The sequence below is a fragment of the Streptomyces sp. NPDC048424 genome (assembly GCF_040651555.1).
GTDB lineage: Bacteria > Actinomycetota > Actinomycetes > Streptomycetales > Streptomycetaceae > Streptomyces.
The window spans coordinates 1-55345 of sequence record NZ_JBEZKE010000017.1; the positions used below are offsets into that span (position 1 = coordinate 1).

The 55345-nt window shown below is 72.3% G+C and carries 56 protein-coding genes, 1 rRNA gene, 1 pseudogene and 1 riboswitch (1 of these 59 cut by a window edge); of the genes and pseudogenes, 39 read left to right on the forward strand and 19 right to left on the reverse strand.

The window, feature by feature from the left end; translation table 11 throughout:
- The 11 genes from rrf to AB0D29_RS23565 form a co-directional block, all read left to right on the forward strand.
- Nucleotides 1-93: ribosomal RNA gene (rrf, locus tag AB0D29_RS23515) — 5S ribosomal RNA — on the forward strand; the annotation flags it as partial.
- A 137-nt stretch (nucleotides 94-230) separates the two neighbouring features.
- Nucleotides 231-821, forward strand: coding sequence for a CDP-alcohol phosphatidyltransferase family protein (locus AB0D29_RS23520; RefSeq protein ID WP_351596499.1), 591 nt, complete (start codon nucleotides 231-233; stop codon nucleotides 819-821).
- A gap of 100 nt (nucleotides 822-921) precedes the next feature.
- Entirely contained in the window at nucleotides 922-3417 is a 2496-nt protein-coding gene (locus AB0D29_RS23525; RefSeq protein WP_362813943.1) for a mannose-1-phosphate guanyltransferase, read from the forward strand.
- Nucleotides 3418-3530: 113 nt separating this feature from the next.
- Complete coding sequence (locus AB0D29_RS23530; RefSeq protein WP_362856809.1) at nucleotides 3531-4439, forward strand: DUF881 domain-containing protein; 909 nt, start codon at nucleotides 3531-3533, stop codon at nucleotides 4437-4439.
- Entirely contained in the window at nucleotides 4436-4768 is a 333-nt protein-coding gene (locus AB0D29_RS23535; protein WP_030722407.1) for a small basic family protein, read from the forward strand. The genes AB0D29_RS23530 and AB0D29_RS23535 overlap by 4 nt, the downstream gene beginning before the upstream one ends.
- Before the next feature lie 5 nt (nucleotides 4769-4773).
- Nucleotides 4774-5646, forward strand: a complete 873-nt coding sequence (locus AB0D29_RS23540) for a DUF881 domain-containing protein (RefSeq protein ID WP_362856811.1) — start codon at nucleotides 4774-4776, stop codon at nucleotides 5644-5646.
- 85 nt (nucleotides 5647-5731) lie between these two features.
- On the forward strand, nucleotides 5732-6676 hold the full coding sequence (locus AB0D29_RS23545; RefSeq protein ID WP_234323816.1) for an FHA domain-containing protein: 945 nt from the start codon (nucleotides 5732-5734) through the stop codon (nucleotides 6674-6676).
- A gap of 71 nt (nucleotides 6677-6747) precedes the next feature.
- Nucleotides 6748-7509 carry a MerR family transcriptional regulator gene (locus AB0D29_RS23550; protein ID WP_362856813.1) on the forward strand — a complete coding sequence of 254 codons (762 nt, stop codon included), beginning with the start codon at nucleotides 6748-6750 and terminating at the stop codon, nucleotides 7507-7509.
- Between the two features lie 63 nt (nucleotides 7510-7572).
- Nucleotides 7573-8046, forward strand: a complete 474-nt coding sequence (locus tag AB0D29_RS23555) for a bifunctional nuclease family protein (RefSeq protein ID WP_030009777.1) — start codon at nucleotides 7573-7575, stop codon at nucleotides 8044-8046.
- Between the two features lie 189 nt (nucleotides 8047-8235).
- Nucleotides 8236-8874, forward strand: a complete 639-nt coding sequence (locus tag AB0D29_RS23560; protein ID WP_362856815.1) for a MerR family transcriptional regulator — start codon at nucleotides 8236-8238, stop codon at nucleotides 8872-8874.
- A 44-nt stretch (nucleotides 8875-8918) separates the two neighbouring features.
- Entirely contained in the window at nucleotides 8919-10379 is a 1461-nt protein-coding gene (locus AB0D29_RS23565) for a DNA polymerase IV (RefSeq protein WP_362856817.1), read from the forward strand.
- Between the two features lie 60 nt (nucleotides 10380-10439).
- Here AB0D29_RS23565 and AB0D29_RS23570 read toward each other — a convergent pair whose 3' ends face one another.
- Entirely contained in the window at nucleotides 10440-10805 is a 366-nt protein-coding gene (locus AB0D29_RS23570; RefSeq protein ID WP_351299903.1) for a PRC-barrel domain-containing protein, read from the reverse strand.
- Nucleotides 10806-10917: 112 nt separating this feature from the next.
- Nucleotides 10918-11016: riboswitch (glycine riboswitch) on the forward strand.
- A 196-nt stretch (nucleotides 11017-11212) separates the two neighbouring features.
- Here AB0D29_RS23570 and gcvP point away from each other — a divergent pair.
- Nucleotides 11213-14098, forward strand: a complete 2886-nt coding sequence (gene gcvP, locus AB0D29_RS23575) for an aminomethyl-transferring glycine dehydrogenase (RefSeq protein WP_362856819.1) — start codon at nucleotides 11213-11215, stop codon at nucleotides 14096-14098.
- Between the two features lie 114 nt (nucleotides 14099-14212).
- Here gcvP and AB0D29_RS23580 read toward each other — a convergent pair whose 3' ends face one another.
- Both AB0D29_RS23580 and AB0D29_RS23585 read right to left on the reverse strand, forming a co-directional pair.
- Nucleotides 14213-14401 (reverse strand): DUF5999 family protein, encoded by a 189-nt coding sequence (locus tag AB0D29_RS23580; RefSeq protein ID WP_030009772.1) that lies wholly within the window; start codon nucleotides 14399-14401, stop codon nucleotides 14213-14215.
- 261 nt (nucleotides 14402-14662) lie between these two features.
- Entirely contained in the window at nucleotides 14663-15283 is a 621-nt protein-coding gene (locus tag AB0D29_RS23585) for a hypothetical protein (protein WP_362856821.1), read from the reverse strand.
- A gap of 494 nt (nucleotides 15284-15777) precedes the next feature.
- On the opposite strand from AB0D29_RS23585, the gene AB0D29_RS23590 reads away from it, so the two are divergent.
- From AB0D29_RS23590 to AB0D29_RS23600, 3 genes are all read left to right on the forward strand, one after another.
- Complete coding sequence (locus AB0D29_RS23590; protein ID WP_362856822.1) at nucleotides 15778-17310, forward strand: glutamate--cysteine ligase; 1533 nt, start codon at nucleotides 15778-15780, stop codon at nucleotides 17308-17310.
- A 135-nt stretch (nucleotides 17311-17445) separates the two neighbouring features.
- Complete coding sequence (locus tag AB0D29_RS23595) at nucleotides 17446-18246, forward strand: type II CAAX endopeptidase family protein (protein WP_362856824.1); 801 nt, start codon at nucleotides 17446-17448, stop codon at nucleotides 18244-18246.
- 87 nt (nucleotides 18247-18333) lie between these two features.
- Nucleotides 18334-19041, forward strand: coding sequence for a hypothetical protein (locus tag AB0D29_RS23600; protein WP_362856826.1), 708 nt, complete (start codon nucleotides 18334-18336; stop codon nucleotides 19039-19041).
- A gap of 86 nt (nucleotides 19042-19127) precedes the next feature.
- On the opposite strand, the pseudogene AB0D29_RS23605 reads toward AB0D29_RS23600, so the two are convergent.
- Both AB0D29_RS23605 and AB0D29_RS23610 read right to left on the reverse strand, forming a co-directional pair.
- A pseudogene (locus AB0D29_RS23605) lies at nucleotides 19128-19940 on the reverse strand (PhzF family phenazine biosynthesis isomerase); the annotation flags it as partial.
- 153 nt (nucleotides 19941-20093) lie between these two features.
- Nucleotides 20094-20666, reverse strand: coding sequence for a hypothetical protein (locus tag AB0D29_RS23610; protein ID WP_362856828.1), 573 nt, complete (start codon nucleotides 20664-20666; stop codon nucleotides 20094-20096).
- A gap of 407 nt (nucleotides 20667-21073) precedes the next feature.
- Between AB0D29_RS23610 and AB0D29_RS23615 the strand changes: the two genes are divergently transcribed.
- Nucleotides 21074-21697, forward strand: a complete 624-nt coding sequence (locus AB0D29_RS23615) for a PadR family transcriptional regulator (RefSeq protein WP_362856830.1) — start codon at nucleotides 21074-21076, stop codon at nucleotides 21695-21697.
- Between the two features lie 88 nt (nucleotides 21698-21785).
- Here AB0D29_RS23615 and AB0D29_RS23620 read toward each other — a convergent pair whose 3' ends face one another.
- Nucleotides 21786-22214, reverse strand: coding sequence for an SRPBCC family protein (locus tag AB0D29_RS23620; RefSeq protein ID WP_351590568.1), 429 nt, complete (start codon nucleotides 22212-22214; stop codon nucleotides 21786-21788).
- Nucleotides 22215-22386: 172 nt separating this feature from the next.
- Here AB0D29_RS23620 and AB0D29_RS23625 point away from each other — a divergent pair, with 172 nt between their 5' ends.
- Both AB0D29_RS23625 and AB0D29_RS23630 read left to right on the forward strand, forming a co-directional pair.
- Nucleotides 22387-23361 carry an EamA family transporter gene (locus AB0D29_RS23625; protein WP_362856832.1) on the forward strand — a complete coding sequence of 325 codons (975 nt, stop codon included), beginning with the start codon at nucleotides 22387-22389 and terminating at the stop codon, nucleotides 23359-23361.
- A 161-nt stretch (nucleotides 23362-23522) separates the two neighbouring features.
- Nucleotides 23523-24488: an EamA family transporter gene (locus AB0D29_RS23630; RefSeq protein WP_362856834.1), complete on the forward strand. Its 966-nt coding sequence runs from the start codon at nucleotides 23523-23525 to the stop codon at nucleotides 24486-24488.
- Here AB0D29_RS23630 and AB0D29_RS23635 read toward each other — a convergent pair.
- Nucleotides 24470-25171, reverse strand: a complete 702-nt coding sequence (locus AB0D29_RS23635; protein ID WP_362856836.1) for a pyridoxamine 5'-phosphate oxidase family protein — start codon at nucleotides 25169-25171, stop codon at nucleotides 24470-24472. The genes AB0D29_RS23630 and AB0D29_RS23635 overlap by 19 nt on opposite strands.
- 37 nt (nucleotides 25172-25208) lie before the next feature.
- On the opposite strand from AB0D29_RS23635, the gene AB0D29_RS23640 reads away from it, so the two are divergent.
- Entirely contained in the window at nucleotides 25209-26543 is a 1335-nt protein-coding gene (locus AB0D29_RS23640) for an aminotransferase class I/II-fold pyridoxal phosphate-dependent enzyme (protein ID WP_362856838.1), read from the forward strand.
- A gap of 140 nt (nucleotides 26544-26683) precedes the next feature.
- Here AB0D29_RS23640 and AB0D29_RS23645 read toward each other — a convergent pair whose 3' ends face one another.
- Nucleotides 26684-27706, reverse strand: coding sequence for a DMT family transporter (locus AB0D29_RS23645; RefSeq protein ID WP_362856839.1), 1023 nt, complete (start codon nucleotides 27704-27706; stop codon nucleotides 26684-26686).
- Between the two features lie 38 nt (nucleotides 27707-27744).
- Here AB0D29_RS23645 and AB0D29_RS23650 point away from each other — a divergent pair, with 38 nt between their 5' ends.
- Nucleotides 27745-28644 carry a LysR family transcriptional regulator gene (locus AB0D29_RS23650; protein ID WP_362856841.1) on the forward strand — a complete coding sequence of 300 codons (900 nt, stop codon included), beginning with the start codon at nucleotides 27745-27747 and terminating at the stop codon, nucleotides 28642-28644.
- 36 nt (nucleotides 28645-28680) lie between these two features.
- Here AB0D29_RS23650 and AB0D29_RS23655 read toward each other — a convergent pair whose 3' ends face one another.
- Nucleotides 28681-29154: a pyridoxamine 5'-phosphate oxidase family protein gene (locus tag AB0D29_RS23655; RefSeq protein ID WP_362856843.1), complete on the reverse strand. Its 474-nt coding sequence runs from the start codon at nucleotides 29152-29154 to the stop codon at nucleotides 28681-28683.
- Between the two features lie 76 nt (nucleotides 29155-29230).
- Between AB0D29_RS23655 and AB0D29_RS23660 the strand changes: the two genes are divergently transcribed.
- The 8 genes from AB0D29_RS23660 (at nucleotide 29231) to AB0D29_RS23695 (ending at nucleotide 36201) form a co-directional block, all read left to right on the forward strand.
- Complete coding sequence (locus AB0D29_RS23660) at nucleotides 29231-29845, forward strand: cysteine hydrolase (RefSeq protein ID WP_351304481.1); 615 nt, start codon at nucleotides 29231-29233, stop codon at nucleotides 29843-29845.
- 18 nt (nucleotides 29846-29863) lie between these two features.
- Nucleotides 29864-30703 (forward strand): HipA family kinase, encoded by an 840-nt coding sequence (locus AB0D29_RS23665; protein WP_362856844.1) that lies wholly within the window; start codon nucleotides 29864-29866, stop codon nucleotides 30701-30703.
- Nucleotides 30700-31083, forward strand: a complete 384-nt coding sequence (locus AB0D29_RS23670) for a DUF3037 domain-containing protein (RefSeq protein ID WP_362856846.1) — start codon at nucleotides 30700-30702, stop codon at nucleotides 31081-31083. Before AB0D29_RS23665 ends, AB0D29_RS23670 begins: the two co-directional genes overlap by 4 nt.
- A 412-nt stretch (nucleotides 31084-31495) precedes the next feature.
- Nucleotides 31496-32257, forward strand: a complete 762-nt coding sequence (fabG, locus tag AB0D29_RS23675; protein ID WP_362807120.1) for a 3-oxoacyl-ACP reductase FabG — start codon at nucleotides 31496-31498, stop codon at nucleotides 32255-32257.
- Nucleotides 32258-32291: 34 nt separating this feature from the next.
- Nucleotides 32292-33053: an SDR family oxidoreductase gene (locus tag AB0D29_RS23680; RefSeq protein WP_030722335.1), complete on the forward strand. Its 762-nt coding sequence runs from the start codon at nucleotides 32292-32294 to the stop codon at nucleotides 33051-33053.
- Nucleotides 33054-33205: 152 nt separating this feature from the next.
- Nucleotides 33206-34789: an ABC transporter substrate-binding protein gene (locus AB0D29_RS23685; RefSeq protein WP_362856848.1), complete on the forward strand. Its 1584-nt coding sequence runs from the start codon at nucleotides 33206-33208 to the stop codon at nucleotides 34787-34789.
- A 110-nt stretch (nucleotides 34790-34899) separates the two neighbouring features.
- On the forward strand, nucleotides 34900-35568 hold the full coding sequence (locus AB0D29_RS23690) for a uracil-DNA glycosylase (RefSeq protein WP_030722329.1): 669 nt from the start codon (nucleotides 34900-34902) through the stop codon (nucleotides 35566-35568).
- 96 nt (nucleotides 35569-35664) lie between these two features.
- Nucleotides 35665-36201, forward strand: coding sequence for a hypothetical protein (locus AB0D29_RS23695; protein WP_362856850.1), 537 nt, complete (start codon nucleotides 35665-35667; stop codon nucleotides 36199-36201).
- 24 nt (nucleotides 36202-36225) lie between these two features.
- On the opposite strand, the gene AB0D29_RS23700 is transcribed toward AB0D29_RS23695, so the two are convergent.
- Nucleotides 36226-36744 (reverse strand): hypothetical protein, encoded by a 519-nt coding sequence (locus AB0D29_RS23700; RefSeq protein ID WP_362856852.1) that lies wholly within the window; start codon nucleotides 36742-36744, stop codon nucleotides 36226-36228.
- A 118-nt stretch (nucleotides 36745-36862) separates the two neighbouring features.
- Complete coding sequence (locus AB0D29_RS23705) at nucleotides 36863-37387, reverse strand: DinB family protein (RefSeq protein WP_362856854.1); 525 nt, start codon at nucleotides 37385-37387, stop codon at nucleotides 36863-36865.
- 84 nt (nucleotides 37388-37471) lie between these two features.
- Here AB0D29_RS23705 and AB0D29_RS23710 point away from each other — a divergent pair, with 84 nt between their 5' ends.
- Nucleotides 37472-38377: a Gfo/Idh/MocA family oxidoreductase gene (locus AB0D29_RS23710; RefSeq protein ID WP_362856855.1), complete on the forward strand. Its 906-nt coding sequence runs from the start codon at nucleotides 37472-37474 to the stop codon at nucleotides 38375-38377.
- Here AB0D29_RS23710 and lnt read toward each other — a convergent pair.
- From lnt to AB0D29_RS23735, 5 genes are all read right to left on the reverse strand, one after another.
- The gene (gene lnt / locus AB0D29_RS23715; RefSeq protein WP_362856856.1) at nucleotides 38322-39899 is read right to left on the reverse strand and encodes an apolipoprotein N-acyltransferase; all 1578 of its coding nucleotides are present in this window, start codon (nucleotides 39897-39899) and stop codon (nucleotides 38322-38324) included. The genes AB0D29_RS23710 and lnt overlap by 56 nt on opposite strands.
- Nucleotides 39900-39943: 44 nt before the next feature.
- On the reverse strand, nucleotides 39944-40411 hold the full coding sequence (locus AB0D29_RS23720; protein ID WP_362856858.1) for a nuclear transport factor 2 family protein: 468 nt from the start codon (nucleotides 40409-40411) through the stop codon (nucleotides 39944-39946).
- Between the two features lie 69 nt (nucleotides 40412-40480).
- Nucleotides 40481-40657 (reverse strand): hypothetical protein, encoded by a 177-nt coding sequence (locus AB0D29_RS23725; RefSeq protein WP_319729209.1) that lies wholly within the window; start codon nucleotides 40655-40657, stop codon nucleotides 40481-40483.
- Nucleotides 40658-40782: 125 nt separating this feature from the next.
- Nucleotides 40783-41661 (reverse strand): undecaprenyl-diphosphate phosphatase, encoded by an 879-nt coding sequence (locus AB0D29_RS23730; protein WP_362856860.1) that lies wholly within the window; start codon nucleotides 41659-41661, stop codon nucleotides 40783-40785.
- A 48-nt stretch (nucleotides 41662-41709) separates the two neighbouring features.
- The gene (locus AB0D29_RS23735; protein ID WP_362856862.1) at nucleotides 41710-42438 is read right to left on the reverse strand and encodes a VTT domain-containing protein; all 729 of its coding nucleotides are present in this window, start codon (nucleotides 42436-42438) and stop codon (nucleotides 41710-41712) included.
- Between the two features lie 49 nt (nucleotides 42439-42487).
- Here AB0D29_RS23735 and AB0D29_RS23740 point away from each other — a divergent pair, with 49 nt between their 5' ends.
- The 4 genes from AB0D29_RS23740 to AB0D29_RS23755 all read left to right on the forward strand — a co-directional run bounded on the left by AB0D29_RS23740 (nucleotide 42488) and on the right by AB0D29_RS23755 (nucleotide 46528).
- Nucleotides 42488-43204, forward strand: coding sequence for a DNA alkylation repair protein (locus tag AB0D29_RS23740; RefSeq protein ID WP_362856864.1), 717 nt, complete (start codon nucleotides 42488-42490; stop codon nucleotides 43202-43204).
- Nucleotides 43205-43478: 274 nt separating this feature from the next.
- Nucleotides 43479-44660 (forward strand): elongation factor Tu, encoded by a 1182-nt coding sequence (tuf, locus tag AB0D29_RS23745; RefSeq protein ID WP_362856866.1) that lies wholly within the window; start codon nucleotides 43479-43481, stop codon nucleotides 44658-44660.
- Between the two features lie 76 nt (nucleotides 44661-44736).
- Nucleotides 44737-45609 carry a patatin-like phospholipase family protein gene (locus AB0D29_RS23750; RefSeq protein ID WP_362856867.1) on the forward strand — a complete coding sequence of 291 codons (873 nt, stop codon included), beginning with the start codon at nucleotides 44737-44739 and terminating at the stop codon, nucleotides 45607-45609.
- 127 nt (nucleotides 45610-45736) lie between these two features.
- Complete coding sequence (locus AB0D29_RS23755) at nucleotides 45737-46528, forward strand: fused MFS/spermidine synthase (protein WP_362857016.1); 792 nt, start codon at nucleotides 45737-45739, stop codon at nucleotides 46526-46528.
- Nucleotides 46529-46569: 41 nt separating this feature from the next.
- On the opposite strand, the gene AB0D29_RS23760 is transcribed toward AB0D29_RS23755, so the two are convergent.
- Both AB0D29_RS23760 and AB0D29_RS23765 read right to left on the reverse strand, forming a co-directional pair.
- Nucleotides 46570-47895 carry an MFS transporter gene (locus tag AB0D29_RS23760; RefSeq protein ID WP_362856869.1) on the reverse strand — a complete coding sequence of 442 codons (1326 nt, stop codon included), beginning with the start codon at nucleotides 47893-47895 and terminating at the stop codon, nucleotides 46570-46572.
- 70 nt (nucleotides 47896-47965) lie between these two features.
- On the reverse strand, nucleotides 47966-48973 hold the full coding sequence (locus AB0D29_RS23765; protein ID WP_362856871.1) for a hypothetical protein: 1008 nt from the start codon (nucleotides 48971-48973) through the stop codon (nucleotides 47966-47968).
- A gap of 96 nt (nucleotides 48974-49069) precedes the next feature.
- On the opposite strand from AB0D29_RS23765, the gene AB0D29_RS23770 reads away from it, so the two are divergent.
- The 5 genes from AB0D29_RS23770 (at nucleotide 49070) to AB0D29_RS23790 (ending at nucleotide 53961) form a co-directional block, all read left to right on the forward strand.
- Nucleotides 49070-49522 (forward strand): DUF4442 domain-containing protein, encoded by a 453-nt coding sequence (locus tag AB0D29_RS23770; protein ID WP_199920759.1) that lies wholly within the window; start codon nucleotides 49070-49072, stop codon nucleotides 49520-49522.
- 164 nt (nucleotides 49523-49686) lie between these two features.
- Entirely contained in the window at nucleotides 49687-49887 is a 201-nt protein-coding gene (locus AB0D29_RS23775) for a type II toxin-antitoxin system VapB family antitoxin (RefSeq protein ID WP_351590690.1), read from the forward strand.
- A gap of 114 nt (nucleotides 49888-50001) precedes the next feature.
- Entirely contained in the window at nucleotides 50002-52530 is a 2529-nt protein-coding gene (locus AB0D29_RS23780; protein WP_362856873.1) for a glycoside hydrolase family 3 C-terminal domain-containing protein, read from the forward strand.
- A gap of 58 nt (nucleotides 52531-52588) precedes the next feature.
- Nucleotides 52589-53260: a DedA family protein gene (locus AB0D29_RS23785; RefSeq protein WP_362856875.1), complete on the forward strand. Its 672-nt coding sequence runs from the start codon at nucleotides 52589-52591 to the stop codon at nucleotides 53258-53260.
- Nucleotides 53257-53961, forward strand: coding sequence for an ankyrin repeat domain-containing protein (locus tag AB0D29_RS23790; RefSeq protein ID WP_362856876.1), 705 nt, complete (start codon nucleotides 53257-53259; stop codon nucleotides 53959-53961). The genes AB0D29_RS23785 and AB0D29_RS23790 overlap by 4 nt, the downstream gene beginning before the upstream one ends.
- On the opposite strand, the gene AB0D29_RS23795 is transcribed toward AB0D29_RS23790, so the two are convergent.
- Nucleotides 53958-54503: a gamma carbonic anhydrase family protein gene (locus AB0D29_RS23795; RefSeq protein ID WP_351590640.1), complete on the reverse strand. Its 546-nt coding sequence runs from the start codon at nucleotides 54501-54503 to the stop codon at nucleotides 53958-53960. The genes AB0D29_RS23790 and AB0D29_RS23795 overlap by 4 nt on opposite strands.
- Before the next feature lie 150 nt (nucleotides 54504-54653).
- Between AB0D29_RS23795 and AB0D29_RS23800 the strand changes: the two genes are divergently transcribed.
- Nucleotides 54654-55345, forward strand: partial view of an acyltransferase gene (locus tag AB0D29_RS23800; protein ID WP_362856878.1) — the 5' portion only. Its footprint extends 70 nt past the window's final position; 692 of the gene's 762 nt are visible here — the first part of the coding sequence; the start codon lies at nucleotides 54654-54656; the stop codon falls past the right edge of the window.

Below are 55345 nucleotides of genomic sequence, written 5' to 3' on the forward strand. Positions count from 1 at the left end.
ACGCCCGGTTACATTCCGAACCCGGAAGCTAAGCCTTTCAGCGCCGATGGTACTGCAGGGGGGACCCTGTGGGAGAGTAGGACGCCGCCGAACAATCATTGTGGGAAGCCCCGCACCAAGCCTTCGGGCTCGGTGCGGGGCTTTTCTGCGTTCAGGACACGTGTGCGGTCTCCTGTAGGGTCAGGGGGCATCGAACGACCGTTTTCTACAGTCACAGTGGAGGCCCCCGGGTGGAGGTCCAGGAGACTCGGGTTCAGACTGACCGAATTTTCACCATTCCCAACATCCTGAGCATGGCTCGTCTTGCCGGCGTGCCCTTGTTCCTGTGGCTGATCCTCACCGAGCACGACGGGTGGGCCTTGGCCGTCCTCATGCTCAGCGGGGTCAGTGACTACCTCGACGGGAAGCTCGCGCGGCGCTGGAATCAGATCAGCAAGCTCGGGCGGCTGCTGGATCCGGCCGCGGACCGCCTCTACATCCTGTCGACGCTCTTCGGTCTGACCTATCGCGAGCTGCTGCCGCTGTGGCTCACCGGAGCACTGCTCTTGCGTGAGCTGATGTTGCTGGTCATGGTGTGGATCCTGCGCCGTCACGGCTATCCGCCGCCGCAGGTCAACTTCCTCGGCAAGGCGGCGACCTTCAACCTGATGTACGCGTTTCCCTTGCTACTCCTCAGTGATGGCACGGGTTGGTTGGCCTGGTTGGGGTCAGTTTTCGGATGGGCGTTCGCGGGATGGGGTACAACCCTCTATTGGTGGGCAGGAATCCTTTACGTGGTTCAAGTCCGCCGTCTCGTGAAGGCAGACGCCACGGCCGATTGAGCCCGACCGGCGCCGGATGACGCGGAGGAGTTGCGGAGTCACCGACCGAGACGGGTGAGAGTCGGCACGACTGTCATCTCTCAAGGAGGATTCTTCCGACATGAAGGCCGTCGTGATGGCCGGTGGCGAAGGTACGCGTCTTCGCCCCATGACCTCGAGCATGCCCAAGCCGCTCCTGCCGGTGGCCAACCGGCCGATCATGGAGCACGTGCTCAGGCTGCTCAAGCGCCATGGGCTCAGCGAGACCGTGGTCACCGTGCAGTTCCTGGCGTCACTCGTCAAGAACTACTTCGGGGATGGCGAAGAGCTCGGAATGGAGCTCACCTATGCCAACGAGGAGAAGCCACTCGGCACCGCCGGCAGCGTGAAGAATGCCGAGGAGGCCTTGAAGGACGATGCCTTCGTCGTCATTTCCGGCGATGCGCTCACCGACTTCGACCTCACCGATCTGATCCGCTTCCACAAGGAGAAGGGCGCACTCGTCACGGTGTGCCTCACCCGGGTGCCGAACCCGCTGGAATTCGGCATCACGATCGTGGACGAGGAGGGCAAGGTCGAGCGCTTCCTGGAGAAGCCGACCTGGGGCCAGGTGTTCTCCGACACCGTGAACACCGGTATCTACGTCATGGAGCCCGAGGTCTTCAATTACGTGGACCCGGACGTCTCCGTCGACTGGTCCGGCGATGTCTTCCCGCAGCTGATGAAGGAAGGCAAGCCGATCTACGGCTATGTCGCCGAGGGCTACTGGGAGGACGTGGGCACGCACGAGAGCTACGTCAAGGCGCAGGCCGACGTGCTCGAGGGCAAGGTCGACATCGAGATGGACGGGTTCGAGATCTCGCCCGGGGTGTGGATCGCCGAAGGGGCCGAGGTGAGCCCGGACGCGGTCCTGCGCGGGCCGCTGTACATCGGTGACTACGCCAAGATCGAAGCCGGCGTGGAGATCCGCGAGCACACCGTCATCGGGTCGAACGTCGTCGTCAAGAGCGGGGCCTTCCTGCACAGGGCCGTCATCCACGACAACGTGTACATCGGGCCCCACAGCAATCTCCGCGGCTGTGTCATCGGCAAGAACACCGACATCATGCGTTCCGCGCGGATCGAGGACGGAGCCGTCATCGGCGACGAGTGCCTCGTCGGTGAGGAATCGATCGTCCAGGGGAACGTGCGCGTCTACCCCTTCAAGACGATCGAGGCCGGTGCCTTCGTCAACACGTCGGTCATCTGGGAGTCCCGCGGGCAGGCACATCTGTTCGGCGCGCGGGGAGTCTCCGGGATCCTGAACGTGGAGATCACCCCGGAGCTGGTGGTCCGGCTCGCAGGCGCCTATGCGACGACCCTGAAGAAGGGGGCGACGGTCACCACCGCCCGAGACCACTCCCGAGGCGCGAGAGCGCTCAAGCGGGCCGTGATCTCGGCGCTGCAGGCCAGCGCGATCAACGTACGGGACCTGGAGAACGTACCGCTGCCGGTGGCGCGGCAGCAGACCGCGCGCGGCACCGCCGGCGGGATCGTGCTGCGGACCTCGCCGGGCGTCCCGGACTCGGTGGACATCATGTTCCTGGACGAGCGCGGAGCGGACCTCTCGCTCCAGCAGCAGCGCAAGCTGGACCGGGTGTACGCGCGCCAGGAGTACCGGCGGGCGTTCCCCGGCGAGATCGGCGACCTGCAGTTCCCGGGCAGTGTCTTCGACGCGTACACGGGCTCGCTGCTGCGCCGGGTGGACACCACCGGGATCGGCGACGCCGGGCTCAAGGTGGTCGTGGACGCCTCCAACGGCAGCGCCGGGCTCGTCCTGCCGAGCCTGCTGGGACGGCTCGGGGTGGACGCCCTGACGATCAATCCCGGGCTCGACGAGTCCAGGCCGACGGAGACCACCGAGTCCCGGCGGGCCGGGCTGGTGCGGCTCGGGGAGATCGTGGCCTCGGCGCGGGCGGCCTTCGGGGTGCGCTTCGACCCGGTGGGCGAGCGGATCTCCCTGGTCGACGAGCGCGGGCGGATCATCGAGGACGACCGCGCCCTGCTGGTGATGCTCGACCTGGTGGCCGCGGAGAAGCGCAGCGGCAAGGTCGCGCTGCCGGTGACCACGACACGGGTCGCCGAGCAGGTGGCGGCGTACCACGGCACGCAGGTGGAGTGGACGACGACCTCGCCCGACGACCTGACCCGGGTGGGCCGGGCGGAGAACACCATCTTCGGCGGGGACGGCCGGGGCGGGTTCATCGTTCCGGAGTTCAGCAGTGTCTTCGACGGTTCGGCGGCCTTCGTGCAGCTGCTCGGTCTGGTGGCGCGCACGCAGCTCACGCTGAGCCAGATCGACGCCCGGATCCCGCGGGCCCACGTGCTCAAGCGGGACGTGCCGACGCCGTGGGCGGTGAAGGGGCTCGTCATGCGGCGGGTCGTGGAGGCGGCCGGAGAGCGGCAGGTGGACACCACCGACGGGGTGCGGGTGGTCGAGACCGACGGACGGTGGGCGCTGGTCCTGCCGGACCCGGCGGAGGCGGTCACCCACCTGTGGGCCGAGGGTCCCGACGACGCGTCCGCGCAGGCCCTGCTCGACGAGTGGGCTGCCGTGGTGGACGGGGCCGGGCACTGAGCACCGGGCGCCGGGCGACGGCGTAGGACAGTGGTCCGGTGGGCCGGGTGCGGGAGTCCCGCCCCGGCCCACCGGATGGACGCATTGGGTGTGTACGGCGCCGACATGCGACGATGTGCGGCATGTCGCAGCCGCCCCACAACCGGACTTCGGCGTCTCCTGTGCCCCCGCGCCCGGACGCTTCCATGTCGCTGCTGACGCACGTGATGGACCACGGTCTCGACGAGGGCTACGCGCAGGCCACGGCCCGGCGCGAGGCGGACGGAACGGCGGGCCTGCCCCGCACCCTCAAGGCCAAGCTGGGGCTCGCCGCCGGGCTCGTGATCACCGCCATGGTCGTCACGCTCGGCGCGGCCGAGGCGCGGATAGCCGCGCCGGTGCTGGCCAAGGAGCGTCACGAGCTGATCGACCGGGTGGAGCGGGCCGACGAGCGCGCGGACGCCCTGGAACGGGACATCGACCGCCTGAGGACCGATGTCGCGGCCCGCCAGCGTGCGGCGCTGAAGCAGCCCGGCGGCGGCCAGGGCGAGCTCGTGGCGCTGCTGGCCGGTGCCACGGAGGTCCGCGGCCCCGGGATCAAGCTGGTCGTGGACGACGCGAAGGGCGCTTCCTCCGGCGGCGGCGGAAAACCGCGCGAGAGTTCCGGCTTCTCGGACACCGGCCGGCTCCGCGACCGCGATATGCAGAAGATCGTCAACGGGCTGTGGCAGTCCGGGGCGGAGGCCGTCTCCATCAACGGGCAGCGGCTGACGGAGCTGTCGGCGATCAGGGCCGCGGGTGACGCGATACTGGTCGACAACAGGCCGCTGGTGCCCCCGTACGAGGTGCTGGCGGTGGGGGACAAGAAACGGCTCGGCACGGCCTTCCAGGACTCGGCGGACGGCCAGTACCTGCACGTGCTGCAGGAGAGCTACGGGATCCGCTACAGCCTGTCCGCCGCGGACGAGCTGCGGCTGCCGGCCGCGTCGAGCCTGACCGTACGTACAGCTACACCGGTAGAGCAGCAGAAGGGTGCATCGTGATCGCGGTACTGGGCCTCTTGGCCGGAGTGGTGGTCGGACTTCTGGTCCGGCCCGAAGTACCGGCCGTGGTGGAGCCTTATCTGCCGATCGCCGTGGTGGCGGCGCTGGACGCGGTGTTCGGCGGTCTGCGCGCGATGCTGGACGGGATCTTCGTCGACAAGGTCTTCGTGGTGTCGTTCCTGTCGAACGTGGTGGTGGCGGCGCTGATCGTCTTCCTCGGTGACAAGCTCGGCGTCGGCTCGCAGCTGTCCACGGGCGTGGTCGTGGTCTTCGGCATCCGCATCTTCTCGAACGCCGCGGCCATCCGCCGGCACGTGTTCCGGGCGTGAGGCCGATGAGTACGAACGACAGCCCCGAGGAGTCGGGGCCGGGGTCCGCCGGACAGCCGCCGGGGGACGTGCCCCCGCAGGACGTGCCCCCGCAGGACGCGCCCAAGAAGGACGAGCCCGCGCAGCCGGTGCCAACCCCCGTGCAGGCCGATCGGCCCGAGGAGACCGGGCGGCAGCGACTCGCGGCCGGGCTGTGGCCGCCGCGGGTGAGCCGCGCGCAACTGATCGTCGCGCTGCTGCTGTTCGTCCTGGGGCTGGGGCTGGCCATCCAGGTGCGGTCGAACAGCGAATCCAGCGCGCTGCGGGGGGCTCGTCAGGAGGACCTCGTACGGATCCTCGACGAGCTCGACGGGCGGACCAAGCGCCTGGAGGAGGAGAAGCAGGCGCTGGAGGATCAGCGCAAGGAGCTGGAGAGCAGCTCCAACCAGGCCGAGGAGGCCCGCAGGCAGACCGTGGAGAAGGAGCGTCAACTCGGCATCCTGGCCGGTACCGTGGCAGCGCAGGGGCCGGGCATCACGCTGAAGATCACCGATCCGACGGGCCAGGTGCAGTCCGACCAGCTGCTGGACACGCTCCAGGAGCTGCGGGCGGCCGGGGCCGAGGCGATCCAGATCAACGGTGTGCGCATCGTGGCCGGCTCGTACTTCTCGGACGAGAACGGCGGGGTCGCGATCGACGGTAAGAAGATCACACAGCCCTACGAGTTCAGGGTGATCGGCAAGCCCCAGGATCTGGAGCCCGCGCTCAACATTCCCGGCGGTGTCGTCCAGACGCTGGAGAAGGAGCAGGCGACCGTTGCCGTCACACGGTCGGCGAAGATCGTTGTGGATGCCTTGCGGGCTGCGAAGCAGCCTGACTACGCTCGGTCGTCATCGTGAGGAACTGGAGTGAAGGGTGGAGCGGCTCACGCGGGCGGATGCCTGCGGGGGGTCGGCGCACCGAAGTCGCGGTGCGTGGTGGAAACTGTCTGGTGGTTACGGACGTTGTGAGAATGTCCGGGTCGGCAGGTGTCTGCATTCGGAGTTCGTCCTGCCCCACGGGCGGGTCTGTTTCGGTCAAGGGGAATCGCCCGTGAAGTTGTTTGAGAAGTTGTTCGGCAAGAAGAACCGCGAGGACAGCGGTTCGGCGCGGCACCGTGCCGGTCACGGGGACGTGGAAGGGCAGGGCGACCGGCCGCTCTTCCGCGACGAGGTCGCCGGCGCGGGTGATGTTCAGGGTGGCCACGGCGCGTCGGCCGTTGACCCTGCCGGTACCGGAGGCATAGGTTTCGGTGAACCATCAACCTCAACTGCGGGTGGAGGGTTCGCCCCCGACCCGTACGCCACCAACGCCTCCGCGGGGCAGCCGCGGCGCGAGGAGCCGTCCATGTCGGCCGAGCAGATTTGCAGCAGGTGCGGACACCGCAGCGATGCGGCCAGTCGGTTCTGCTCCAACTGCGGGGCGCCGCTGCGGCCGGGTCTGACGCCGGAGCGAGCCTCGGAGACCACGTCCACCATCTCGATCTCGGGCCTGGAGGCCTACGAGGCCGAGGTGTCGGGACAAACGCACGTGTCGTCCTCGCTGTCCCCCGAGGCCCAGGCCGCGGTGGAAGCGCTGCCGCCCGGTTCCGCCCTGCTCATCGTGCGGCGCGGTCCCAACTCCGGTAGCCGCTTCCTGCTGGACGGCGAGCTGACCACCGCGGGCCGGCACCCGCAGAGCGACATCTTCCTGGACGACGTCACCGTCTCCCGGCGCCATGTCGACTTCCGCCGGGGCCCGGACGGCGGCTTCACCGTCTCCGACGTGGGCAGCCTCAACGGCACGTACGTGAACCGGGAACCGATCGACTCCGTCGCCCTGCACAACGGCGACGAGGTGCAGATCGGCAAGTACCGGCTGGTCTTCTACGCGAGCCTGCGGGGCATCTGACCCCTTCCGGACTCCGTCCGGGGGGACCCCCACCCCCGGACACGGTCCGGGGGCTTCCCAGGGAAGGTCCCATGCTGCGCAACCCGACAGGGGGTGCCGGAAACGGCACCAGCGGCTCGGCCGGGCGGCTGGTGAGCATCGGCACGGTGCTCACCACGCTGCGTGACGAGTTCCCCGAAGTCACCATCTCGAAGATCCGTTTTCTGGAGGCGGAGGGGCTCGTCGAGCCGCGGCGCACCCCTTCGGGATACCGCAAGTTCAGCACCGACGACGTGGAGCGCCTGGCCCGCATCCTGCGTCTGCAGCGCGATCACTACCTGCCGCTGAAGGTCATCCGCGAGCAGCTCGACGCGCTCGCCCGCGGTGAGCAGATCCGTATCCCGGCGCCCACGGCGCACGGGGATTCCGACGACCCCACCGGCCCGGCGGCCGTGTACGGCGAGGTCGGGCGGGAGCGTCCCACGGCGGCCCGGGTGGGCCGGGCGGAGCTGATCGCCGCCGCCGAGGTGGACGAGGTCCAGCTGGTCGAGTGGGAGTCGTACGGGCTCCTGGCGGAGGCCCCCGGCGGTGGTTTCGACGCCGAGGCGGTCACGGTGGCCCGGCTCGTGGCCGATCTGGGGCGCTTCGGGCTGGAGCCGCGGCACCTGCGGGCGATGAAGGCCGCGGCCGACCGTGAGGCGGGTCTGGTGGAGCAGGTGGTGGCACCGTTGCGCCGGCACCGCAATCCGCAGACCAGGGCGCATGCGGAGGCCACGTTGAAGGAGCTGGCGGGGCTCTCCGTACGGCTGCACGAGGCCCTCGTACAGACCGCTCTGGGGGTCCGGTTGCGGTGACCGCGCTGGTCGGCGTGGGGCCCCGACTACCCAAACCTGCCGGGCAGGTCCTAGGGTTGCTGTGTGAACGAGCTCGACGTTGTGGGTGTCCGGGTGGAAATGCCCTCCAACCAACCGATCGTGCTCCTGCGTGAAGTGGGAGGCGACCGGTACCTCCCCATCTGGATCGGTCCGGGGGAGGCGACCGCCATTGCCTTCGCGCAGCAGGGGATGGCTCCTGCCCGACCGCTGACGCACGACCTGTTCAAGGACGTGCTGGAGGCGATCGGTGAGGAACTCACCGAGGTCCGGATCACGGATCTGCGGGAGGGCGTCTTCTACGCGGAGCTGGTCTTCGCCAGCGGGGTCGAGGTGAGCGCGAGGCCTTCCGATGCCATAGCGCTGGCCCTGCGGACGGGGACGCCGATCTACGGCAGTGACGGCGTGCTGGACGACGCCGGAATCGCCATTCCGGACGAGCAGGAGGACGAGGTGGAGAAGTTCCGCGAGTTCCTCGACCAGATCTCGCCCGAGGACTTCGGCACCGGCCCGCAGTGAGGCGCGGGCCGCGTCGCCCCCGCGATCCGCGGGGGACTTTCAGCCCATTCGGCTAGCCTTTCCCCATAACGGGATACGGGAAACCACTCTCAGGGTGATTATCACTCGGCGTGCCGAGTGTGGCGATCGTTGACGCACCCCTGGTGACTGCCTACCTTCAAGGTGGCAGGTCAAGGACGGAGGGTCGGCGTGAGGATCACGGGCGACGGTACGACCGGGGGCACCCCCGTACGGAGTGACGCTGGGCCGTACCCGCTGCACGGCGGCGCGGTCGGGTCCGCGCGCCGTCAGCCGGAGTCGACGCCGGTCGGACCGGTGGGCGGTGACCCGGCGCCCGAGCAGATCGGATACCGCGGGCCGACGGCGTGTGCGGCGGCCGGCATCACGTACCGGCAGCTGGACTACTGGGCGCGGACCGGGCTGGTGGAGCCCAGCGTGCGGCCCGCGTACGGGTCGGGCACGCAGCGGCTCTACAGCTTCCGCGACGTGGTGGTCCTCAAGATCGTCAAGCGCTTCCTGGACACCGGGGTGGCGCTGCAGAACATCCGTACGGCGGTCCAGCACCTGCGTGACCGCGGGTTCTCGGACCTGGAGCGGATGACGCTGATGAGCGACGGCGCCACCGTGTACGAGTGCACCTCCCCGGACCAGGTCGTGAGCCTGCTCCAGGGCGGGCAGGGCGTCTTCGGCATCGCCGTGGGCGTGGTGTGGCGCGATGTCGAGAGCGCGCTGTCGCAGCTGCACGGGGAGCGCGTGGACACCGGCGAGACGCTGGTCGGGCACAACCCGACGGACGAGCTGGCCGCCCGCCGCCACCGCGCCGTCTGATCCGGGCCGGGGAAATGTCAGTGCCGTAGGGCAGCATCGGTGCGGTGAGAGCCGCGCCGACCATCCTGCACCTGGACATGGACGCCTTCTACGCCTCCGTCGAGCAGGCGTCGAAGCCGAGCCTGCGGGGCAAGGCCGTCATCGTCGGCGGGCTCGGGCCGCGCGGGGTCGTCGCCACGGCCTCGTACGAGGCCAGGCGCTTCGGCGTGCACTCGGCGATGCCGATGGGGCAGGCGAGGCGGCTGTGTCCGAACGGCGCGTACCTGATCCCGCGCTTCAGCCTCTACCGGCAGGTCAGCGACGTGGTGATGGCCCTGCTGCGGGAACTGTCGCCGCTCGTGGAGCCGCTCAGCCTGGACGAGGCCTTCGTGGACCTGGAAGCGGGCGGCGTGGCCTTCGACTCGCGGACCGCCCGGACGACGGGCGAGCGGCTGCGGGCCGACATCAGGGCCGCCACGGGGCTCAGCGGGTCGGTGGGCCTGGCCGGGTCGAAGATGCTGGCCAAGGTGGCGTCCGAGGAGGCCAAGCCGGCCGGGTTGCTGCTGATCGAGCCGGGTACCGAGCGCGAGCTGCTCGCGCCCATGTCGGTACGGACCCTGCCCGGGGTGGGGCCGGCCACCGGGGAGCACCTGCGCCGCGCCGGGATCACCACCGTGGGGGAGCTGGCGGAGGCGGGGGAAGACGAGCTGGTCCGGATGCTCGGGCGCGCGCACGGCGTCGGCCTGTACCGGATGGCGCTGGGGCTGGACGACCGGCCGGTGGTCGCGGAGCGGGACGCGAAGTCGGTGTCGGTCGAGGACACCTTCGACGTGGACCTGCACGACCGCGTACGGATCCGGAACGAGGTCCAGCGGCTCGCGGACCGGTGTGTGCAGCGGCTGCGGGGGTCGGGGCACTCGGGGCGGACGATCGTGCTGAAGGTGCGGCGGTACGACTTCTCCACGCTGACGCGGTCCGAGACGCTGCGCGGGCCCACGGACGACCCCGCGGTCGTGCGGGAGGCCGCGGCGCGGCTGCTGGAGGGCGTGGACACCACGGGCGGGGTGCGTCTGCTGGGGGTGGGGGTGACGGGGCTGGCGGACTACACGCAGGAGGACCTGTTCGCGCAGTCGCTCGCCGCTGAGCCGGATGGGGTGGACGGGACAGACGGGGCGGATGGAGCGAGCGAGGCGGCCGGGACGGCCGGAGCGGGCGGGAACGGCGAGCCCGGAGCCGCAGCGGCGCCTGTGGAGGCCTCGGGGGCCCAGGTGGCCGCCGGGCAGCCCGGGGAGCCGGAGGCGGCTCCGGAGCGGCGCTGGCCGGCCGGGAGCGACGTACGGCACGCGCTGTACGGGCCCGGGTGGGTGCAGGGCAGCGGGGTCGGGCGGGTGACCGTACGGTTCGAGCAGCCCGGGTCCGAGCCCGGCCGGGTGCGGACCTTCCTGGTGGACGACCCCGAGCTGGAGCCGTCCGATCCGCTGCCGCTGGTGGGGGACGGGGAGCCGGGAGCCGCGGGCCCGGCATGATCCGGAGGTCTGACGGCGGCCACGGCCCGTCCGCCCCTGGCCCGCGCGCCGGGGCGCCGCTCAGCCCTCGTCGCCGGCCAGGCGGCCGAAGTCGCGGGAGAACTCCGTGGGCAGGGTCGTGTCCAGGCCGTAGTGGTGGTAGAGCTGGAGCTCCTGTTCGGGGGAGAGGTGGCGGCCGACGCCGAAGTCGGGGGCGTCCCTGATGAGGGAGCGTTCGAAGGGCACCCGCAAGGTGTCGCCCACCATCTCGCTCGGCTCCAGCGGGACGAAGGCGTCCCGGCTGAACAGGCCCGTACGGACGGCCGCCCATTCCGGGACGCCCGTGGCATCGTCGAGGTAGACCTCGTCGATGGTGCCGATCTTGGTGCCGTTGCGGTCGAACGCCTTGCGGCCGATCAGGCTGCGCGGATCGATGTCGGTCTGCACGGTCCCTCCAAATGGTCGCAACTCCTCCGTAATGACTACAGAAGTGCATATCGGCAGCGGAGGCCACTCGGGGAGGGTCCAGAACCTCGCTGGTAGGCTGGGTGATGGCTGTCGACCCTGTGCGGGAGAGTCCTCCGAGTGAACGAGACGGAGGCGCCGAAGGAGCAAATCCTCCCCGGAATCTCTCAGGCATACGTACCGCACGGACGAGGCCACTCTGGAAAGCAGGAGCGGGTACCGGGCGCGCAGTGCCGGTCCCTCTCCTCACCGACGGTGAAAGCCGGAGACCTCGGGCGACCCCCGTGACTCCGGTGAAACTCTCAGGTGCAGATGACAGAGGGGGAGGCCGTCCGGGTGCCCGCGCCGTGGTGCCCCTCGCAGGTCATACGACCAGGAGGCCTCCGTACATGACCGCCAACCGCATTCCGCTCTCCCAGCTGGAGCGAGGCATCCCCTTCGAACAGCGCCACATCGGCCCGGATGCCGAGGCGCAGGCGAAGATGCTCGCCCATGTGGGCTACGGCTCCCTGGACGAACTGACCGCCGCCGCGGTCCCGGATGTGATCAAGACCGCCGAGGCGCTCGACCTGCCCGAGGCGCGGACCGAGGCCGAGGTGCTCGCCGAGCTGCGCTCGCTCGCCGACCGCAACCAGGTCCTCTCCTCCATGATCGGTCTCGGCTACTACGGGACCTTCACCCCGCCGGTGATCCTCCGCAACGTCATGGAGAACCCGGCCTGGTACACGGCGTACACCCCGTACCAGCCGGAGATCTCGCAGGGCCGCCTCGAGGCCCTCCTGAACTTCCAGACCGTCGTCGCCGACCTCACGGGGCTGCCGACCTCGGGCGCCTCGCTGCTCGACGAGGGCACCGCGGCCGCCGAGGCCATGACGCTGGCCCGCCGCGTGGGCAAGGCCAAGGGGAACGTCTTCCTCGTGGACGCCGACGCGCTGCCGCAGACCATCGCCGTCATCGAGACCCGCGCCGAGCCGATCGGCATCGAGGTCGTCGTCGCCGACCTGTCCGCCGGCATCCCGGCCGAGGTCGCCGAGCGCGGCATCTACGGCGTCCTCGTCCAGTACCCGGGCGCCTCCGGTGCCGTACGGGACATCAAGCCGGTGATCGACCAGGCCCACGAGCTCGGCGCCATCGTCGCCGTCTCCGCCGACCTGCTTGCCCTGACCCTGCTGACCTCCCCCGGCGCGCTCGGCGCGGACATCGCCGTCGGCACCACCCAGCGCTTCGGCGTCCCGATGGGCTTCGGCGGACCGCACGCCGGCTACATGGCCGTCCAGGACAAGCACGCGCGCTCGCTGCCCGGCCGCCTGGTCGGCGTCTCCGTGGACGCGGACGGCAACAAGGCCTACCGCCTGGCGCTGCAGACCCGAGAGCAGCACATCCGCCGCGAGAAGGCCACCAGCAACATCTGTACCGCCCAGGTGCTGCTCGCCGTCATGGCCGCCATGTACGCCGTCTACCACGGCCCGGACGGCCTGCGGACGATCGCCCGCCGGACCCACCGCTACGCCGCCCTGCTCGCCGCGGGCCTGACGGCCGGCGGGGTCGAGATCGTGCACGGCTCGTACTTCGACACGGTCACCGCCCGCGTTCCGGGCCGCGCGGCCGAGGTCGTCGCCGCCGCCCGCGAGGGCGGCGTCAACCTCCACCTGGTCGACGCCGACCACGTCTCCGTCGCCTGCGACGAGACCACCCTGCGCGCCGACGTCGAGGCCGTCTGGGCCGCCTTCGGCGTCACCGCCGAGATCGAGGCGCTCGACGCGACCACGGCCGACACCCTGCCCGAGGGCCTGCTGCGCTCGGACGACTACCTGACGCACCCGGTCTTCCACCAGCACCGCTCCGAGACCGCGATGCTGCGCTACCTGCGCAAGCTCTCGGACAAGGACTACGCGCTGGACCGCGGCATGATCCCGCTGGGCTCCTGCACCATGAAGCTCAACGCGACCACCGAGATGGAGCCGGTGACCTGGCCCGAATTCGGCCAGCTGCACCCCTTCGCCCCGGTGGAGCAGGCCGAGGGCTACCTCACGCTCATCACCGAGCTGGAGGAACGTCTCTGCGAGGTCACCGGCTACGACAAGGTGTCCATCCAGCCCAACGCCGGCTCCCAGGGTGAGCTCGCCGGCCTGCTGGCCGTCCGCGCCTACCACCGCGCGAACGGCGACGAGCAGCGCACCATCTGCCTCATCCCGTCCTCCGCGCACGGCACCAACGCCGCCAGCGCCGTGATGGCCGGCATGAAGGTCGTCGTGGTCAAGACCGCCGACGACGGCGAGGTGGACGCGGCCGACCTGCGCGCCAAGATCGAGCAGTACCGCGACGAGCTCTCCGTGCTCATGATCACGTACCCGTCCACGCACGGTGTGTTCGAGGAGCACGTCGCCGACATCTGCGCCCAGGTCCACGAGGCCGGCGGCCAGGTCTACGTCGACGGCGCCAACCTGAACGCCCTGGTGGGCCTGGCCAAGCCGGGTCACTTCGGCGGCGACGTCTCGCACCTGAACCTGCACAAGACCTTCTGCATCCCGCACGGCGGCGGCGGCCCGGGCGTCGGCCCGGTCGGTGTCCGGGCGCACCTGGCCCCGTACCTGCCGAACCACCCGCTCCAGCCGACCGCGGGTCCGGAGACGGGCGTCGGCCCGATCTCGGCCGCCCCGTGGGGCTCGGCGGGCATCCTGCCGATCTCCTGGTCGTACGTGCGCCTGATGGGCGGCGAGGGCCTCAAGCGCGCCACCCAGGTGGCGGTGCTCGGCGCCAACTACATCGCCAAGCGCCTGGAGCCGCACTACCCGGTGCTCTACACCGGCCCGGGCAACCTGGTCGCGCACGAGTGCATCATCGACCTGCGCCCGCTGTCGAAGTCCACGGGCGTGAGCGTGGACGACATCGCCAAGCGTCTGATCGACTACGGCTTCCACGCGCCGACCATGTCCTTCCCGGTCGCCGGCACGCTGATGATCGAGCCGACGGAGTCCGAGGACCTCGCCGAGATCGACCGCTTCTGCGACGCGATGATCGCCATCCGCGGCGAGATCGAGCGGGTCGCGGGCGGCGAGTGGCCGGCGGACGACAACCCGCTGGCCAACTCCCCGCACACGGCGGCGGCGCTGGGCGGCGAGTGGAACCACCCGTACACCCGCGACGAGGCCGTCTTCCCGGGCGGGGTCACGGCCGCCGAGAAGTACTGGCCGCCGGTGCGCCGCATCGACGGTGCCTTCGGCGACCGCAACCTGGTGTGCTCCTGCCCGCCGCTGGACGAGTACGACCACTGACACCGAGCGGTGCGGTGACAAGTAGCACGTGACATGGAGAAGGGGCCGGTCCGGGAGAATCTCCCGGACCGGCCCCTTCTGCTTGGCGTGCGTCCGTCGGGCCGTCCTCAGCGCCTACGCCGCCGCGAGCGGGCGGTGCGGGGCGATGATCTGGCCGTCCGGCAGGAGCTCGCCGGTGTCCTCGAAGAGCAGGACGCCATTGCACAGCAGGCTCCAGCCCTGCTCCGGGTGGTTGGCCACCGGGCGCGCGGCCTCCCGGTCGGCGGATTCGGCTGACGGGCAGGCTGGCTGGTGCTGGCACATGGATGCGTTCTTTCGCTGCGGTGTGGTCTGCGTGCTACGGCTCGATGCGTGATTCATGGCCGTCCCCCTGGGTCATCCCCGCACCCGCGGGGAGCGTGTCATCAGTGTTCCCCCATGACAGCCGCTTCGCAGGTATTTCCCGGCAGCTGTCCTTACAGATTGATGACGCATCACTCGTGCGGGCGGTTCAGGCCAACTCCCCTGTCATTTCGGATGGTTCGCAAGTGGCCCGAGCGGACTAGGCCGAATGGGCCACTCGGGTCAGGCGGCGGGTGCGGCCAGCGACGGAGGGAGGGGCGCCGTGGCGGGGGTCAGCCGACGGGTGAGCACGGGCAGCAGCTCGGAGACCGGATGCGGGCGGAACGGGGCGATGCCGGGCGGGGCCGGAGCCAGCGGCACCAGCAGGTCCTCGCCGGCGGGCAGCCCGGCGGAGGCGTCGGCGCCCACCGCCCCGTGCAGCCACAGGGTCAGCATGTACAGCTCCGGTACGGACAGCAGCCGCGGCTGGTAGCTCGTACCGAGGGACTCCGCCTGGCGCAGGGCGCGTTCGGTGGCGGCGACGTAGGGCCCCTCGAAGAAATGGGAGAAGGCCCAGCCGTCGGGGGTCAGACGGGTGTCGGCCGCCGCGACGTGACGGTCCCCGCTGCGGATCAGGAACCGCCAGCCGGTGAGCCGCGTGCGGGGCGGCCTGCCGCCGGCCGCGAGGGTGGACATGCCCAGCCGGTCCAGGACGTGCACCGGAAGGGGGAGTTCGGCGGTCAGAGGCCCCTGGATCGCGCGCAGGGACGGGGTGTGCGCCTCGTGGACGGCGGTGGGAGAACCGAGTGCCGCGAGGACGCTGCGCAGGGCGGGCGCGGGAGCCGGAGGGACATGCAGCGGCATGGTGGGTCGCCTCTCACTTGGGAGACCTGTGGAACGGGGGCAGGTGCGGACGGCGCTGTCGCATTCTGGGGCCAGAGGGGGGCCGAGGGGCAATGGCCGCGCGCCAACTCTCTGCCTCGTTTGCGGAGTTTATACGACATGTGTTCACGCAGTGTTTCGGCTAGCTGTCCCGCCTATTGCCGACAAGGCGCTTACCGGTCCCGCTGACATGGCATTCATGCCGGATGCACGCGAACGTGCCGCGCTGACCTCGGAGGTTACCGGACGGGGGCTCGGCTGAAAAGCATCGGTTTTGCGGAGCGCGCAAAGGCGAAGCGGAATTTGCGCGAGGCGACTTGCCAGGTGAATGTGCCGAAGCGCCCTTCGGCCAAACCGGCGCGCGCTCCTCGCCACGCACGCCCCCGCCGCGTTATGGATCACGCTGCCGGGGCATCATCGACCGTAATGCGCGCCTGGGTGTCCCGGGCCGGGCCCACTCGAGGAGGGACGCTTCGATGGGGGAGAAGGTCGTGGCGGGCGGATTCGACCTGTCCGATCGGCAGCGGTATCGAAGGAAGCTTCACGAGTGTCTGGAGGGGCTGGAGCGACTCCTGGCGGAGAAGAGGTTCGATCGCCCGAAGAACATGATGGGACTGGAGATCGAGCTGAATCTCGCGGGCGCCGACGGGTTGCCGAGAATGGTGAATGCCCAGGTGCTGGAGCGGATAGCGAGCCCCGATTTCCAGACCGAACTGGGAATGTTCAATCTGGAGGTGAACGTCCTGCCGCACCGGCTCGGCGGACGGGTATTCGACCAGCTCGCCGAGGAACTCAGCGCCGGGCTGGGCTATGCCCACCGGCAGGCCGCGGAGATCGATGCCGGCGTGGTGATGATCGGCATTCTGCCGACGATCTCCCGCGCCGACCTGGTCACCGCCAACCTGTCGGCCGTGGACCGCTACTCGCTGCTCAACGAGCAGATCCTGATGATGCGCGGGGAGGACTTCACGCTCGACATCGACGGGGTCGAGCGGCTGATCTGGACCTCCGGGTCCATCGTCCCGGAGGCCGCCTGCACCTCCGTACAACTGCATCTCCAGGTGACACCGGCCCGGTTCCCCGCCGTGTGGAACGCGGCGCAGGTGGTGGCCGCCGCGCAGATAGCCGTCGGCGCCAACTCGCCCTTCCTGTTCGGGCGCGAGCTGTGGCGGGAGTCGCGGCCGCCCCTGTTCACCCAGGCCACCGACACCCGGCCGCCCGAACTCCAGGCGCAGGGGGTACGGCCGCGGACCTGGTTCGGGGAGCGGTGGGTGGACTCGGCGTACGAGCTCTTCGCCGAGAACGTCCGCTACTTCCCCGCCCTGCTGCCGATATGCGACGAGGAGGAGCCGCTGCGGGTGCTCGCCGAGGGCGGGGTGCCGGGGCTGCAGGAGCTGGTCCTGCACAACGGGACCGTCTACCGCTGGAACCGGCCCGTGTACGGGGTCGCCGACGGGGTGCCGCACCTGCGGGTGGAGAACCGGGTGCTGCCGGCCGGCCCGACGGTCGCCGACGTCGTCGCCAACGCCGCCTTCTACTACGGGCTGGTCCGCACCCTCGCGGACGAGCAGCGCCCGGTGTGGACCCGGCTGCCCTTCGCCGAGGCGGAGGCGAACTTCGACGCGGCCTGCCGGTACGGGATCGACGCGCGGCTGCGGTGGCCCCGCCGGGGCCGGGCCGGGGGACTGGCGAGCGTGCCCGCCGTACGGCTGGTCCTGGACGAACTGCTGCCGATGGCGGCGGCGGGGCTGGACGCCTGGGGCATCGAGCCCGCGGACCGGGACCACTACCTCGGCATCATCGAGGAGCGCTGCCGGCGGCGGGTGAACGGGGCGACCTGGCAGGTGGACACCTACCACCGGGCGCTGGCGGCCGGGCTGGAGCGGGACGAGGCGCTGGCCGCGACCACCCGCAGGTACAGCGAGCTGATGCACAAGGGCGACCCCGTGCACACCTGGCCCGTGGGGCCGGGGGAGGAGGTGACCCCCTCGGTGCCGGAGGCCCGCTGAGCGGGCGCGTGACCGGAGCCGCCCGGCGGTCCCGTCGACGCCGTTGATCCCGTTGTCCCCCCGCAGTGATCCTCCCGGTCTCCCGAGGAGGCAGTATGGGGTCGTCGCAACGGGATGGCAGGACGGGAGTCGGGCGTGCGGGCGGATCCGGAGCCGGTGTTCGTGGAGCTGGGCGAGGACGGGCGGCGGGCTCTCCTGCGCAACGAGACGCTGCTCGTCCTCGCGCTGTCGCTGGGCGCGAGCGGGGTCTCGGCGCTGATCAGCTTCATCGGCTCGCTCACCAAGCCGGGGGGACTGAAGGACCAGGCCGCCACCCTCAACGGCTCGTACGCCCCGGGCCGGCCCTGGCTGGACCTGGCGTGGCAGCTGTTCGGCATCGCGAGCGCGCTGGTCCCCGTCCTGCTGGTGGCGCACCTGCTGACCCGCGAGGGCGCCCCCGGGCTGCGGGTGCTGGGCTTCGACCGCACCCGGCCCATGGCGGACCTCGCCCGGGGCGCTCTCGTCGCCGCGGGGATCGGGAGCGCGGGGCTCGCCTTCTACCTGGGGGCGCGGGCCGCCGGATTCAACCTCACGGTGGTGCCCGAGGCGCTGCCGGACGTGTGGTGGAAGTTCCCCGTACTGATCCTCTCCGCGCTGCAGAACGCCGTGGTGGAGGAGGTCATCGTGCTGGCCTACCTGCTGCGCCGGCTCGGCCAGCTCGGCTGGTCGCCGATGGCCGCGCTGCTGGCCAGCTCGGCCCTGCGCGGCTCCTACCACCTCTACCAGGGCGTCGGCGGCTTCATCGGCAACATGGTGATGGGCGTCGTCTTCGTCCTGGCCTACCGCCGCTGGGGCCGGGTGGGCCCGCTCGTCGTCGCGCACGCGCTCCTCGACATCGTGGCCTTCGGCGGCTACGCCCTGCTGGCGGGCAAGGTGGGCTGGCTGCCCACGCCGTGATGCGGCGGACCACCCGATCGGCCCCTCCGGGCGGGGGCGGACGGCGGAGCGGTGCGACGCTGAAGGGGAGGTGAGGAGGCGCGCCCGGTGGCTGTCATGGACTCCCTGGTGCCGTTCGCGCCGTTCCTCGTGCCCGTGGTCAGTGGCCTGGTGGGCGGGGCCAGCCTCCTCATCCGGGACCGCCGCGAGGCACGCAGCTCCGACCACCACTACCGCAGGCGACTGGAGAAGGCCCAGCTGGAGGTCCAGTTCCTGAGCGGCTGGATCCAGGCCAAGGAACTGGCGCCGACCGACGCGCCGGCCCCGGACCCGGGGCGCTGGCTGGACGAGTGCTACGCGTCGGTGCGCCGCGCCAAGGCGGACACGGGCGGCCGGGACCGGACGGGTCCGGTCTCGCTGCGGCGCCTCCTGCTGCTGGGGGAGGTGAGCGGCCCGGCGAAGAGCATGCGGATCGCCTACTGGATTTCCCTCGTCCTCTTCAACGGGGCGCTCGCGTGGTGGGTGAACGCGCTCGTCACCGGCGTACCCGGTTTCGCGCACGAGGAAGGCGCCTCCGAGTCCGAGGAGATCGCCTCTTACCTGGCATTGGCGGGCGTCTTCTTCGTCGTGTCGGCCGTCCTGTGGGTGTGGACGGTGCACCTCGGCGCGGCGGAGCCGGAGCAGGTCTACCGCAAGCGGATCGACTCGGCCGCATGGCTGGAGCAGGAGGAGAAGCGGCGGAGCGCCGCGCGCGCGAAGGCGGAGGCGAAGGCGAAGGGGCGATCGAAGGGGGACGGGGGCGGGTCCGCGCCATGACCCGGCCCCGGTCCTGCCCCGGTCCCGCCCCGGCCCGGCTCCCGCGTCCGGGCCCCGTGGTCACCCCGCCTGTGCGGCCCCGGGCGGGCGAACAGCTCGCCGTCGAGGACGGTGACGGCCCGGCCGGCCAGCAGGGTGCGGTCGCCCGCCAGCGTCACCCGTACGAGACCGCGGCGCGCGCCGCCCTGGAGGCCGGTCAGCTCCGTACGGCCCAGGCGCTCGGCCCAGAAGGGAGCCAGCGCGGTGTGGGCGCTGCCGGTCACCGGGTCCTCGTCGATCCCGAAGGCGGGGAAGAAGCCGCGGGAGACGAAGTCGTACCCGCGGGAAGGGTCCTCGGCGGCCGCGGTGACGATGACCCCGCGCTTGGCGAAGGCGCGCAGGGCGGCGTGGTCCGGCGTCAGTTCGCGGACGGTCTTCTCGTCGGCGAGCTCGATCACGAGGTCGCCGATGTGCGCGGCGGTGTCGTGCACGGAGAGGATCGGCGCCCCGCCGAGCGCGTGGTCCACGGCGGCCGGCGCCGGGACCGGGGTCAGGGAGGACGTCGGGAAGTCCATGGTGATCGTCCCGTCCCCGGCGGTCTCGGCCGTGAGGATCCCGCAGCGCGCGGAGAAGCGGATCAGCCCCGTGGCGAGGCCCGCGGACGCCAGGACGTGCGCGGTGGCCAGGGTCGCGTGGCCGCACATGTCGACCTCGGCGGCCGGGGTGAACCAGCGCAGCGCCCAGTCGGCGTCCCCGCCGGGCGGCAGGGGATGGGCGAAGGCGGTCTCGGAGAGGTTCACCTCGGAGGCGACCTGCTGGAGCCAGGCGTCCGGGGGGAAGCCGGTGTCGAGGATCAGGACTCCGGCGGGGTTCCCGTGGAAGGGCCGGTCGGTGAAGGCGTCGACGATTCGGATGCGCATGCATCGACGGTAGGGCGGTTCCTTGATCGCCGACAAAGACCAATCCGGGGTGACTGGACCGGTCGTTGCCCCGGGCCGGTCGTTGCCCCGGGGCGGTCGGTGCCCCCGGGGCGGGCCGGCCCGGGTGTGGGCCGGCCCGGAGCCGGGGCCGGCTCAGGTCCGGGAGAGCGCCTTCGTGCCCGACAGCAGCGGGATGAGGTCGAAGTTCCCGTCACCGCGGCCGCAGGTCGGGGCCGTGTCGGGGGTGTCGGAGACCTTCGTGCCGGTCGTGAAGCGGCCGTCGCGGCGGGTCGGGACCACGGTGGTGAAGTGGTCGTCGAAGCCGCCGGCGCCGTAGTAGTACACGCACTGCTGGAGGTTCACGTAGCGCCCGGCGGACAGGTCCAGGGCCTTGACGTCCGAGAGCAGGGGGACGAGGTCGTAGAGGCCGCGGCCGGGGCCGCAGTTCGGGGTCGTGTCGGGCGTGTCGGAGACGTTCGTCCCGGCTGAGAACTCCCCGCCACCGAGCGAGATCACGGTGGTCAGGTGATCCCGCTGGCCGTCGGAGTAGTAGACGCACTGGTGCAGGTTCAGGTAGCGCCCGGCGCTCAGGTCGAGGGCCTGGACGGCCGCCCACGGGTGGTGGGGCGTGAAGTTCCCGTCCCCGGCGCCGCAGGACCGGGTCTGGTCGGGGGTGGCCGACGTGGCGGTCCCGGTCGTGAACCGGCCGTCGCGGCTCGGGACCACGGTCGTGAAGTAGTCGACGACGCGGGGGGGACGAGTACACGCACTGGTGCAGGTTGAGGTGATTGCCGGCCAGCTGCCGGGGGCCGTCGGCGGTGGCCGGGCCCGGCACTACGAGCAGCAGTGCGGCGGCGGCCGCGGCGGCGAGCCACGTCCTGGCGCGTCCCTGAAGGCGCACGGATGTCCCCTTTGCGGGTTGTTTGGGCATGTTCGCGGCCCAGCACAGCACACACCCGCACGCCCTTCGCCTGAAAGTTCGGTCGCCAATCCACCCCAAGGTGTGTCATCGGATCACGTGTCGCTGACGAGTTTCCGATATATCGTTGACGCATCGCGATGGATCAGCGATAGTTGAGCCATCGGATCACCGATGACAGGAAGCACGACAACGTGACGAAAGGAGCGCAGTCATGCGTTCACACGGACAGCACGGACACGACCACGGTCATGACCACGGACGGGGCCACGACCACTGCGGGCCCGATCGTCGGGAGGGTTTCAAGGGGCGTCGCGCCGCCTTCGGACCGTTCGGGCCGCCCTTCGGCGGCGGGCCCTTCGGGGGTCGGGGCGGGCGCGGTGGGCGAGGCGGCGGACGGGCCCGGCGCGGTGACGTACGCGCCTCGATCCTGGCGCTGCTCGCCGACCGGCCGATGCACGGCTACGAGATGATCCAGGAGATCGGCGAGCGCAGTGGCGGGGCCTGGAAGCCCAGCCCGGGCTCGGTCTACCCGACCCTGCAGCTGCTCGAGGACGAGGGGCTCATCACGAATGAGAGCGAGGGCGGCAAGAAGCTGTTCACGCTCACCGACGCCGGCCGCACCGAGGCCGAGTCGGGCCCCGACGCACCGTGGGCCGACGCCGGCCGCGGCTTCGACTTCGAGGCGATGCACGAGGTCCGGACGGCCGGGATCGGCCTGATGGAAGCCTTCGGGCAGGTCTTCAAGACCGGCTCGCCCGAGCAGCGCGAGAAGGCGCTCGGGGTCATCAACGACGCCCGCAAGAAGCTCTACCTGATCCTGGCCGACGAGCACTGAGGACCGGGCAGGTCCCGGCACCACACGGCGCGCCCCGCGAGTCCGCTCGTGGGGCGCGCCGTCGTGTACGGGGGTGGGCGGCGGCCGGTCAGGCCACCAGGCCGGCCAGCTTGCGCAGCGACTCGTTCAGTGCGGCGGTGGCCGAGTCCTTGAGCTTGCCCGCCATCAGCGAGACGGCCGCCCCGGTGAACTCTCCGTCGATGCGGACCGTGGTGGCCCCGCCGTCCGGGGTCAGGGTGTACCGGGTGAGGACGGCCACGCCCATCGGGCCCTTGCCGGTGATGGCGAAGAGGCGCTCGTCCTCCAGCTCCGAGACGGTCCAGACGACCTCGGCCGGGAAGCCCATCATCTTCATGTTCTCGGCGAAGGTGGACCCGACCGCGAGGGTCTCCGGGCCGCCCTTCGGGAAGTTCGTGTGGGTCATGCTCCACTGGCCGTACGCGTCCCAGTCCGTGAGCTGGGACCAGAGCTTCGCGGCGGACGCCTCGATGCGTGATTCCGCGGTGACTTCGGCCATGCGACCACCCCTTCTCGTCGGGTACGTGCGGCGGAACGTAGCCCCGGCGGGCGGAACATTCAATACTGACGACCTGTCAGAAACTGTGGGGGTCGGCAGCGCGCGGTATCGAGTGCATCTCAACAGGTGTCACGGCCGTGACGGTACTGACCGGCCCTGTCATGATGGCCGGATGCAAGCGTCAGGGAAAAATGCCGGGCTGGGCCTCGCCCTCGTCTCGGCGTTCGCGTTCGGTGGTTCCGGAGTGGCGGCGAAGCCGCTGATCGAGGCGGGTCTGGACCCCCTCCACATGGTCTGGCTCAGGGTGGCCGGGGCAGCGCTCGTGCTGTCCCCGCTGGCCTGGCGCCACCGTGACCTCGTCCTGCGCAAGCCCTTGCTGCTCGCCGGCTTCGGGCTGGTGGCCGTCGCGGGTGTGCAGGCCTTCTACTTCGCCTCCCTCTCCCGGATCCCGGTGGGCGTGGCCCTGCTGCTGGAGTACCTGGGCCCCGCGCTGCTGCTCGGCTACATCCGCTTCGTGCAGCGCAAGCCCGTGACCCGGGGCGCCGCCGCGGGCGCGGCCGTGGCCGTCGTCGGCCTGGCCTGCGTGGTGGAGATCTGGTCCGGGCTGAGCCTGGACCCCCTCGGCGTGCTCTTCGGCCTCGCCGCGGCCTGCTGCCAGGCCTTCTACTTCGTCTTCGCCGACCAGGGCGCCGACGGCGACGACGCCCCCGACCCGCTCGGGGTGATCGCGTACGGCATGCTCGTCGGCGCCCTGGTGATGACCGTGATCGCCCGGCCGTGGGAGATGGACTGGCAGGTGCTGGGCGGCCAGGCCTCCGTGGGCGCCGCGATGGTGCCCGCGCCGGTGCTGCTCGCCTGGGTGGTGCTGGTCGCGACCGTCTTCGCGTACCTGACCGGTGTGGTCTCGGTGCGCAGGCTCTCGCCGCAGGTCGCGGGCGTGGTGGCCTTCCTGGAGGCGGTCGTCGCCACCGTGCTGGCCTGGGTCCTGCTCGGCGAGTACCTCTCGACCTGGCAGATCGTCGGCGGCGGCCTGGTGCTGGGCGGCGCCTTCATCGCCCAGTCCTCCCGGCCGTCCCCGCCGGTCCCGCCGGTACCGCCCGCCGTGGGCGGTCCGGCCCTGCTGGACCGCGAGACGACGACGGCCTAGGGTGGCGATCATGCATTCGACCGTGCTTCCGCCTCCTGCCGCCTAGCGCGGGCGGCGCCTCGACGATCTGACCCGGCCCGGGGAGTTCCCGGGCGGGTACGTGCTGCCCGCGAAGCGATGACCTGCTTCTTCTCATCCTTCACGCAAGCGCGGAGAGTTTCGTGTCGAACCATTCGCCCGCTGCCGGGCGCAGTCTGCTGTACCTCGTCGTCGCCGGAGCCGCCTGGGGCACCGCCGGGGCGGCCGCCTCACTCCTCTTCCTGGCCAGTGACCTCGGCCCGCTCGCCCTGTCGTTCTGGCGGTGCGCGGGCGGGCTCGTGGTGCTGCTGGCGGTGCTCGCCGTACGGGGGTCCCGTCCCGGGCCGGGCCGGACGCGGCCCTCGGTGCGTTCGCTGATCGCGACAGGGCTGCTGTTCACCGTCTTCCAGGCCGCGTACTTCGCCGCCGTGCGCGAGACCGGCCTCGCGGTGGGCACCGTGGTCACGCTCGGCGCCGGGCCGGTGATCATCGCGCTCGGGGCCCGGTACTGGATGGGCGAGCGGCTCGGCCGCGGCGGCGTGGCCGCCGTCCTCGGCGCGCTGGCGGGGCTGGCCGTACTGGTGCTGGGCAGCGGGGGCGGCGAAGTGCGGCCGCTCGGCGTCGGCTGGGCGCTGCTGTCGGCCGCCGGCTACGCGGGGATGACGCTGCGGGCCCGGTGGCTCGGGCAGCGCGGCGCGGGCGGGGACCCGCTGGTGACCACCGCCTGGTCGGTCGCGGTCGGCACGGTGTGCCTGCTCCCGCTCGCGGCGGCGGAGGGGCTGCTGGCGCACACCGCCGACATCGGGCGGGTGCTCTGGCTGCTGGTGTACGTGGCCACCGTGCCGACGGCGCTGGCGTACGCGCTCTACTTCACGGGAGCCGCGGCGGTACGGGCCGCCACCGTGTCGGTGATCATGCTGATCGAGCCGGTGAGCGCGGCCGTGATCGCCGTCCTGCTCCTCGGGGAGCGGCTGACCGCCGCCGTGGTGCTGGGCACCGTACTGCTGCTGACGGCGGTGGGCGCCCTGATCGCGGCGGAATCGCGCCGTCCGGCGGGGGCGGCCGTGCCCGCCGCCGTCCGGCGCAGTCCTCAGAGCGCGGTGATGTAGTCCGGGACGGCGATGCCGGGGGCCAGGTCCGCGGCGGGCACCGGGGTTCCGAAAACGGGGGCGACCGGGACCACGCCCGCCCAGTAGGGCAGGTCCAGGTCCTCGGCGTCGTCGTTGCTCGGGCCGGTGCGCAGCTTCGCGGACACCTCGGTCAGATCCACCCGGATCACCGCCGTGGCGGCGAGCTCCCTGGCGTTGGCGGGCCGGATGTCGGCGGAGCGGCCCGGCACGGCGGAGTCGACCAGGGCGTCCAGGGCCATCCGGCACTCCGCCTCGTCGGTGACCTGGTAGGCGGTGCCGTGCACGACCACCGAGCGGTAGTTGAGCGAGTGGTGGAAGGCCGAGCGGGCCAGCACGAGACCGTCGACGTGGGTCACGGTCACACAGACGGCGAGGCCCGGATCGGCCTTGCCGGCCGCGAGCAGCGGCCGCGAGCCGGTCGAGCCGTGGATGTAGATCGATTCGCCGACCCGGGCGAACAGCGTGGGCAGGACCACGGGCGCGCCGTCACGGACGAAGCCGAGGTGGCAGATGTAGGCCTCGTCGAGTATCGAGTGCACCGTCTCGCGGTCGTAGCGCGCCCGGTCGCGGGATCGGGTGGGGACCGTGCGGTCGGTGGGCTCGTACGCGCCGGTCGTCCCGGTGCGCTCGGTCGTCGTCTCCGTGGCGGGCGTGGCGGTCATGATGCCGACTCCATTGCACTAGTGCATACTTGGGTTTGTGCTAGTAGAGTATCGGATCACAGGGCGGGGCACAGCGGATATCGCGGCCAGCGTCGAGGCGGGCGTGGCATCGGGCGCGCTGCCACCCGGATCGCTGCTGCCGCCGATGCGGGAGCTGGCGGGCGAACTGGGCGTCAACCCCAACACCGTGGCGGCCGCCTACAGGACACTGCGCGAGCGCGGGGTCATCGAAACCGACGGGCGGCGCGGAAGCCGGGTGCGGCCGCGCCCCTCCACCACCCCGCGCGACGCGCTGCGGATGGTGGTGCCGGCGGGCGTGCGCGACATCGCGGAGGGCAATCCGGACGTGTCGCTGCTCCCCGCCCTGGACGCGGCGCTGGCGGCGGCGGCCCGGCGGTACGCGCGGGCGCCGTCCCTCTACGGCGCCGACCCGGTCGCGCCGGACCTGGCCCGGCTCGCCCGGGCGGACTTCGACGCGGACGCCGTGCCGCCCGGCCCGGTGGCGGTGACCTCGGGAGCGCTGGACGCGATGGAACGGGTGCTGGTCGCCCACCTGAGGCCGGGGGACGCGGTGGCGGTCGAGGACCCGGGCTGGGGAGGCTCGCTCGACCTGGTCCCGGCGCTGGGCCTGCGGGTGCTGCCGGTGGCGGTGGACGACGACGGGCCCCGGGCCGACGCGGTGGCCCGGGCGCTCGCCGCCGGGGCCCGGGCGCTGGTGGTGACCTCGCGGGCGCAGAACCCGACCGGTGCCGCGGTGAGCGCGGAGCGGGCGGGGGAGCTGCGGGAGTTGCTGGCGCGCCACCCGGGGGTGCTGCTGATCGAGGACGACCACGGCCACGGGATCGTCGACCTGCCGCTGCACCCGCTGAGCGGGGTCACCGGGCACTGGGCGCTGATCCGGTCCACGGCGAAGGCCTACGGGCCCGACCTGCGGCTCGCCGTGCTGACGGGCGACGCGGTGACCCTGGACCGCGTACGGGGGCGCCAGCGGCTGGGCCCGGGCTGGGTGAGCCGGCTGCTCCAGCACGCGGTGGTGGAGCTGTGGACCTCGAACGCCGTGGACCGGGCCGCCGTGGCCCGCGCGTACGGGGAGCGGCGGGACGCCCTGGTCGAGGCGCTGCGGGAGCGGGGGGTGCGGGCGCACGGGCGGAGCGGGCTGAACGTGTGGGTACCGGTGGCCGACGAGACGGTGGTGATCACGAGGCTGCTCGCCGCGGGATGGGCGGTGGCGGCCGGGGCGATCTTCCGGGTCGAGGCGGGACCGGGCGTGCGGCTGACGGTGTCGCAGCTGGGGATCTCGGAGGTGCCGGGCCTGGCGGACGCGGTGGCCGCGGCGGTCCGGACGGGGGTCGCGGGCGGGCGCAACGACTGACCGCACGGGTCGGCCCCCGGCCCGCAGCCGGTGCCGCCTCGGACCACCTCTTCCAGTCCTGCCGACAGGACTGGAAGAGGTGGTCCGGGCGGAGGTGACCCACGGGGCCGAGCCGATCGGCAAACACCCCTGGGCACTGGTCAGGCGGGCTTTCGTGTGCCGGGGCGGGTCTGGCTGAGGGCGGCTCCGGCCAGGACGATCGCGGCGCCGACCGGGGTGTTCCAGTGCAGCTGCTCGCCGAGGACCAGGACGCCCGCGGCGGTGGCGATGACCGGGATGAAGTAGGTGACCATCTGGGCGGTGGTCGGGCCGACCTCCGTCACCAGGCCGTACTGCATCTGCAGGGCCATGCCCGTGCCGAGGGCGCCCAGGGCGATCACCGAGAGGGTCGGCCAGAGCGGGAACGAGCTCGGCGCCGTGGTGAAGAGGGCGCTGACCAGCGAGAGCTGGAGGGTGGAGACCATGAGCTGGCCGCCGGTCAGGGCCACCGGGGAGCCGGGGGTGCCGGCCAGCGTGCGGCGGACGTAGATCCAGCCGATGGGGTAGCAGAGGGCGGCCAGCAGGGCGAGCGCGGTGCCCCGGGCGTCGACGCCGGAGAAGCCCTGCCAGGCGCCGAGGACGATGAGGACGCCGAGGAAGCCCAGGCCCAGGCCCGCGAAGCGGCGGCGCGTGGGGCGGTCCTCGGACAGGGCGACCATCGACAGCGCCATGCCCCACAGCGGGGAGGTCGCGTTGCAGATGCCGGCCAGGGTCGAGGGGATGCTCAGTTCCGCGTACGCGAACAGGGAGAACGGCACGGTGTTGAGCAGCAGCGCGGCCACGCCGAGGTGGCCCCAGGTGCGCAGCCCCCGGGGCAGCTTCTCGCGGCGGACCAGCAGTACGGCGAGGAGGGCGAGCGCGCCGAACAGGACCCGGCCCAGGGCCACCTGGAAGGGCGCGTACGCCTCCGTGCCCACCTTGATCAGGAGGAAGCTGAAGCCCCAGACGACCGAGAGGATCGCGAACCGGACGCGCCAGTCGAGGAGCCTGGTGCGCCAGCCGGCGGTGGCGGCGGTCGTGGCGGTCGTAGGGGTGGAGGTGGTGGCGGTGGTGGTGAGGGTGGGCCGCGGGGCTGTCGGTGCGCTCATGACCCTTACTGTGCTCGTGTCAACTTCGTAGGACAAGCGAGAGTTTCTCCAGTCGACGGCGTAGCATCGCTTACATGTTGAACCTGGAGCGCCTGCGCACCCTCGATGCCCTCGCCCGCCACGGCTCGGTCAGCGGCGCGGCCGACGGGCTCCACGTCACCACCTCCGCAGTGTCCCAGCAGATGGCCAAGCTGGAGCGCGAGGTCGGCCAGCCGCTGCTGGCCAGGAACGGACGCGGGGTCCGGCTCACCGACGCCGGGCGGCTGCTCGCCGATCACGCGGCCCGGATCATCTCCCAGGTGGAGCTCGCCCAGGCCGATGTCGAGGCCCAGCGCGGATGCGCCGTCGGCGAGCTGCGGATCGGCGCCTTCCCGACCGCCATGCGCGGACTGCTGCCGCAGGCCCTGTCCGCGCTGCGCGCCGGGCACCCGGACGTGCGGGCGCGGGTGCGCGAGCAGGAGCCCGAGGACAGCATGGCCGCCGTCGTGCGCGGGGACCTCGACCTGGCGCTGGCCATCGACTGGCACAACAAGCGGATGCCGGTGCCCGCCGAGCTCACCCGGACCCACCTGCTGGACGACTCCGTCGACATCGCGGTCCCGGCCGGTCACCCGCTGGCCGACAAGAGCAGGATCTCGCTCGCCGACTTCGCCGACGACGACTGGATCTCCTGGAACGAGGGGCAGTTCTGCCACGAGTGGCTGGTGTTCACCCTGCGCGGTACGGGCGTCGAGCCGCGCATCGCCCACATCGCCGAGGAGCACCACACCCAGCTGGCCTTCGTGGAGGCCGGCCTCGGCGTGTGCGTGGCGCCGAAGCTGGGCCGCGGCCCGGTGCCGCCGGGGGTGCGGCTGCTGCCGGTCTGCGACGCCGTACGCCGCCACGTGTACGCCGTCTGGCGCGCGGACGCCGACCGGAGGCCCTCGATCCGGGCCGCGGTCGACGCCCTGCGGCTGGCGGCCGCCGGGCTGTAGTGGTCCGCCGCTCCTGCCCGCGGCCCCGGACACCCCCTAGAGCTTGCGGAAGTCCCACGAGACGATCGAGTCGGGGGTCAGACGGATCCAGGCGTGCCGCCCGTCGTGCGGCATCTCCTCGATGCCGAAGTTCTTGACCGGGAAGATCCGCTCGGCCTCCGCCAGTTCGGGGCAGGGCTCGCCGGTGCGCGGGGCCTCGCCCACGAAGACGGCGCTGCCGGACAGCTCCACCCCGCGCAGTTCGTCGTAGGACTCGCCCGAGTCCACGACCACCGAGATCCGCGGGTCCTTGCGCAGGTCGGACCAGCGGCGGCTGCGCGTGATCGAGTACAGCCACAGCGAGTTGCCGTCCCAGGCGAACCACAGGGCGCCCACGTGCGGCCGCCCGTCGGGGGAGACCGTCGCGACCCGGCAGGTCTTCTGCTCGCGCAGGAAGGAGTCCACTTCCGCGTCGCTCATCATGATGCGCCGGCCCCGCCGCTGCGAAGTCCCGGTTCGTGACTCGTCCATCCGTCCTGCACCCCTTCACATCTGACTGTGTGTCAGGAATCATGAGGGCTCTTCCGTCGCCACGCCAGGGGGAGCCATGCCGGATCTCGATCCCGCCACCACCGCGCTGCTCACCGTCGAGTGCCAGAACGGTGTCGTGGGCGAGGAGAGCGCGCTGCCCGAGCTCGCCAAGGAAGCCCGGGACTCCGGGATGCTGGAGCGGGTGGCCGCGCTGGTCGACGCCGCGCGCGGGGCCGGCGTACAGGTGCTGCACGCCGTCGCCGAGCGGCGGCCCGACGGGCTCGGGGCGAACACCAACGCCCGGCTGTTCCGGGCCGCGGAGAGGCTGCCGGTGCGCCAGCTGACCGGGAGCCGGGCCGTGGAGGTCGCCGCCCCCATCGCCGTCGCCGGGCAGGACCTGGTGGTCCGCCGGCTGCACGGGCTCTCCCCGATGGCCGGCACCGACCTCGACGCCCTGCTGCGCAACCTCGGCATCCGCACCCTCGTCGTCACCGGGGTCTCCTCCAACATCGCCATCCCCAACACCGTCTTCGACGCCGTGAACCTCGGCTACCGGGTCGTGGTCCCCGCCGACGCCATCGCCGGGGTGCCCGCCTCCTGCACCGCCGAGGTGATCCGCAACTCCCTCGCCCTGGTGGCGTCCATCACCACGGCCGAAGAGCTCCTCAATCAGTGGGCTCCCGCCCCCTGACCCCCGTAACCTGGGCGGATGCTGTCCGAAGTGATCGCGACCCGCTACGTCACGCCCCTGCGTGAGGGCGGCTCGCTCCCGGGAATCGTCGAGGCCGACGACCTCGGTACCTACGTCATGAAATTCACCGGAGCCGGCCAGGGCCGCAAGACCCTGGTCGCCGAGGTCATCTGCGGCCGCCTGGCCCAGCGGCTGGGACTGCGCGTCCCGAGACTGGTCCAGATGCAGCTCGACCCCGTCATCGGGCTCGGCGAACCCGACCAGGAGGTCCAGGAGCTGCTCAAGGCCAGCGGCGGGCTCAACCTCGGCATGGACTACCTGCCCGGCTCGATCGGCTTCGACCCGCTCGCCTACCAGGTGGACCCGGCCGAGGCGGGGCGCGTGGTCTGGTTCGACGCCCTCATCAACAACGTCGACCGGTCCTGGCGCAACCCGAACATGCTGGTCTGGCACGGGGACCTCTGGCTCATCGACCACGGCGCCACCATGATCTGGCACCACAACTGGCCCACCGCCGGGGCCGCGGCCGCCAAGCCCTACAACGCCTCCGACCACGTACTGGCCCCCGTGGGCCCGGACATCGAGGCGGCGGCCGCCGCCCTCGCGCCGCTCGTGACCGAGGAACTGCTCACGGAGGTCGCGGCCGACGTCCCCGACGAGTGGCTGGTCGACGAGCCCGGCTTCGACTCCACCGACGCGCTGCGCCGCGCCTACGTGGAGGCGTTGCTGCCGCGCGCGGCCACGATCCACGAGAGGATCACCATGGAGGCCGAGGTCAAGCAGCGGTCCGGTCCGCCGGGCTGGCTGGCCGAACGCCTCGCCCCCCTGCCCCACAAGAAGAAGAGCGACGACGAGTGACCAAGCGGGACGTGTTCGAGTACGCGCTGGTGCGTGTGGTGCCCCGGATGGAACGGGGCGAGTGCTTCAACGCCGGCGTGATCGTCTACTGCCGGGCGCACGCGTACGTCGCCGCGCGCACCCACCTCGACGAGGCGAAGCTCCTCGCGCTGGATCCGGGGGCGGACGTGGCCGGGGTGCGGGCCGCGTTGCACGGGGTCGAGGGCGTGTGCGCGGGCGGGGTGTCCGCCGGGCAGGCGGCCGGTGACGATGCGGGGCGGCGGTTCCGGTGGCTGATCGCTCCGCGGAGCACGGTGGTGCAGCCGGGGCCGGTGCACACCGGCCTGACGGCCGATCCGGCTGCGGAGGTGGAGCGGTTGCTGGACCTGCTGGTCCGCTGACTTCGGGGTCCCGCCGGTGGACCGGTGCGGCTCCGTTGCGGGGGCTCCGCCCCCGAGCCCCCGCGCCTCAAACGCCGGCGGGGCTGAAAGATCGGGGCGCCGCCCCGGACGCAGCGCCTGAAACGCCGGCGGGGCTGAAAGATCGGGGCGCCGCCCCGGACGCAGCGCCTGAAACGCCGGCGGGGCTGAAAGATCGGGGCGCCGCCCCGGACCCAGCGCCTCAAACGCCGGCGGGGCTGAAAGATCGGGGCGCCGCCCCGGACCCAGCGCCTCAAACGCCGGCGGGGCCGAATGTGGCTGGACCTGTCGCCGTTGACACCGGGTGCCAGGGCTCCTAGCGTCTCCTCAGTTGAAGCTACTAAGCGGTTGCTCACCTCTGGGCGGCCGTCTCTCAAGGGCGAGGAGATCCAGCATGTCCACCACCGAGCAGCGCGTCGCGATCGTGACCGGGGCGGCCCGGGGCATCGGCGCGGCCACCGCCGTACGCCTGGCCGCCGAGGGCCGGGCCGTCGCCGTACTCGACCTCGACGAGGCGGCCTGCAAGGACACCGTGGAGGCGATCACGGCGGCCGGCGGCAAGGCCCTGGCGGTCGGCTGCGACGTCTCCGACGCCGCGCAGGTGGAGGCCGCCGTCGCGCGCGTCGCGAGCGAGCTCGGCGCCCCGACCATCCTGGTCAACAACGCCGGTGTGCTGCGCGACAACCTGCTCTTCAAGATGAGCGAGACCGACTGGGACACGGTCATGAACGTGCACCTGCGCGGCGCCTTCCTGATGTCGAAGGCCTGTCAGAAGTACATGGTGGAGGCCAAGTTCGGCCGCATCGTGAACCTCTCCAGCAGCTCGGCGCTCGGCAACCGCGGCCAGGTCAACTACTCCGCCGCCAAGGCCGGTCTGCAGGGCTTCACCAAGACCCTGGCCATCGAGCTCGGCAAGTTCGGCGTCACCGCGAACGCCGTCGCCCCCGGCTTCATCGTCACCGAGATGACCGCCCAGACGGCCGCCCGCGTCGGCATGGGCTTCGAGGACTTCCAGGCGGCCGCCGCCACCCAGATCCCCGTCCAGCGCGTCGGCCGCCCGGACGACATCGCCAACGCCATCGCCTTCTTCACGGGCGAGGCGGCCGGCTTCGTCTCCGGCCAGGTCATGTACGTCGCCGGCGGCCCGCTCAACTGACGATCCAAGAGATCACGAGAGGCAGGCGCACGTCATGACGTACGACGGTATCGACAGCGGCAAGGTCGCGCTGATCACCGGGGCGAGCCGGGGCATCGGCTACGGCATCGCCGAGGCGCTGGTCGCCCGCGGCGACCGGGTCTGCATCACCGGACGCAGCGAGGACGCACTCAAGGAGGCCGTCGAGCGGCTCGGTGCGGACCGGGTGATCGGGGTCGCCGGCAAGGCGCACGACGAGGCCCACCAGGCCGTCGCCGTCGAGCGCGCGATGGAGGCCTTCGGCCGCGTCGACTTCCTGGTGAACAACGCGGGCACCAATCCGGTCTTCGGACCGATCGCGGACCTGGACCTCGGGGTCGCGCGCAAGGTCTTCGAGACCAATGTGATCTCGGCGCTCGGCTTCGCCCAGCGGACCTGGCACGCCTGGCAGAAGGACAACGGCGGGGCGATCGTGAACATCGCCTCCATCGCCGGCGTCTCCGCCTCGCCCTTCATCGGGGCGTACGGGATGAGCAAGGCCGCCATGGTCAACCTCACCCTCCAGCTCGCCCACGAGATGGCACCGGGTGTCCGGGTCAACGCGATCGCCCCCGCGGTGGTCAAGACCAAGTTCGCGCAGGCGCTCTACGAGGGCCGGGAGCAGGAGGCCGCGGCGGCCTATCCGCTCGGCCGGCTGGGGCTCCCGGAGGACATCGGAGGGGCCGCCGCGTTTCTTACATCTGCACAAGCGGAATGGATCACGGGCCAAACTCTGGTCGTCGACGGTGGGATGTTCCTCAATGCTGGTGTGCACTGACCGATAGTCGGACACATTTGCCTCCGAAAGGGAGGTAAATGCGTACTGAATATGCACGTAACCGGTCAAGTGCCCCACGAAACCACCCCATTGGATTCGTGGGGCACTGCGGTAGGGTCTGCCGCACCCCTGGCTGATCGAGGAGCGTGCACGTGTTCAACCGGACCAGATGCCTGCAGATCACTGCGGCCCTTGCGTCCATATCCCTGCTCGCCGGATGCGGCCTGCTGTCGGAGGACAACGACGACGACGTCAAGAAGATCGTCGTGGGCACCACGAGCGCACCGAGCACCCTCGATCCCGCCGCCGCGTGGGACGGCTCCTGGGAGCTGTACCGGAACGTCTACCAGACGCTGCTGGCGTTCCCCACGGGCTCCACCAAGCCCCAGCCCGACGCCGCCCAGAACTGTGAGTTCACGGACGGGGCGAGCCAGGCCTACCGGTGCACCCTGCGCAAGGGCCTGAAGTTCTCCAACGGCGAGCCGCTCGACGCCAAGGCGGTCAAGTACTCCCTCGACCGGATCAAGACGATCGGCTCCAAGGTCGGTCCGAAGGACCTCTTCGGCAGTCTCGACAAGATCGAGACCCCGGACGCCCTGACGGTCGTCTTCCACCTGAACACCTCGGACGCCACCTTCCCGTACGTCCTCGGCTCGCCCGCCGCCTCGCTGGTCGCGCCCAAGGACTACCCCGCCGACAAGGTGCGCCAGGACGGCAAGATCACCGGCTCCGGCCCGTACGTGCTCGACTCGTACAAGGAGGGCACCGAGGCCGTCCTCGGCAACAACGGGAGCTACACGGGCTTCGCCAACCGCCGTAACAAGGCGGTGACCATCCGCTACTTCCAGGACTCCCAGAAGATGGTCGCGGCCCTGAAGGCCAAGGAGATCGACGCCACCTACCGAGGCCTGTCGGCCACGGAGATCACCGACCTGCAGAGCCCCGCCGCGCACGCGCAGGGCGTCCAGGTCGTCGAGAACGTCGGCGCCGAGATCCGCTACCTGGTCTTCAACCCCAAGGACCCCGCCGTCGCCAAGCCGGCGGTCCGCCAGGCCATCGCCCAGACCATCGACCGCGGGACCCTCGTCTCCAAGGTCTACCAGGGCACCGCCGAGCCGCTGTACTCGATGGTCCCCAAGGGGGTCGTCGGCCACAAGACGCCCTACTACGACAAGTACGGCCCCGCCGACGCCACCAAGGCCAGGAAGATCCTCAAGGACGCCGGGGTGCCCACGCCGGTCGACCTGACCTTCTGGTACACCACCGACCGGTACGGCTCCTCCACCGCCGAGGAGTTCACCGAGCTCAAGCGCCAGCTGGACGAGAGCGGACTCTTCCGGATCACCCTGCGCAGCCAGCCCTGGAAGACCTTCCAGGAGGGCTACAAGGGCCAGGAGTACCCGGTCTTCGGCCGTGGCTGGTTCCCCGACTTCCCGGACCCGGACAACTTCATCGCGCCGTTCGTCGGCAAGGAGAACGCGGTCGGTACCCCGTACGAGCCCACCGAGATCCTCACCGAGCTGCTGCCCAAGTCCCGCCGCGACGGCGACCGCTCCGCCGGGGTCCAGCAGTTCGAGAAGGCACAGCAGATCTTCGCCGAGGACGTCCGGCTGCTGCCCCTGTGGCAGGGCAAGCTGTACGTCGCCGCGCAGGAGGACATCGCGGGCGCCGAGCGGGCGCTGGACCCGCAGACCGCCATGCAGATGTGGGAGCTGTACCGCAAGACCAGCTGGTAGCGGCCCCGCCCGGGGCATCCGCCCCGGGCGGCCGACGCGTTGTCAGTGGCCCCCGGTAGGTTCTGGAGCAGTTGCACGAACTTGTACCGGAGGTTGTCGCCGTGACCCAGATGCTGCCCGAGTCCTGGCTCCCCGTCCTCGGCGGGGAGCTGGACCAGCCCTACTTCAAGGAACTCACCGAGTTCGTCGAGAAGGAACGGGCGAACGGGCCGGTCTACCCGCCCCGCGAGCAGGTGTTCGCGGCCCTGGAGGCCACCCCCTTCGACCAGGTGAAGGTGCTCGTCCTGGGCCAGGACCCGTACCACGGCGCCGGCCAGGGCCACGGCCTGTGCTTCTCCGTGCAGCCCGGGGTCAAGACCCCGCCCTCGCTGCGCAACATCTACAAGGAGATGAAGGAGGAGCTCGGCCTGCCCGTCCCGGACAACGGGTACCTGATGCCGTGGGCCCGGCAGGGCGTCCTGCTGCTCAACGCGGTGCTCACCGTCCGTGAGGCCGAGCCCAACTCGCACAAGGGCAAGGGCTGGGAGAAGTTCACCGACGCCGTGATCCGCGCGGTGTCCGAGCGCCCCGACCCGGCCGTCTTCGTCCTCTGGGGCGCCTACGCCCAGAAGAAGATCCCGCTGATCGACGAGGAGCGGCACGTCGTCGTCAAGGGGGCCCACCCCTCCCCGCTGTCGGCCAAGAAGTTCTTCGGGTCCCGGCCCTTCACCCAGATCAACGAGGCCATCGCCGCCCAGGGCCATGAGCCGATCGACTGGCGGATCCCGGACCTCGGCTGACGTCCCACCGCGCCTCGGCGCCATTGCCGGTGCCTCCGGCTAGCTTCTTGATGATCAGACCCGGAGCAGGTCTGGCGGAGCGAGCCGGAGGCCGCGGTGACGGAGCAGCAGGAGGCGTCGGAGGACGCCGTCATGACCAGGATCGGCCAGGCGGTCATCCTGCTGCACGCCGGGGACCGCGAGGAGGCCCGCAACCGGCTCGGCGCGATCTGGTCGGAGATCGGCGAGGAGGGGGACGACCTCCACCGCTGCACCCTCGCCCACTACATGGCCGACGCCCAGGACGACCCTGCCGACGAACTGGCCTGGGACCTGCGGGCCCTGACCGCCGCCGAAGCCCTGCGCGACCCGCCCGCCACCGGGCCCCGGGACGGGGGGAGCGCACCGCGGGAACCGCATCTCGCGATGCGCGTGTTCTACCCGTCCCTGCACCTCAGCCTGGCCGCCGACTACCTGAAGCTCCAGCACCCCGAGGCCGCCCGGGTCCACCTGGCGCGGGCCCGAGCGGCCACCGGGGCGCTCCCCGACGACGGGTACGGGAACGGCGTGCGCGAGGCCATCGCACGGCTGGAGCGGCGCCTGGCCACGGAACCGGGCACCGGACCCCGTCCCTTCCCCGAGCAGTCTCCCTAAGCCGTCTCTTTCGGCACCCGGCGGTCAGCCGTCGTGGACGCCCGCGCAGATGCGGGCCTCCGGGCTGTCGGGGTGCCAGCGGCCGTGCCGGCGGCCCAGCGCGCACACGTCGGCCGGCCGCACCGGCAGCTTGCGCAGCAGCTCGCGCTCCACCTCGGCGTCGGGCCGGGAGTGGTGCGGGCGGCCGCCAGGACGCCCGGACGCGGGCCCGGCCGGCTTCGGCGGCTCCGGGATGTCCGGGACCGGTGGCACGTCCGGCACGGGCCCGCCGGAGGGGCGCTGGGCGGACCTGCGGGCGGGCGCGGGGGCCACCGGGTGCGCGGGCCGCTCCGGGACCGCCTTCAGCGCCTCCAGGGCGGGCGCCTGGACGACCACGGGGGCGGCCCCGGGCCCGCCGCGCGGCTCGTGACGGGGCAGCCCGCCGGTGGCGGGGACCGCCGCCGGCTGCACGGGACCGGGGCTCACGTTCACACAACCGGAGACGGCCGAGACGGCACAGGCGACTCCGAGCAGCAGGGTTGTCGTGGTTCGGGTTGGATGCACCCGCGCAACTCTGCTGTGCGAAGACCCCGTTGCGAAAACCCTGGGCGGATATTCACCCCGCACGGGTGACGGGGAGCGGGTGTCCGGCGGATCCGGCCCGGGCCCTCCCGGACCGGACCTAGTCGCCCGTGGCGCCGTCTATCTGCTCGCGCAGCAGGTCCGCGTGGCCGTTGTGGCGCGCGTACTCCTCGATCATGTGGGTGTAGACCCAGCGCAGGCTGAAGACCTCGCCGCGGTGGTGGCTCTCCGCCTTCGACACCAGGTCCAGGGAACGGCCCGAGGCGGCCTGGCGGGCCAGTTCGACCTCGGTCTGCCACACCTGCTCGTTCTCGGCCCAGCCGGCGTCCTCGGCGAAGTGGAAGTCGCCGTCAGGGTCCTCGTCGGTGCAGTGCAGCTCGGGAAGGTCCTCGCCGAGCATGATCTCCCGGAACCAGTACCGCTCCACCTCCGCCATGTGCCGTACGAGGCCCAGGAGGCTCAACTCGGAGGGCGCGAGCGGGGTGCGGCGCAGCTGCTCGTCCTGGAGCCCCTCGCACTTCCAGGCGAGGGTCGCGCGGTGGTAGTCGAGCCAGCCGTCGAGCATGTCCCGCTCGTCGGCGGTGGTCGCGGGCTCGGTGCGATGTGATCCGGAACTGGTGGTCATGGGGGACATCCTCGGTGAACGGGGCCCCTGCCACCAGGGATTAAGCTGCTGAAGTCCCACAAGGATCAACCTGGAGGTTTCCCGGTGAAGGTCGGTTGCATCGGACTCGGCGACATCGCGCAGAAGGCGTACCTTCCCGTCCTCACCACCCGCCCGGGCATCGAGCTGCACCTGCAGACCCGTACCCCCGCCACCCTCGAGCGGGTCGGCGGGATCCACCACGTCCCCGCCGCGCGCCGGCACACCGATCTCGACGCACTGCTCGCCGAGGGGATCGACGCGGCCTTCGTGCACGCCTCGACCGCGGCCCACCCCGAGATCGTCACGCGGCTCCTCCGGGCGGGCGTGCCGACGTACGTGGACAAGCCGCTCGCCTACGAGCTCGCGGACTCGGTGCGGCTGGTGGAACTGGCCGAGGAACGCCGGGTCTCGCTCGCCGTCGGCTTCAACCGCCGCCACGCGCCCGGCTACGCGCAGTGCGCCGACCACCCGCGCGAGCTCATCATCATGCAGAAGAACCGGGTCGGGCTGCCCGAGGACCCGCGGACCCTGGTCCTCGACGACTTCATCCACGTCGTCGACACCCTGCGCTTCCTGCTGCCCGGCGAGGCCGAGCACGTCGACGTCCGGGCCGTGGTGCGCGAGGGGCTGATGCACCAGGTGGTGCTCCAGCTGTCCGGCGCCGGCTTCACCGCGCTCGGCATCATGAACCGCCTGTCCGGCTCCACCGAGGAGATCCTGGAGGTCTCCGGCCGGGACACCAAGCGGCAGGTCGTCAACCTCGCCGAGGTCATCGACCACAAGGGCCAGCCGACCGTCCGGCGCCGCGGGGACTGGGTGTCCGTGGCCCGCCAGCGCGGCATCGAGCAGGTCGTGGACCACTTCCTGGAAGCCGTCGAGACGGGCAGGACCCTCAGCGCCCGGGACGCGCTGCTCACCCACCAACTGTGCGAGCAGGTGGTGAAGTCGGCTCTGGAGCAGGCCTCCTGAGCGAACGGACGCCCGCCACCGCGCAGTACACCGCGAGCACGGCGAGGGCTGCCCCCACCGGCCAGTCCCCGAAGCGCCCGTAGAGGGTCGTGCCCCGGGCGAGCGGGACCTCGTACACCGCCGCCGCGCTCGCCGAGGTCGGCAGGGCCGCGCCGATCCGCTCGCCGGACGGGCCGTGCACGACGCTGATGCCCGTGAGGGTGGCGTGCACCATCGGGCGGCCGTTCTCGGCCGCGCGCAGGGCCGCCAGCGAGGCGTGCTGGGCCGGGGCCCAGCTCTCCTGGAAGGTCGAGGTCGCCGACTGGGCGATGAGCACCGAGGCCCCGCCCCGGGTCAGGTGCCGGCTCATGTCGGGGAAGGCCGACTCGAAGCAGACCAGGGGGCCGAGACGGACGCCGGCGGGTGCGCTGCCGGCCCCGTCCGGCCGGGCGGGCAGGTCCATGATCACGGGGGCCCTGCCGGCCACCCGGTCCTCGCCGGCCGCCTTGCCGACCGAGGTGGCCCAGCCGAGCAGCGCCCGGGCCGGTACGTACTCCCCGAACGGGACGAGCCGCATCTTGTCGTACCGGTCGCCGGTGGGGCCCCCTGGGCCCACCAGGACGGCGCTCTTGTAGATCCCCGGCCGGTCCGCCCGCCGCGCGTCCACGTTCACCAGCAGCGGAGCCCCGACCTCCGCCGACAGCGAGGCCAGCCGCCGGGCCAGGTCCGGGCGGGCCGCCAGGTCCTCGCCGACGCTGCTCTCGCCCCACACCACGAGATCGACCCGCTGCCCGGCGAGCGGCCGCGTCAGCCGCTCTCCGGCCGCGAACCGCCGCTCCGCGCTGTCCGGACCGTCCGCCACCGGCCCCGGCTGTACGACGGCCACGCGCAGCCGGCCGGACTCCGCGGGCACCGCCGCCCACACCCACACCACCGCGGTCAGCACCGCGCACCCCGTCATCCCCGCCACCGCCGGGATCCGCGCCCCCGGCACCGCGACCAGCAGCACCACGGCGCAGTTCACCGCCACCACGAGCAGGCTGACCAGCCACACCCCGCCCACGGAGGCCAGCCGCAGGGCGGGCGGCACCTGCCACTGACTCGCCCCCAGCAGACCCCACGGCCCGCCCAGCCCCTGCCAGGACCGGACCAGCTCCGACAGCAGCCAGCCCGCCGGTACGAGGACCAGCGCGGACAGTGCCCGGCCCGCCGACGGGACCCCGCCGAGCAACTCCCGTACCAGGAGGCCCCAGGGGATCCAGAGCAGCCCCAGCAGGGCGGCCACCGGCACCAGGAAGACGTGCAGACTGGGCAGCAGCCAGTGGTGGACGGCCACGATGAACCCGGCGCCGCCGAGCCAGCCCTCCAGGGCCGCCCGCCGCCCGGTGGGGGCCGACCTCAGCAGCAGCATCCAGGGCACGAGGGCGACGTAGGCGAACCACCAGAGCGCGGGGGCGGGGAAGGCGAGGGCGGGCAGCGCTCCGGCGGCGATCGCGGCGGGCACGCGCCACCGGGGAATCCACTCGCTGCGCATCGCGACCATGGCGCGCCTCCGCTTCCAGTCTGGCAGTGCAGGGCCGGGCAGGCTCAGGCGGACATGTGCCGCCAGGTCTCGTGCACGGTGACGCGGGTGAGCCGCCAGCCGTCACGGGTGCGGGCCAGTGCGAAGGAGTAGCGTCCGGCGGCGACGAAGTTGGGCGCGGTGACCGTGCCGTCGAACTCCGGACCCGCCAGGCGCATCGGGTTGAGGAAGTCGGCCCGGACCTCGGCGCTGTCGCCGGGTGAGCCGCCCAGGTCCTCCAGCCGGACCAGCCGGTTGACGATCAGGTGCTGACGCACGGGGAAGAGCTTCATGGTCTCCGCGAGCCAGTCCGCGACCTCACCCACCGACCCCTCGATCCCGCCCGCCGAGCTGTAGTCGGCCCGTCCGGAGGCGGTGAAGAGGGCACGGTAGGCGGCCCAGTCGCCGTCGTCGACGGCCACCGCGTACCCCGTGACCACCTCGTCGATCGCCAGCCGGTCCATTACCGTCGCGAGATCCACACGCTGAGTCATCGGGTCAGTGTGGGGCTGCGCGTGCCCGAGGCCAAGGGGCGTGCGCGGACCGGATCTTCCCGCGGGCGCTCAGTGACCGGAACGGGCCTCCCGCTGCCGGACCACGACGAGGAACGCATCGCTGTCCAGGTCCATGACCACCTCGGCCGGCACCCCCTCCCGCATCCGCTGCGCCGCGTACTCCTCGGCGGGCCAGCTCCCCCTCGGACTTCCGGCCGGAAAACGCTCCAGTACCACTCGACCCATGGGACACCCCCTGCTTGCTTGCCTTCCGGTCTCTTCAGGTCTCTTCAGGCACAACGACGCGGAAGCCGCCCGGGAACGTTCCCGAGCGGCTTCCGGTTCACACGAAGCGGTGGTGCGGGGGCCTGCTAGGAGCCGGACTCACCCGCGTGCGGGCTCAGCACGTCCGCGCCGATCAGCGCGAACAGCAGGATGCCCAGCAGGATCCGGTAGATCACGAAGGGCATGAAGCTCTTGGTCGAGATGAACTTCATGAACCACGCGATCACGGCGTAGCCCACGAAGAAGGCGATGACCGTCGCGAAGACCGTCGGACCCCAGGAGATGTGTCCCGGCTCCTCGATCACGTCCTTGATCTCGAACGCGCCGGAGGCCAGCACGGCCGGGATGGCCAGCAGGAAGGAGTAGCGCGCCGCGGCCTCGCGGGTGAAGCCCAGCAGCAGACCGCCGGAGATCGTCGCGCCGGACCGGGAGACGCCCGGGATCAGCGCCATCGCCTGGCAGAGACCGAAGATCAGGCCGTCCTTGACGCCCAGCTGCTGGAGCGTCTTGCGCTCGCGGATGGCGCGGTGCCGGCCGCCTTCCTCGTCGCGCGCGGCCAGCCGGTCGGCGACGCCCAGCACGACGCCCATCACGATGAGGGTGGTCGCCGTCAGCCGCAGGTCGCGGGCCGGGCCCACGATCGCGTCCTTGAAGACCAGACCGAGGACGCCGATCGGAATCGAGCCGACGATCACCAGCCAGCCCATCTTGGCGTCCTGCTCGGAGCGCAGGGCCTTCGTGTACAGGGAGCGGAACCAGGTGGAGATGATCCGCGCGATGTCCTTGCGGAAGTAGATCAGCACGGCGGCCTCGGTGCCGATCTGCGTGATGGCCGTGAAGGCCGCTCCCGGGTCGTGCCAGCCGGCGAACGCCGCGGTCAGCCGCAGGTGGGCGCTGGAGGAGATCGGGAGGAACTCCGTAAGCCCCTGGACGAGACCGAGGATTAGGGATTCGAACCAGCTCATGTCGGGGTGCGCTCGTCCTTGTGATCGTCGGGCAGTTCGCCCCCGATGCTAGGGCCCGTGCGAAGTGCCGCTGACCACTGGGGGGTGCTGGGGCGTCAGCTCGTACGAAGAATCCAGGGTCCGCGGGGGTGCCAGGCGGTGCCGCTTGCGCCAGGCGACGGCTCCGGCCCCCACCACCGAGACCACGATGAAGCCGAAGGAGACGAGGAAGGCGGGCGAACCGGGGGAGGAGGCGCTGGCCCCCGCGATCACGTACGCCGCGGTGTTCGGGACGACGCCGATCGCCGTGGCGAGGAGGAAGGGGCCCCAGCCGCAGCGGGACACCGCCGCGCAGTAGTTGGCCACCACGAAGGGAACCCCGGGGAAGAGCCGGACGGCGAGCATCGAGCGGAAGCCGTGCCGGCTGAGCTGGCCGTCCGCCGCCTCCAGCCAGCGGCCGCGCAGATACGGACGCAAGGCTTCCTGGCCCATGATCCGGCCGAGGCCGAAGGCGATCCCGGCGCCCAGGACGGTGCCGCCGACCGCGGCGACGAGGCCGAACTGGGTGCCGAAGACGGCTCCCGCGGCCAGGTTCAGCAGGGGGCGCGGTACGAAGGCCGCCGCGCACACCCCGTACGCGGCTGCGAACAGCAGGACCGCCGTGCCCACCGGGAGGCCCGGGGGCCAGCCCTCCGAGAGCAGCCGCTGGGGCTCGAACAGCAGCACGCACACGCCGGCCGCCACGAGCAGCACGACGAGCAGCGACAGCCGGGTCCACGGCGCGAGGAGGAGGGACATCCCGGGAGACTAGCCGACGTATGCGGCGTCGCGCCGTAATCTGGGCCTCATGCCGTCGAACGGCCGACGACCCCCGCGGGTTCCCGGCAGCGCCCTCGCGGACACCCTGCTGGAGCGGCTGACCGGGACGTACGCGGCCGCCGCCGACCCCGTGCGGGCCGAGGCGATGACCGCGTACATGAAGGACGCCGCGCCCTTCCTCGGCATCCCCACACCGCTGCGCCGGGACCTGTCCAAGGCGGTGCTCCGGGACACCCCCAGGCCGTCCGAGGCGGACTGCGCCGCGCTCGCGCTGCGCTGCTGGCGGCTCCCGGAGCGCGAGTACCACTACTTCGCGGTGGACTACCTGCGCCGCCACGTCTCCCGGTGCTCCTCCGGCTTCCTGCCGGTGGTCCGGCACCTGATCGTCACCGTTCCCTGGTGGGACACCGTCGACCTGCTGGCCGCGCACGCGGTCGGCCCGCTGGTGGCCGCCGACCCGGACCTGGCGCGGGTGATGGACGAGTGGATCGAGGACGAGGACCTCTGGCTCGCCCGCGCCGCCCTGCTGCACCAGCTCCGCTACAAGGCCGCCACCGATTCCGGGCGCCTCTTCGCCTACTGCCGCCGCCGGGCCGGCCACCCGGACTTCTTCCTGCGCAAGGCCATCGGCTGGGCCCTGCGCGAGTACGCGAAGACCGACCCCGACGCGGTGCGCGCCTTCGTCGAGTCCGAACGCGGTTCCCTGTCCCCGCTGTCCGTGCGCGAGGCGCTCAAGAACCTCTGAGGGCCCGCCGGTTCACCCCGTAAATCATTCGACGGGCCCGGGGCCGTCCGGCAGGATCAGGGGCATGTCCCGGTTCGCCTTCCCCGCAGCGCCGTCCGCAGTCGCGGACGCGCCGAAGGCTGCCGCATTCGCTTTCCCCGCAGAGGCCTTCGCCGCATTCGACGGCGCACGAAGCTGACCCTTCCCGGATCGTCCGGCGGACCCCACAGGGGGAGGGTCGGCTCGGCTCAGGGGTCCCGTCCACGCTTCGAGCAACGGGAAGAGACAAGCGATCATGGCCAAGACGGCCTTCGTGCGGACCAAGCCGCACCTCAACATCGGCACCATGGGTCACGTCGACCACGGCAAGACCACCCTCACCGCCGCCATCACCAAGGTCCTCGCCGAGCGCGGCGGCGCCTCCTTCGTGCCCTTCGACCGCATCGACCGGGCCCCCGAGGAGGCCCGCCGCGGGATCACCATCAACCTCACGCACGTCGAGTACGAGACCGACACCCGGCACTACGCCCACGTGGACATGCCCGGTCACGCGGACTACATCAAGAACATGGTCACCGGGGCCGCGCAGCTCGACGGGGCGATCCTCGTCGTCTCCGCCCTCGACGGGGTCATGCCGCAAACGGCCGAGCACGTGCTCCTCGCCCGGCAGGTCGGCGTCGACCACATCGTCGTCGCCCTGAACAAGGCCGACGCCGGGGACCCCGAGCTGACCGACCTGGTCGAGCTGGAGGTCCGCGAGCTGCTCACCGCCCACGGCTACGGCGGGGACGCCGCGCCGGTCGTACGGGTCTCCGGACTCGGGGCGCTGGAGGGCGACCCGCGGTGGACCGGGGCGATCGAGGCGCTGCTGGACGCGGTGGACACGTACGTGCCGACTCCGGTGCGCTACACGGACGCGCCGTTCCTGCTCCCCGTGGAGAACGTGCTCACCATCACCGGGCGCGGGACCGTCGTCACCGGAGCCGTCGAGCGCGGCAGCGTCCGCCTCGGCGACCGCGTCGCCGTCCTCGGCGGCGACGGCGAGCCGGCCGAGACGGTCGTCACCGGGCTGGAGACCTTCGGGAAGCCGATGGAGTCCGCCGAGGCCGGGGACAACGTCGCGCTGCTGCTGCGCGGGGTCCCGCGCGACGGCGTGCGCCGCGGACACGTGGTGGCCGCGCCCGGCAGCGTGACGCCCAAGCGGCACTTCACCGCGCAGGTGTACGTGCTCTCCGGGCGCGAGGGCGGCCGTACGACGCCGATCGCCACCGGCTACCGGCCGCAGTTCTACATCCGCACCGCCGACGTGGTGGGCGACGTGGACCTGGGCGGGGCCGGCGTGGCCCGGCCGGGGCAGACGGTCACGATGACCGTCGAGCTCGGGCGGGACGTCCCGCTGGAGTCGGGGCTCGGCTTCGCGATCCGCGAGGGCGGGCGGACGGTCGGCGCGGGCACGGTCACGGCCGTCCTGGGCTGACCCGGGCGGTCGGGGCCGTACCGACCCCTCTGTGGTGACGGCGGAGCCGCTGCGTCAGACTGCCGTCACCACAGGCATGCGCGGAGCAGAGGGGCGGGCGGAGATGGGCGGCGACACGGCACTCGTGCTGGGCGGCGGGGGACTGACGGGCGTGGGCTGGGAGTGCGGAATCCTGTACGGGCTCGCCCGCGCGGGCGTCGACCTCACCACCGCCGACCTCGTCGTCGGCACCTCGGCGGGCTCGGTGGTCGGCGCCCAGCTCACCTCGGGGCAGCTGTCCGCGCAGGAGCTGTACGAGCGCCAGCTCGGCGACGCCACCGGGGAGATCGCCGCGAAACTGGGGGCCGGCGTCATCGCGCGGTACGCCCTCGCGATGGCCCGCTCCCGCAACGCGACGGCCTACCGGCAGCGGGTCGGCGCCATGGCCCTGGCCGCCGACACCGCGGCGGAGGCCGAGCGCCGCGAGGTGCTCGCGGCCCGGCTGGTCTCCCACGAATGGCCCGAGCGGCGGCTCGTGGTCACCGCCGTGGACGCGCTCACCGGCGAACCGGCCGACTTCGACAAGGAGAGCGGCGCGGGGCTCGTGGACGCGGTCTCGGCGAGCTGCGCCGTGCCGGGCGTATGGCCGCCGGTGACGGTCGGCGGACGGCGGTTCATCGACGGAGGCGTCCGTTCCGCCACCAACGCCGACCTCGCCGCGGGGTACGCGCGCGTCGTGGTCATCGCGCCGATCTCGCTCGGCTCCGGGCTCGTCCCCTCGCCGGCCGCGCAGGCGGCGCGGCTGCGGGAAGCGGGGGCGCGGGTGCTGGTGATCAGCCCGTCGGCGCAGGCCCGCAAGGCCTTCGGGCGCAACGTGCTCGACCCGGCCCGGCGGGACCCCGCGGCGCGGGCCGGTCTGGCGCAGGCGGTCGAGCACGTCGAGGCGGCGGCCGCGGTCTGGTCCGGCTGAGCCGGGAGGGGGCCGGCCGGTCCAGCCCCCTGCAGACCGCCCCGTTGCGGACCGGCCCGACAATGGTGGGGTGAGCGACGAACAGATCCCGGTCATCCGGGACGTGGGCCAGGGCACCGCCAAGCTGATGCCGGACGTGGACGGTGAGCGGGCCTGGCTGCTGACCGTCGACGGGGCCCCGCAGTCGTACGTGGACCTGGACGATCCGCAGCACCTGGAGTTCGAGTACGTACGCCGCCTCGCACACGTCCTGGACTGCGCGGCGGAGCCGGGGCGCGCACTGGACCTCCTGCACCTGGGCGGCGGCGCGCTCACCCTTCCGCGGTACGCGGCGGCGACCCGGGCGGGCTCCCGGCAGGCGGTCGTCGAGTTCGACGCGGGCCTGGTCGAGCTGGTCGCCGAACACCTGCCGCTGCCGGCGGGGTCCGGGATCACGGTGCACACCGCCGATGCCCGGGCCTGGCTGGAGGCGGCGCCCGCGGCGAGCGCGGACGTGGTCGTGGCCGACGTCTTCGGCGGCTCGCGGGTGCCGGCGCAGCTGACGTCGGTGGAGTACGCGCGGGCGGCGGCGCGGGTGCTGCGGCCCGGCGGGCTGTACGCGGCGAACCTGGCGGACGGGGCGCCGTTCGACTTCCTGCGGGCGCAGCTGGCGAACTTCGCGGAGGCGTTCGGGGAGCTGGCACTGATCGCGGAGCCGGGGGTGCTGCGGGGGAGGCGGTTCGGGAACGCGGTGCTGCTGGCTTCCGATGTGGTGCTTCCGGTGGCCGCGCTGGCCCGGCGGTGCGCGGGGGACGTGTTTCCGGCGAGGGTGGAGTACGGGGACGGGCTGGTGCGGTTCAGGAAGGGGGCGGTGCCGGTGGCCGACGCGGACGCGGGGCCGTCGCCGGCTCCGCCGGAGGGTGCGTTCTCGGTGGGGTAGCCGGCTCGCTGCCGCGCCGTGCCGGGGCTCCGCCCCGCGCCTCAAACGCCGGCGGGGCTGGAAGGGGCGGAGGGGGCGGCGGGGTTGGACGGGGCGGGCTGTTTGATGAGGATGGCCGGTTTGGTCTTGCGGGTCATGTGGCGGACGTCCGGGATCAGGAGGACGAGGGCCGTGGCCAGGACGACCAGGGACGCGCAGCCCCACAGGGCCTCGGTGCGGCCGAAGGCCGTCTCGGCCGGGCCGGCCAGGGCGGTCGCCAGAGGCAGCATCGACACCGAGCCGAACCAGTCGTAGGCGGAGACCCGGGAGAACTTCTCCTCCGGGATCTCCTGGTGCATCGTGGTCATCCAGTTCACGCCGAAGACCTCGATCGCGGCTCCGCTGACGAACATCACCGCGCACAGCCCCCACACGGGCAGCGGCACGGCGAGGCCCGCCGACGGCAGCGCCAGCGGGAACACGCACAGCGTGCCGATCAGCAGCAGCCGGCGCGGTTTCCACGCCATCATCAGGACGGCCCCGGCGATGGTGCCGACCCCGAAGAAGGCCAGGGCCACGCCCCAGGGAGCCGCCCCGCCCAACCGGTCCCGGGCGACCAGCGGACCGTAGACCGCCTCCGCGGCGCCCACGACGGCGACGACGACGGAGAACTGGAGCACGATGCTCCACAGCCAGGGGCGGGTGCGGACCTCCACCCATCCCTCGCGCAGGTCGGCCAGCAGGCCGCCGCCGGGGGCCCGGTCGGGGACGTGGCTCACGTCGAGGAACGCGCGCAGCAGGCCCGCGACGGCAAAGGCGGCCGCGTCCACGGCCAGGACCCAGCCCGGGCCCAATACGGCGATCATCGCCCCGCCGAGGGCGGCGCCGCCGATGCCCGCGCCGTTCATCGCCATGCGGAACAGCGCGAAGGCCCGGTTGGAGTGCTCGCCGGAGACCGTGGACAGCAGCATGCCCTCGGCCGCGGGATTGAAGAAGGCCGTGCCGGTGCCGCACAGGGCGGTCAGCAGCATCATTTGCCACAGCTGGGGGTCGCCGGTGAGGACGAGCAGTGCGAAGGCGGCCTGCGAGAGGCAGTTCAGGGCGTTGGCCGCGACCATCACGCGGTGGCGCGGCAGCCGGTCGGCGATGGCGCCGCCGATGAGCAGGAAGAGGACGAGCGGCAGCGTACGGGCGGCCGCGACCAGTCCGATGTCGCCGCTGGACCCGCCGGCCTCCATCACCGCGAAGGTGGCCGCGATGAGCGCTCCGTGGCTGCCGAGGTTCGTGACGACCGCCGCACCCGTGAGCAGGGTGTAGTTGCGGCCCGCCCAGTCGGGCCGGCGGCGGGGTGCGGGCGTACGGGGTGCTGCGGCGGGGGGAGAACTCACCCCCGGACTATCCCCGCCCCGGGCCAAGAATCCAAACGGATTCCCGGACCCGGGGCGGTGGTGGCGGAGATCAGCCGGTGGAGAGCCGGATCGAGCTGAGCATCTTGTCGGAGACGTCGGTCGGGACCTCGTCCTTCACGCCCGCCGCGCCGACGATCACGAAGCTGGCGAAGTCACCGACGGCGTTCTTGAAGCCGAAGCCGATCGCCTTGCCGTCGGAGGAGCACTTGTTCTCCTTCTTCACGTTCGGAGCGGTCGCGACCACCGTGTGGCCCTTGAGGCCGGAGGCGGTCGTGTACTCCTTGGCCTCGCTGACCTTCACCGTGCCCTTGGGCTCCTTCTGGGCGTACGCCGCCCAGACCCAGGTGCCGGTGTTGTCGGTCGCCACCTGGGCCGTGTCCTTGGCGCCCTGGGCACCCTTGACGCCGGTGTCCGCGAGCGAGTACTTCTCCGGGGTGCCGTCCGCGTTCTTGTCGACCGTGCACCACTCCTGCTTGAGGGTGGCGGTCCCGGACATCGTGACGACGGGCTTGCCGTCGGCCTCGTCGGTGATCGAGATGGACACCCCGGAGTCGTTGACGTTCCACTCGGGGGGCACGTCGTAGGCGACGTTGTACTTGGTGTTGACGACGACCTTCCAGCCCGGGATGACGGGCTGCATGCTGCCGCCGGCCCGCGGGTTGGCGCTGCTGCCGGCCGGCGCGGGTGCCTCGGTGGCTGCCGGGGAGCTGGCCGCCGGGGGCTTGTCGTTGGCCTCGGTCTTCTTGTCGTCCCGGGTGAAGACGTACGCGCCGGTTCCGGCGGCCGCCACGATGACGGCGGCCGCCGCGACGATGGCCACGGTCTTGGTCGAGTACGGGCTCCCGCCGCCGCCCTGGGGCTGCTGGGGCTGCTGGGGCGGGCCCCACTGCTGGCCGGGAACGCCCGCGGGCGGCTGGTACCCCGGCTGCTGCGGGTATCCGTAACCGGCCTGCTGCTGGTACGGGTTCGGCTGCCCCGGCTGCTGCTGGTAGGGGTTCTGGTGCGCGTCCTGAGGGTTCTGTTCGCCCCCGGGGGGCTGCTGCTGTCCTGGCCACATGGCCGGTAACGATAGTGGGAGCGGACCACGCCAGCCACGGCCGCCCCCTTGCAGGCTCTGGCCAAGGCCATCTACTCGCGGGTAACATCGTGTTCCATGAGCGCAGATCAGATGAACGTGGGCGAACTGCTCGCCGCGACGGTGCCGATGGCCCGGACCCTGAACCTCCAGTTCCTGGAGACCACGCCCGAGCGCGCGGTCGTCCGGCTTCCGGACCAGCCCGACTACCACAACCACGTCGGCGGCCCGCACGCCGGCGCCATGTTCACCCTCGCCGAGTCCGCGAGCGGTGCGATCGTCCTGGCCGCCTTCAGCGACCAGCTGTCGCGCGCCGTGCCCCTCGCCGTGAAGGCCGAGATCGGCTACAAGAAGCTCGCCAAGGGCGTCGTGACCGCCACCGCCACCCTCGGCCGCCCGGCCGCGGAGGTCATCGCCGAACTCGACGCGGGCGGCCGCCCCGAGTTCCCGGTCACCATCGCCATCCAGCGCGAGGACGAGGCCGTGACCGGCGAGATGACCGTCGTCTGGACCCTGCGCCCCAACGCATAGGTTCCCGGCGCCGCAGCGAAGGGCCCCCGCCTCTGCCGAGCGGGGGCCTTTCGCATGCCCGCGCTCCCGCGGCCGGACGAGTCGGCTCCACGAACCGGCGGAACCACGCGATCCAGGGGCGTGCGACGGCTAGAGTCCGTCGGACGACGATGGAGGGAGCACCCGTGGCCAAGGTCAACATCAGCCTCGATGCCGAGCTCGTGGTGGAGGTGATGGTGCTCGCCGGAGTCGGCTCGCCGCAGGACGCGGTGGAGGCCGTCGTACGGGACTACATCGCGCGCGGGCACCGCACCGAGGCGCGGATCCAGCGGCAGGACGAGCCGCGGCGGACCGCCGACACCCTGCCGCCGCTGCCGGAGGGCTGAACCTGACGTCCGCGGTGGCGCGTCTCGGCGGAGCCCGCGGACGCGCGGCGCACAATGGGCGGGGGAGCGGTCCGGCGCGGGCCGCTCCCGCCGAACCCGCCGCAGGGAGCGCCGATGAGCGAAGCCGTGTCCAGACGTTCGGCGATGCGGCTGCTCGCAGCGGCGGGCGGGGCGGGCGCGGCCCTCGGAACGGAGGCCTGCGCGCCCACCGTGCCGCCGGGTGCGGGGCCCCGCACCACCGCGCCCGCGGCGGGGGCTCCGGCAGGACCCGCCGCCGGGCCCGCGGGCTCGGGCGCCGCCCGCATCGAAGCCCTGCTGGAGCGGCTCACCCTCGACGAGAAGACCGCCCTGCTGCACGGCGCCCGGGACCCGGCCCCCCTCGGCCAGGCCGGCTACGTGCCCGGCGTACCGCGCCTGGGCGTCCCGGCGCTGCGCCTCGCCGACGGGCCCGCCGGGGTGCACGTGGCCGAGCCCGCCACCGCGCTGCCCGCGCCGGTCCTGCTCGCCTCCGCCTTCGACCCGGCGCTGGCCCGCGAGTACGGGCGGGTCCTCGGCCGCGAGGGCCGCGCGCTCGGCCAGGACGTCCTGCTGGCGCCGATGGCCAACCTCATCCGGACCCCGTACGCGGGCCGCAACTTCGAGACCTTCGCCGAGGACCCGCGGCTGACGGCGGACCTGGTCGCGGCGGTGGTCCGCGGCGTCCAGGACGAAGGGCTCATCGCCACCGTCAAGCACTTCGCCCTCAACAACCAGGAACACGGCCGCGACACCGTCGACGTGATCGCCGCCGAGCAGACCCTGCACGAGACCGAGCTGCGGGGCTTCGAGGCCGCGGTGGCGGCCGGCGCGGGCGCCGTGATGGGCGCGTACAACCGGGTCAACGGCGTCCACGCCTGCGAGAACAAGCCGCTGCTCGACGAACTGCTGCGCGGGAGCTGGGGGTTCGACGGCTGGGTGATGTCCGACTGGAACGCCACCCACAGCACCGTCGCCGCCATCGGCGCCGGCCTCGACATGGAACTGCCCGGCGGCACCCACTTCGGCGGGCCGCTGCGCGAGGCGGTGCGCGGCGGTTCCGTGACCGAGGCCGCCGTCGACCTCGCCGTCCACCGGATCCTGACCACCATGGACCGCTTCGGGCTGCTGGCGGCCCGGCCCGCCGCCCGGCCCGCGCGCAACGCCGCCGCCGGGGCCCGGATCGCCCGCAAGGTGGCCACCGCCGGAGCCGTGCTGCTGCGCAACGAAGCCGGCACCCTCCCCCTGACCGGCGCCGCCGCGCGCTCGATCGCGGTGATCGGCCCCACCGCCCAGGTGCCGTTCGTCGGCGGTGGTGGCAGCGCGCACGTGGTCCCGGACGGGGCGGCCGCCCCGCTCACCGCCCTGCGGCAGCGGGCCGGGAACGGCTCCACCGTGCGCCACGCCCTCGGCGAGGACCTGTACGGACGGCCGCTCCCCGCGAACCTGCTGACCCCGGCCGCCGGCCTGGACGACCAGCGGGTGGCCGCCGGGCGGGAGTGGAGCCACGCGGGCGAGTTCCGACTGGCGGCGGACGACGAGTGGACCCTGATCGTCCACTACACCGGGCAGCGGCCAGCCGTGCGCCTCGACGGCGAGGAGCTGTTCCCCGTCCTGCAGGGGATGGCCGAGCACTTCGCCGGCGGACTGCTCGGCTCCGCACCCGACGGGATGGCCGTCCGCCGCCGCACCCTCGCCCTCAAGGCGGGCCCCCACCGGCTCACCGTGAACGCCCGGGGCGGCGAGGCGGGCCAGCGCTTCCGGCTCCGGCACACCACCGGGGCGAGCCGGGCCGGGGACCTCGCCGAGGCCGTGCGGACCGCCAAGTCGGCCCGCAGCGTGGTCCTGTTCGCGTACGAGGACGCCACCGAGGGCCGGGACCGGACCTCCCTGGCCCTGCCGGGCGGGCAGGAGCGGCTGATCGAGGCGGTGGCCGCCGCGAACCCCCGTACGACCGTGGTGCTCAACACCTCCTCCGCCACGACCATGCCGTGGCTCGCCCGTACCGGGGCGGTCCTCCAGATGTACTACCCGGGCCAGGAGGGGGCAGGTGCCACGGCCGACGTCCTCTTCGGCGACGTGGACCCGGGCGGCCGCCTCACCCAGACCTTCCCGGCCGACGAACGGGCGACCCCGGTCGGCGGCGACCCGCTGCGCTACCCGGGCGTGGGCGGCCGGCAGGAGTACGCCGAGGGCGTCCACGTCGGCCACCGCTGGTACGACGCGCAGCAGGTGGCGCCGCTGTTCCCCTTCGGGCACGGGCTCTCGTACACGACCTGGCACTACGAGAGGCTCACGGTCCGGCCGGAGCGCGGCGGGGTGCGCGCGGAGTTCACCGTCCGCAACACCGGCCGCCGCAAGGGCACCGAAGTGGCCCAGGTGTACGTCGGCCCGTCCCCGGAGCTCCAGCTCGACCAGCCGGTGCGCGCACTGGCCGGCTACCGGCGGCTCACCCTGGCGCCCGGCGAGGCGCAGCGGGTCACCGTCGACGTCGACGCCCGGGCGTTGTCCTCGTGGGACCCGGAGCGGCACGCGTGGGTGCTGGGTTCCGGCCGCCGGGAGGTGTTCGCGGGCCGTTCCTCCCGCGAGCTGCCGCTGAAGTCAAAGGTGGTGGTGGCGAGCCGATAGGCTGCCCGTTCGGCGTGTCACAGGGGGCGCGCCGGGGACGACACGGGAGGACGTACCGGTGCACATCCAGGAATGGCTGGAGACGATTCCGGCGGTCAGCATCTATCTCCTGGTGGGTCTGGTCATCGGGCTGGAGAGCCTCGGCATTCCGCTGCCGGGCGAGATCATCCTGGTCAGCTCGGCGCTGCTGGCCTCACAGCACGGCGAGATCGACCCCGTGATCCTGGGGCTCTGCGCGATCACCGGGGCGATCGTGGGTGACTCGATCGGCTACGCGATCGGCCGCCGGGGCGGCAAGCCGCTGCTGGAGAAGCTGGGACGGCGCTTCCCCAAGCACTTCGGGCCGCAGCAGGTGGCGCTGGCGGAACGCTCCTTCGAGAAGTGGGGCATGTGGGCCGTCTTCTTCGGGCGGTTCGTGGCGCTGCTGCGGATCTTCGCGGGGCCGCTGGCGGGCGTGCTGCACATGCCGTACTGGCGCTTCCTCGTCGCGAACGTCCTCGGCGGGATCCTCTGGGCGGGCGGCACCACCGCCGTCATCTACACGGTCGGCATCGTCGCGGAGCCGTGGCTGAAGCGGTTCTCCTGGCTGGCCCTGGGCCTGGCCGTGCTGTTCGGTCTCGTGGTGACCCTGGTGGTGCGCAGCCGGATGAAGAAGGCGGCCGCCGAGGCGGGCGCGGCGGGGGCGGCGATCCCCGCGCAGTCGGAGGCTCGGGCGACGGTCGGCGAGTGACGGCGGCGGAGCTGCCGGACCCGCACTGGTCGCACTGGTCGAACGAGGGCCGGGAAGACCACTACCACTCGCTGGCGAACGGCCTCGGACGCGCCGCCGAGGCCGGGGACACGGACCTGGTGCGGCGCCTGCTGGCCGAGGGAGCCGACGTCGACGCCTGGGTCCAGGGCGGCCGCAGGGCGCTGGACCTGGCGGTCTGCGCGGGGCACGCGGACGTCGTGCGGCTGCTCCTTGCCGCGGGCGCCGACCCCCGGCTCGTCGCCGGACCGTACTACGAGTCGGGGCACCTGTCGCTGGCGGCGATGAACGGGCACACGGACGTCGTACGGGCGCTCCTCGGCGCGGGTGTCGACCCGAACGGTCCGGAGGGAAAGCTCAACCACGTGCCGCTGGTCCTCGCGGCCACCACCGTGGAGGGCGGGTACCCGGAAACCGTGGACCTGCTGCTGGAGCGGGGCGCCGACATCGAGGAACGGATGAAGGGCAAGACGGCCCTCGACTGGGCGGCCGCCTGCGGATACCCCGCGATGGTGGAGCGACTGCTCGCGCGCGGCGCCGCGGTCACGAAGGAGACCGTGCTCGGCGCGATGGCGGGCCGCAGGCGCAGCGTCGACGGCGTCATCACGTACGGCCGGCGCGATCGCGGCCCGGAATTCGCGGCCGTCCTGTCCGCACTCCGGGTCGCGTGGGAGTCGCGTTAGCCCTCCGGGGTGACCGAGGCGCGGTGCTGCTTGGCCAGCTCCACGTACATCAGGGCGTTGATCCGGATGTGCTCGCGCTCCTCCTCGGACAGCTCGCGGCGCACCTTGGCGGGGACGCCCGCCACCAGCGAGCCGGGCGGCACGACCATGCCCTGCGGGACCAGCGCCTGCGCGGCGACCAGCGAACCGGCGCCGATGACCGCGCCGTTCAGCACGGTCGCGCCCATGCCGATCAGACAGTCGTCCTCGACGGTGCAGCCGTGCACGACGGCGTTGTGGCCGATGGAGACCCGCTCGCCGATCGAGACCGGGAAGCCCGGATCCACGTGGACCGTGCAGTTGTCCTGCACGTTGCTGTCGGCGCCGAGCGTGATCGGGCCGCAGTCGGCGCGCAGCACCGCCGAGTACCAGATGCTCGCGCCGGCGGCGAGGGTGACGTCGCCGACCACGACCGAGGTGGGCGCGGTGAAGGCCGTCGGGTCGATGTCCGGGTTCTTGCCGCCGACACCCGCCACGAGTGCCTGGGCCGCCTGGTGCGTCATGTTCTCTTCCCCTGCCGTCTGTCTGTCGTCTGTCGTCCGGGTGCCGCGCCAACAGCACCGTAGGGCACGCGGCCCGGCGCACCGGCGATGGGGTGAAGATCACAGGATGGTGGTCCGGACGACCGCCGCCCGGCGCATTACCGTGGCCGGGTGCCGAAAAAGCAGAACACGTTCTCCTCTCTGACGGCGCTGCGCCGCCGGCTGGCGAGCCGCGCGGTCCACACCGGCTGGCGCTGGATGCAGCGGGCCGGCGCGGTCACCGCGCAGACCCCCGGGCCCCTGCGGTTCGGGGCGATCGGCGACGGCACCCGGCTGGCCTTCCCGCAGGGCACGATCTTCGGCGAGAAATGGATCCGGCTCGGCGGGCACTGCATCATCGGCGAGCAGGTCACCCTCACCGCCGGGATGATGCCGGACCTCGACCTGGGTGCGGAGCCGATGCTGGTGCTCGGCGACGGGGTCGTCATCGGCCGGGGCAGCCATGTCATCGCCGACGCCCGGATCACCATCGAGTCGAACACCTTCTGCGGTCCCGGGGTCTACATCACGTCCACCAACCACAGCTACGACGACCCGCACGAGCCCGTCGGCCGCCAGTGGCCGCGCAGCGCGCCCGTGGAGATCGGTCCGGGGTGCTGGCTCGGCACCGGCGCGGTGATCCTGCCGGGCGCACGACTGGGCCGCAACGTCGTGGTGGCCGCGGGGGCCGTCGTGCGGGGCGAGGTGCCCGACCACGCCGTGGTGGCGGGGGCGCCGGCGCGCATCGTACGGCGCTGGGAGCCGGAGACGGGCTGGCAGCCGCCGCTGCGCACGCCGGCGCCGGTGCCGATCCCGGACGGGAT

What these genes read in the sequence shown, in the direction of transcription:
- AB0D29_RS23680 (WP_030722335.1), top strand. Translation starts at nt 32,292, where the DNA reads ATGACGTACGACGGTATCGACAGCGGCAAGGTCGCGCTGATCACCGGG.
- AB0D29_RS23655 (WP_362856843.1), bottom strand. Translation starts at nt 29,154, where the DNA reads ATGGACGAGTCACGAACCGGGACTTCGCAGCGGCGGGGCCGGCGCATC.
- AB0D29_RS23650 (WP_362856841.1), top strand. Translation starts at nt 27,745, where the DNA reads ATGTTGAACCTGGAGCGCCTGCGCACCCTCGATGCCCTCGCCCGCCAC.
- gcvP (WP_362856819.1), top strand. Translation starts at nt 11,213, where the DNA reads ATGACCGCCAACCGCATTCCGCTCTCCCAGCTGGAGCGAGGCATCCCC.
- AB0D29_RS23765 (WP_362856871.1), bottom strand. Translation starts at nt 48,973, where the DNA reads ATGTGGCCAGGACAGCAGCAGCCCCCCGGGGGCGAACAGAACCCTCAG.
- tuf (WP_362856866.1), top strand. Translation starts at nt 43,479, where the DNA reads ATGGCCAAGACGGCCTTCGTGCGGACCAAGCCGCACCTCAACATCGGC.
- AB0D29_RS23735 (WP_362856862.1), bottom strand. Translation starts at nt 42,438, where the DNA reads ATGTCCCTCCTCCTCGCGCCGTGGACCCGGCTGTCGCTGCTCGTCGTG.
- AB0D29_RS23660 (WP_351304481.1), top strand. Translation starts at nt 29,231, where the DNA reads ATGCCGGATCTCGATCCCGCCACCACCGCGCTGCTCACCGTCGAGTGC.
- AB0D29_RS23665 (WP_362856844.1), top strand. Translation starts at nt 29,864, where the DNA reads ATGCTGTCCGAAGTGATCGCGACCCGCTACGTCACGCCCCTGCGTGAG.
- AB0D29_RS23755 (WP_362857016.1), top strand. Translation starts at nt 45,737, where the DNA reads ATGCCGGACGTGGACGGTGAGCGGGCCTGGCTGCTGACCGTCGACGGG.
- AB0D29_RS23585 (WP_362856821.1), bottom strand. Translation starts at nt 15,283, where the DNA reads ATGCCGCTGCATGTCCCTCCGGCTCCCGCGCCCGCCCTGCGCAGCGTC.
- AB0D29_RS23635 (WP_362856836.1), bottom strand. Translation starts at nt 25,171, where the DNA reads ATGACCGCCACGCCCGCCACGGAGACGACGACCGAGCGCACCGGGACG.
- AB0D29_RS23690 (WP_030722329.1), top strand. Translation starts at nt 34,900, where the DNA reads ATGCTGCCCGAGTCCTGGCTCCCCGTCCTCGGCGGGGAGCTGGACCAG.
- AB0D29_RS23750 (WP_362856867.1), top strand. Translation starts at nt 44,737, where the DNA reads ATGCGCGGAGCAGAGGGGCGGGCGGAGATGGGCGGCGACACGGCACTC.
- AB0D29_RS23620 (WP_351590568.1), bottom strand. Translation starts at nt 22,214, where the DNA reads ATGGCCGAAGTCACCGCGGAATCACGCATCGAGGCGTCCGCCGCGAAG.
- AB0D29_RS23525 (WP_362813943.1), top strand. Translation starts at nt 922, where the DNA reads ATGAAGGCCGTCGTGATGGCCGGTGGCGAAGGTACGCGTCTTCGCCCC.
- lnt (WP_362856856.1), bottom strand. Translation starts at nt 39,899, where the DNA reads ATGGTCGCGATGCGCAGCGAGTGGATTCCCCGGTGGCGCGTGCCCGCC.
- AB0D29_RS23540 (WP_362856811.1), top strand. Translation starts at nt 4,774, where the DNA reads ATGAGTACGAACGACAGCCCCGAGGAGTCGGGGCCGGGGTCCGCCGGA.
- AB0D29_RS23705 (WP_362856854.1), bottom strand. Translation starts at nt 37,387, where the DNA reads ATGACCACCAGTTCCGGATCACATCGCACCGAGCCCGCGACCACCGCC.
- AB0D29_RS23740 (WP_362856864.1), top strand. Translation starts at nt 42,488, where the DNA reads ATGCCGTCGAACGGCCGACGACCCCCGCGGGTTCCCGGCAGCGCCCTC.
- fabG (WP_362807120.1), top strand. Translation starts at nt 31,496, where the DNA reads ATGTCCACCACCGAGCAGCGCGTCGCGATCGTGACCGGGGCGGCCCGG.
- AB0D29_RS23780 (WP_362856873.1), top strand. Translation starts at nt 50,002, where the DNA reads ATGAGCGAAGCCGTGTCCAGACGTTCGGCGATGCGGCTGCTCGCAGCG.
- AB0D29_RS23580 (WP_030009772.1), bottom strand. Translation starts at nt 14,401, where the DNA reads ATGTGCCAGCACCAGCCAGCCTGCCCGTCAGCCGAATCCGCCGACCGG.
- AB0D29_RS23795 (WP_351590640.1), bottom strand. Translation starts at nt 54,503, where the DNA reads ATGACGCACCAGGCGGCCCAGGCACTCGTGGCGGGTGTCGGCGGCAAG.
- AB0D29_RS23625 (WP_362856832.1), top strand. Translation starts at nt 22,387, where the DNA reads ATGCAAGCGTCAGGGAAAAATGCCGGGCTGGGCCTCGCCCTCGTCTCG.
- AB0D29_RS23770 (WP_199920759.1), top strand. Translation starts at nt 49,070, where the DNA reads ATGAGCGCAGATCAGATGAACGTGGGCGAACTGCTCGCCGCGACGGTG.
- AB0D29_RS23550 (WP_362856813.1), top strand. Translation starts at nt 6,748, where the DNA reads ATGCTGCGCAACCCGACAGGGGGTGCCGGAAACGGCACCAGCGGCTCG.
- AB0D29_RS23590 (WP_362856822.1), top strand. Translation starts at nt 15,778, where the DNA reads ATGGGGGAGAAGGTCGTGGCGGGCGGATTCGACCTGTCCGATCGGCAG.
- AB0D29_RS23720 (WP_362856858.1), bottom strand. Translation starts at nt 40,411, where the DNA reads ATGACTCAGCGTGTGGATCTCGCGACGGTAATGGACCGGCTGGCGATC.
- AB0D29_RS23530 (WP_362856809.1), top strand. Translation starts at nt 3,531, where the DNA reads ATGTGCGGCATGTCGCAGCCGCCCCACAACCGGACTTCGGCGTCTCCT.
- AB0D29_RS23615 (WP_362856830.1), top strand. Translation starts at nt 21,074, where the DNA reads ATGCGTTCACACGGACAGCACGGACACGACCACGGTCATGACCACGGA.
- AB0D29_RS23730 (WP_362856860.1), bottom strand. Translation starts at nt 41,661, where the DNA reads ATGAGCTGGTTCGAATCCCTAATCCTCGGTCTCGTCCAGGGGCTTACG.
- AB0D29_RS23725 (WP_319729209.1), bottom strand. Translation starts at nt 40,657, where the DNA reads ATGGGTCGAGTGGTACTGGAGCGTTTTCCGGCCGGAAGTCCGAGGGGG.